The 41,324-nt window shown below is 70.3% G+C and carries 32 protein-coding genes and 1 pseudogene; 14 read left to right on the forward strand and 19 right to left on the reverse strand.

The features are described from left to right. Nucleotides 1-110 precede the first annotated feature (110 nt). A pseudogene (locus JHN63_RS12160) lies at nt 111-1,098 on the reverse strand (aldo/keto reductase). A 186-nt stretch (nt 1,099-1,284) separates the two neighbouring features. On the opposite strand from JHN63_RS12160, the gene JHN63_RS12165 reads away from it, so the two are divergent. Both JHN63_RS12165 and JHN63_RS12170 read left to right on the forward strand, forming a co-directional pair. Further along, complete coding sequence (locus JHN63_RS12165; RefSeq protein ID WP_200679595.1) at nt 1,285-2,340, forward strand: LLM class F420-dependent oxidoreductase; 1,056 nt, start codon at nt 1,285-1,287, stop codon at nt 2,338-2,340. A 236-nt stretch (nt 2,341-2,576) separates the two neighbouring features. Beyond that, on the forward strand, nt 2,577-3,365 hold the full coding sequence (locus tag JHN63_RS12170; RefSeq protein WP_200679596.1) for a ferritin-like domain-containing protein: 789 nt from the start codon (nt 2,577-2,579) through the stop codon (nt 3,363-3,365). Between the two features lie 14 nt (nt 3,366-3,379). Here JHN63_RS12170 and corA read toward each other — a convergent pair whose 3' ends face one another. Further along, entirely contained in the window at nt 3,380-4,378 is a 999-nt protein-coding gene (gene corA / locus JHN63_RS12175; RefSeq protein WP_200679599.1) for a magnesium/cobalt transporter CorA, read from the reverse strand. A gap of 62 nt (nt 4,379-4,440) precedes the next feature. On the opposite strand from corA, the gene JHN63_RS12180 reads away from it, so the two are divergent. The 4 genes from JHN63_RS12180 (at nt 4,441) to mshC (ending at nt 7,899) form a co-directional block, all read left to right on the forward strand. Continuing rightward, nucleotides 4,441-5,127, forward strand: a complete 687-nt coding sequence (locus JHN63_RS12180) for a histidine phosphatase family protein (RefSeq protein WP_200679601.1) — start codon at nt 4,441-4,443, stop codon at nt 5,125-5,127. Nucleotides 5,128-5,202: 75 nt separating this feature from the next. After that, nucleotides 5,203-5,793 (forward strand): DUF3090 domain-containing protein, encoded by a 591-nt coding sequence (locus JHN63_RS12185; RefSeq protein ID WP_200679602.1) that lies wholly within the window; start codon nt 5,203-5,205, stop codon nt 5,791-5,793. Beyond that, nucleotides 5,757-6,575 carry an SCO1664 family protein gene (locus tag JHN63_RS12190; RefSeq protein ID WP_200679603.1) on the forward strand — a complete coding sequence of 273 codons (819 nt, stop codon included), beginning with the start codon at nt 5,757-5,759 and terminating at the stop codon, nt 6,573-6,575. The genes JHN63_RS12185 and JHN63_RS12190 overlap by 37 nt, the downstream gene beginning before the upstream one ends. Before the next feature lie 94 nt (nt 6,576-6,669). Next, entirely contained in the window at nt 6,670-7,899 is a 1,230-nt protein-coding gene (mshC, locus tag JHN63_RS12195; protein WP_200679604.1) for a cysteine--1-D-myo-inosityl 2-amino-2-deoxy-alpha-D-glucopyranoside ligase, read from the forward strand. Between the two features lie 64 nt (nt 7,900-7,963). Here the strand turns inward: mshC and JHN63_RS12200 are convergent, their stop codons facing one another. From JHN63_RS12200 to JHN63_RS12235, 8 genes are all read right to left on the reverse strand, one after another. Next, nucleotides 7,964-8,974 carry a PAC2 family protein gene (locus JHN63_RS12200; protein ID WP_200679605.1) on the reverse strand — a complete coding sequence of 337 codons (1,011 nt, stop codon included), beginning with the start codon at nt 8,972-8,974 and terminating at the stop codon, nt 7,964-7,966. Nucleotides 8,975-9,171: 197 nt separating this feature from the next. Continuing rightward, complete coding sequence (locus tag JHN63_RS12205) at nt 9,172-9,843, reverse strand: FadR/GntR family transcriptional regulator (protein ID WP_033283704.1); 672 nt, start codon at nt 9,841-9,843, stop codon at nt 9,172-9,174. A gap of 85 nt (nt 9,844-9,928) precedes the next feature. Continuing rightward, nucleotides 9,929-11,233 carry an amidohydrolase gene (locus JHN63_RS12210; protein ID WP_200679606.1) on the reverse strand — a complete coding sequence of 435 codons (1,305 nt, stop codon included), beginning with the start codon at nt 11,231-11,233 and terminating at the stop codon, nt 9,929-9,931. Continuing rightward, on the reverse strand, nt 11,230-11,988 hold the full coding sequence (locus JHN63_RS12215) for a nucleoside phosphorylase (RefSeq protein ID WP_200679607.1): 759 nt from the start codon (nt 11,986-11,988) through the stop codon (nt 11,230-11,232). Before JHN63_RS12215 ends, JHN63_RS12210 begins: the two co-directional genes overlap by 4 nt. Then, nucleotides 11,985-12,857: an ABC transporter permease gene (locus JHN63_RS12220; protein ID WP_200679608.1), complete on the reverse strand. Its 873-nt coding sequence runs from the start codon at nt 12,855-12,857 to the stop codon at nt 11,985-11,987. Before JHN63_RS12220 ends, JHN63_RS12215 begins: the two co-directional genes overlap by 4 nt. Further along, nucleotides 12,857-13,918, reverse strand: a complete 1,062-nt coding sequence (locus JHN63_RS12225; RefSeq protein ID WP_200679610.1) for an ABC transporter permease — start codon at nt 13,916-13,918, stop codon at nt 12,857-12,859. Before JHN63_RS12225 ends, JHN63_RS12220 begins: the two co-directional genes overlap by 1 nt. A gap of 1 nt (nt 13,919) precedes the next feature. Continuing rightward, nucleotides 13,920-15,443 carry an ABC transporter ATP-binding protein gene (locus JHN63_RS12230; protein WP_200679612.1) on the reverse strand — a complete coding sequence of 508 codons (1,524 nt, stop codon included), beginning with the start codon at nt 15,441-15,443 and terminating at the stop codon, nt 13,920-13,922. Continuing rightward, complete coding sequence (locus JHN63_RS12235; RefSeq protein WP_200679614.1) at nt 15,424-16,476, reverse strand: BMP family ABC transporter substrate-binding protein; 1,053 nt, start codon at nt 16,474-16,476, stop codon at nt 15,424-15,426. The genes JHN63_RS12230 and JHN63_RS12235 overlap by 20 nt, the downstream gene beginning before the upstream one ends. Nucleotides 16,477-16,784: 308 nt before the next feature. Between JHN63_RS12235 and mtnA the strand changes: the two genes are divergently transcribed. Then, a complete protein-coding gene (gene mtnA, locus JHN63_RS12240; protein WP_200679615.1) occupies nt 16,785-17,816 on the forward strand; it encodes an S-methyl-5-thioribose-1-phosphate isomerase in 1,032 nt (343 codons plus the stop codon). Nucleotides 17,817-17,859: 43 nt separating this feature from the next. On the opposite strand, the gene mtnB is transcribed toward mtnA, so the two are convergent. Genes mtnB through JHN63_RS12255 form a run of 3 tightly spaced genes read right to left on the reverse strand, consistent with a single transcriptional unit; the run spans nt 17,860 to nt 19,786 of the window. Beyond that, entirely contained in the window at nt 17,860-18,468 is a 609-nt protein-coding gene (gene mtnB / locus JHN63_RS12245; protein ID WP_200679616.1) for a methylthioribulose 1-phosphate dehydratase, read from the reverse strand. Then, on the reverse strand, nt 18,465-19,190 hold the full coding sequence (mtnC, locus tag JHN63_RS12250) for an acireductone synthase (protein WP_200679618.1): 726 nt from the start codon (nt 19,188-19,190) through the stop codon (nt 18,465-18,467). Before mtnC ends, mtnB begins: the two co-directional genes overlap by 4 nt. Beyond that, nucleotides 19,187-19,786 (reverse strand): acireductone dioxygenase, encoded by a 600-nt coding sequence (locus JHN63_RS12255; RefSeq protein ID WP_200679620.1) that lies wholly within the window; start codon nt 19,784-19,786, stop codon nt 19,187-19,189. Before JHN63_RS12255 ends, mtnC begins: the two co-directional genes overlap by 4 nt. Nucleotides 19,787-20,225: 439 nt before the next feature. Here JHN63_RS12255 and JHN63_RS12260 point away from each other — a divergent pair, with 439 nt between their 5' ends. Genes JHN63_RS12260 through mtnK form a run of 4 tightly spaced genes read left to right on the forward strand, consistent with a single transcriptional unit; the run spans nt 20,226 to nt 25,094 of the window. After that, nucleotides 20,226-21,323, forward strand: a complete 1,098-nt coding sequence (locus tag JHN63_RS12260) for a substrate-binding domain-containing protein (protein ID WP_200679622.1) — start codon at nt 20,226-20,228, stop codon at nt 21,321-21,323. Continuing rightward, entirely contained in the window at nt 21,310-22,839 is a 1,530-nt protein-coding gene (locus tag JHN63_RS12265; RefSeq protein WP_200679624.1) for a sugar ABC transporter ATP-binding protein, read from the forward strand. The genes JHN63_RS12260 and JHN63_RS12265 overlap by 14 nt, the downstream gene beginning before the upstream one ends. 25 nt (nt 22,840-22,864) lie before the next feature. Further along, nucleotides 22,865-23,911, forward strand: coding sequence for an ABC transporter permease (locus tag JHN63_RS12270; RefSeq protein WP_200679626.1), 1,047 nt, complete (start codon nt 22,865-22,867; stop codon nt 23,909-23,911). Between the two features lie 22 nt (nt 23,912-23,933). Next, nucleotides 23,934-25,094: an S-methyl-5-thioribose kinase gene (gene mtnK / locus JHN63_RS12275; RefSeq protein ID WP_200679628.1), complete on the forward strand. Its 1,161-nt coding sequence runs from the start codon at nt 23,934-23,936 to the stop codon at nt 25,092-25,094. Between the two features lie 69 nt (nt 25,095-25,163). Here the strand turns inward: mtnK and JHN63_RS12280 are convergent, their stop codons facing one another. From JHN63_RS12280 to JHN63_RS12300, 5 genes are all read right to left on the reverse strand, one after another. Then, nucleotides 25,164-28,121: a hypothetical protein gene (locus JHN63_RS12280; protein WP_200679630.1), complete on the reverse strand. Its 2,958-nt coding sequence runs from the start codon at nt 28,119-28,121 to the stop codon at nt 25,164-25,166. A gap of 311 nt (nt 28,122-28,432) precedes the next feature. Next, the gene (locus tag JHN63_RS12285; RefSeq protein ID WP_200679632.1) at nt 28,433-30,049 is read right to left on the reverse strand and encodes a glycerol-3-phosphate dehydrogenase/oxidase; all 1,617 of its coding nucleotides are present in this window, start codon (nt 30,047-30,049) and stop codon (nt 28,433-28,435) included. A gap of 9 nt (nt 30,050-30,058) precedes the next feature. After that, nucleotides 30,059-31,597, reverse strand: a complete 1,539-nt coding sequence (gene glpK, locus JHN63_RS12290) for a glycerol kinase GlpK (protein ID WP_200679634.1) — start codon at nt 31,595-31,597, stop codon at nt 30,059-30,061. Nucleotides 31,598-31,690: 93 nt separating this feature from the next. Next, the gene (locus tag JHN63_RS12295; protein WP_200679636.1) at nt 31,691-32,470 is read right to left on the reverse strand and encodes an MIP/aquaporin family protein; all 780 of its coding nucleotides are present in this window, start codon (nt 32,468-32,470) and stop codon (nt 31,691-31,693) included. A 379-nt stretch (nt 32,471-32,849) separates the two neighbouring features. Continuing rightward, nucleotides 32,850-33,614 (reverse strand): IclR family transcriptional regulator, encoded by a 765-nt coding sequence (locus tag JHN63_RS12300; RefSeq protein WP_200679638.1) that lies wholly within the window; start codon nt 33,612-33,614, stop codon nt 32,850-32,852. 330 nt (nt 33,615-33,944) lie between these two features. Here JHN63_RS12300 and metH point away from each other — a divergent pair, with 330 nt between their 5' ends. The 3 genes from metH to JHN63_RS12315 all read left to right on the forward strand — a co-directional run bounded on the left by metH (nt 33,945) and on the right by JHN63_RS12315 (nt 40,299). Next, complete coding sequence (metH, locus tag JHN63_RS12305) at nt 33,945-37,460, forward strand: methionine synthase (protein WP_200679640.1); 3,516 nt, start codon at nt 33,945-33,947, stop codon at nt 37,458-37,460. Nucleotides 37,461-37,558: 98 nt separating this feature from the next. Continuing rightward, nucleotides 37,559-38,254, forward strand: coding sequence for an HAD family phosphatase (locus JHN63_RS12310; protein WP_200679642.1), 696 nt, complete (start codon nt 37,559-37,561; stop codon nt 38,252-38,254). Nucleotides 38,255-38,694: 440 nt separating this feature from the next. Continuing rightward, nucleotides 38,695-40,299: an ABC transporter substrate-binding protein gene (locus tag JHN63_RS12315; protein WP_200679643.1), complete on the forward strand. Its 1,605-nt coding sequence runs from the start codon at nt 38,695-38,697 to the stop codon at nt 40,297-40,299. A 231-nt stretch (nt 40,300-40,530) separates the two neighbouring features. Here the strand turns inward: JHN63_RS12315 and JHN63_RS12320 are convergent, their stop codons facing one another. Next, on the reverse strand, nt 40,531-41,202 hold the full coding sequence (locus tag JHN63_RS12320; RefSeq protein ID WP_019059117.1) for a response regulator transcription factor: 672 nt from the start codon (nt 41,200-41,202) through the stop codon (nt 40,531-40,533). Nucleotides 41,203-41,324 lie beyond the last annotated feature (122 nt).

Consider the following 41,324-nt stretch of genomic DNA (forward strand, 5'->3'; position numbering starts at 1 on the left):
GTCCGCGCCCCCGGCCCCCTCGCCCGTGTCCTCGGCGGCGTCCGCCACCGCGCCCCGCGTCGCCTCCGTGTCCTCGGACGGTGAGGTCTCCGTGGTCTCCGGGTCCGTGCTCACAGCGTGCTCCAGTCGTGATCGGGATAGCGGTGCAGAGGCGCCGACACATCGTCGAGCGCTCGGCAGATCTCGTCAGGAAGACTAAGCGCCTCCACTGACAACGCGGCCGTGAGCTGCTGCGCGTTGCGCGCGCCGACGATCGGGGCGGCCACCCCGGGCCGGTCGCGGACCCAGGCGAGGGCGACCTGGAGGGGCGTCACGGCGAGTCCGTCCGCGGCGATGGTCACCGCGTCCACGATCCGCGTCGCCGTGTCGTCGAGGTACGGCGCGACGAACGGCGCCATGTGCTCCGATGCGCCGCGCGAGTCCGCCGGGGTCGCGTGCCGGTACTTGCCGGTGAGGACCCCGCGCCCGAGCGGCGAGGAGGGCAGCAGCCCGATGCCCAGGTCGAGCGCGGCCGGCAGCACCTCGCGCTCCACACCGCGCTGCAACAGCGAGTACTCGAGCTGTGTGCTGGCCAGCCGCGTCCGCGTGCCCGGCGCGCGCCGCGAGCTGCCAGGTCGCGGCCTTGGCGAGCTGCCAGCCGCAGTAGTTGGAGACGCCCGCGTAGCGCGCCCGCCCGCTGCTGACCGCGAGGTCCAGGGCCTGGAGGGTCTCCTCCAGCGGGGTGAACGGGTCGAAGGCGTGGATGTGCCACACGTCCACGTAGTCCGTGCCGAGGCGGGCCAGCGAGGCGTCCAGCGCGGCGAGCAGATGGCCGCGCGAGCCGTCGAAACGGCGGTCGGGGTCGGGTACGCTCCCCGCCTTCGTCGAGATGACCAGGTCCCGGCGCGGCACGAGCCCTTCTATGAGCTGTCCGAGCAGGTACTCGGCCTCCCCGTCGCCGTACACGTCCGCCGTGTCGACCAGGGTGCCGCCGGCCTCCCAGAACGCCTTCAAGAGGTCCGCGGCGTCATGCTCGTCGGTGTCGCGCCCCCACGTGAGGGTGCCGAGTCCGATCCGGGACACACGAAGGCCGGTACGGCCGAGATGCCTCTGCTCCATGAACGCCGAGATTACTGGCCTGAACCTGCCCTGTGGTTGCCTGTGGATAACCGATTTCCACGATGATCCACAGTCCCTCGCACGGCACGCTCCGTGACCACTCACCGGCACCCGTCCTGTCCGCCCGGACCACCTCGCGCTAGGGTCGGCACAACAGCGACGTTACTGATGGGTAAGGGGTCTGCCATGCAGCTCGGGATCAACCTCGGCTACTGGGGTGCCGGAATGGACGGCGACAATCTGGCCGTGGCCCAGGAGGCCGACCGCCTCGGCTACTCGGTGTGCTGGGCCGCCGAGGCCTACGGCTCCGACGCGGCCACGGTGCTCACCTGGGTCGCCGCGCAGACCGAGCGCATCGACGTCGGCTCGGCCATCTTCCAGATCCCGGCCCGCCAGCCCGCCATGACCGCGATGACCGCCGCGACCCTCGACTCCCTCTCCGGGGGCCGCTTCCGCCTCGGCATCGGCGTCTCGGGCCCGCAGGTCTCCGAGGGCTGGTACGGCGTCAAGTTCGACAAGCCGCTGGCACGCACGCGTGAGTACGTCGAGATCGTCCGCAAGGCGATGACGCGCGAGCGGCTCTCCTACGACGGCGAGCACTGGACGCTGCCGCTGCCCGGCGGCCCCGGCAAGCCCCTCAAGCTGACCGTGCACCCACAGCGCGAGCACATCCCGCTCTACATCGCGGCGATCGGCCCGAAGAACCTGGAGCAGACCGGCGAGATCGCCGACGGCGCACTGCTGATCTTCCCGTCCGCCGAGCACCTTGAGGACACCGCCGTACGGCATCTGCGGGCCGGGCGCGAGAAGGCGGGCAAGACCCTCGAAGGCTTCGACATCGTCCCGACGGTCCCGCTCGCCCTCGGTGAGGACAAGGACGTCGAGAAGCTCGCCGACACCTTCCGCCCGTACACCGCGCTCTACGTCGGCGGCATGGGCAGCCGGCAGCAGAACTTCTACAACAAGCAGGCCCGGCGCATGGGCTTCGAGGAGGCGGCGACGGAGATCCAGGACAAGTACCTGGCCGGCGACAAGGACGGCGCCGCGGCCGCCATCCCGCACGACCTGATCGACAAGACGACGCTCCTGGGCTCCGTGGACCGCATCGCGGACCGGATGAAGGAGTACGCGGCGGCCGGTGTCACCACCCTGACGCTCGCCCCGGCGGGCTGGACCCTGGACGAGCGGCTCGCCGCCCTCCGCGCCGGAACCGAAGCACTGGAGCGCGCGGGTCTCGCGTAGCGAGGCTCTGTCGTACGGAAGTTTTCTACGGCCGTGGTGGGGGCTCGGGGGGTCTTCCCCGCCACGGCCGTCACGGGGAACAACGCGCGGCGGGCCGTGCGGTTACGCCCCCGTAGGGACATCCGTGGTCCTCCTTTTGGCGGAGTTGTCCGACATTGCTGTTGCAGCACCTCTGGCGCCGCATTTGACTCGTTCTTTGCGGAATGCGGTGAAATCCTGCATGGAGGTGCCTTCAGATGCTTTCGGCCAAGAGCCTGTTCCAGGAGATCCTCGACAACGACGAGTCGTTCCGGCTGTTCTGTTCCATCGCGGCCAGTGGCGAGTCACAGGGCGGCTGGGAGAACGGGCGCATCGCCGTCCTCGTCCCGCCGACCGAACGCGACCTCGCCCCCAAGATCAGCCGGCACGGCGCCGACGAGGACAAACACGGGCGCATCTTCAACGCCCTCCTGAAGAAGCGCGGCCTCCAACCCGTCCCGGTGCCCTCGGACACCGACTACACGATGCTCCTGGAGCGGCACGGCATCGGTCTCGCGCACGAGAAGCTCAAGGGCGAGACACCGCTCACCGTCCAGGACGTCGTCACCTACCTCGCGCACAGCCGGGTCACCGAACAGCGCGCCTCCGAGCAGATGGACCTGCTGCGCAGGCACTTCGCCGACCACCCCGACCTCGGCCGCGCGGTGCGGATGATCTCGAACGACGAGGACAACCATCTCGCCTACTGCCACGAGGAGTTGCTGCGCTTCGCGGCCGCGGGACACGGCCGCGCCATCCAACGGACGCTGCGCGAGTGCGCGTTGGCGGAGATCCGCGTCTACCGGGACGTCAGCCTCGCGGTGATGGCCCACATGGGACGCGTCCTCGGCTGGCCGCGCGCCAAGTCGGCGGTGCTCACCGCGGGCATCCACGCCGTGTACGCCTACGAACGGCTCGGCGGCTGGCGGCGGATGGTGTCCCTGCGGATGCCGGAACGCCGCGACGCGCTCGGCGGACCGGCCACCGCGGCCCCCGAGTTCGCCTGAGCCCCAACGCCGCGCTACAGCCAGCCGCGTCGCCTGAACGTCCGGTACAGCAGCACCTCCAGGGCGGCCATCAGCAGGATCACCGCCGGGTACCCCCACAACCAGTGCAGCTCCGGCATGTGGTCGAAGTTCATGCCGTAGATCCCCGCGATCATCGTGGGGACCGCGGCCATGGCGGCCCACCCGGAGATCTTCCGCATGTCGTCGTTCTGCCGGACGCTGGTCTGCGCGAGATGCGCCGCCAGGACGTCCGAGACCAGCCGGTCCAGGCCCTCCACGGACTCGTTGACCTTCATCAGGTGGTCGTTCACGTCCCGGAAGAACGGCCGCGCCTTGTCGTGCACGAACCGCACCCGGTCCCCGGCGAACCCGACCCCCGCGAGCCGGGTCAGCGGCTGCGCGAGCGGTCCCGTGGCCCGGCGGAACTCCAGGATCTGCCGCTTGAAGGCGTAGATCCGCGACGCCGTGGTCCGCGAACCGCCGCCGGTCGGCGAGAACACCGCCGCCTCCAGCTCCTCCAGGTCGGTCTGCAACTCGCCCGCCACGTCCACGTAGTGGTCGACCACGGCGTCCGCGATCGAGTACAGCACCGCTGTGGGCCCGTGCCGCAGCATCTCCGGCTCCTCCTCGAGACGGTGCCGTACGGCCGCCAGAGGGGCCTCCTCGCCGTGCCGGACGGTCACCACGAAGGAGTCGCCCACGAAGACCATGACCTCACCGGAGGTGACGACGTCGCTGTCCGCCTCGTAGCCCACCGGCTTGAGCACCATGAACAGCGAGTCGTCGTAGACCTCCAGCTTGGGCCGCTGATGCGCGGTCAGGGCGTCCTCGACGGCCAGCGGATGCAGCGCGAACTCCTGGGTGACCTTGTCGAACTCGCTCTCCGTGGGCTCGTAGAGACCGATCCAGACGAACGCGTCACCCACCCGACGACAGTGGTCCAGGCCGTCGGAGAAGTCGCCGGGTCCCTCCGTCCGGCGCCCGTCGCGGTAGATGGCGTAGTCGACGATCACGGTGCGTATTCTCCCGCCGTCCGGCCGAAACCGCACCCTGGCGTACGCCTACCCTTGGCCCCATGCCCACGTTGATCCTTGTCCGGCACGGACGTTCGACCGCCAACACCGGGGGAGTGCTCGCCGGCTGGACGCCCGGTGTCGCCCTCGACGAGCGCGGCAACGCCCAGGCCGCCGCGCTCCCCGGACGGCTCGCCGCGCTGCCGATCGCCGAGGTCGTCGCCAGCCCGCTGCAACGCTGCCAGGAGACCCTCCAGCCCCTCCTGGACGCCCGACCCGACCTGCGGCTGCACACCGAGGAGCGGATCGGGGAGTGCCACTACGGCGACTGGTCCGGCCGCAAGCTCGCCGAGCTGTCGGGCGATCCCCTGATGGAGGTCGTCCAGGCGCACCCCTCGGCCGCCGCGTTCCCCGGCGGCGAGTCGATGCGGTCGATGCAGACCCGCGCGGCCGAGGCCGTACGCGAGTGGAACGCGCGCGTGGAGCGCGATCACGGCGCCGACGCCGTCTACCTCATGTGCTCGCACGGCGACATCATCAAGTCCCTTGTCGCGGACGCACTCGGACTTCATCTGGACCTCTTCCAGCGGATCTCCGTAGAACCGTGTTCCATCACCGCGATCCGTTACACCCGTCTCAGGCCCTTTCTCGTACGGCTCGGGGACACCGGCGATCTCGCCTCCCTGGCGCCGCGCGAGGAGCCCCCGGGGGACGAGGCCACGGTCGGGGGCGGCGCGGGCGCACCGTGATCGTCGGCCGCAGTAGGGTGAAGCGGTCGCAGTAGCGCCGCACTTGTCAGCAGTCGATCCCAATGGAGACAGGACGTGTCCCGTCAGGTGTTCCTCTACGACCCGCCGGACCGCTTCGTAGCCGGTACGGTCGGTCTGCCCGGGCGCCGTACGTTCTTCCTCCAGGCCGCCGCCGGCCCTCGGGTGACCAGCGTGGCCCTGGAGAAGACACAGGTCGCCGCGCTCGCCGAGCGCATGGACGAGCTTCTGGACGAGGTCGTACGGCGCAGTGGCGGCAGCGCGGCCGTCCCGGCCGTCACCCCCACCGAGATCTCCGACACCCGCCCGCTGGAGACCCCCGTCGAGGAGGAGTTCCGCGTCGGCACCATGGCGCTCGCCTGGGACGGCGAGGAGCAGCGCATGATCGTCGAGGCGCAGGCCCTCGTCGAGCTCGACGCCGACACCGACGAGGACCTCGCCGAGGCCGAGGAGCGACTCCTCCAGGACGAGGAGAACGGACCCCCGATGCTGCGGGTCCGCCTCACCGGCGCCCAGGCCCGCGCCTTCGCCAGGCGGGCCCTGGACGTCGTCAACGCCGGCCGGCCGCCCTGCCCGCTGTGCAGCCTCCCGCTCGACCCGGAAGGACACGTATGTCCGCGCCAGAACGGATACCGCCGCGGAGCGTGACCACGGCCGAGCTGCTCGCCAAGGGTGAGCTGAAGGTGCGCGGACAGATCCGCGAGGCGTCGAACGCGGTGCTGCTGTGCTCCGTGACGTACGAGGGCCGCGAGGCGTCCTGCGTGTACAAGCCCGTCGCCGGTGAGCGGCCTCTGTGGGACTTCCCGGACGGCACCCTCGCCCAGCGCGAGGTCGCCGCCTACGAGGTCTCCGAGGCGACCGGTTGGGGCCTTGTGCCGACCACCGTGCTGCGCGACGGGCCGTACGGCGAGGGCATGTGCCAGCTGTGGATCGAGGCGGCGCCCGAGTCGGAGCTGCTCGCCCTGGTCGACGCGGAGGAGCCCGAAGCGGGCTGGAAGGCCATCGGGTTCGCCGAGGTCGGCGAGGGGGAAACCGCCCTCCTGGTGCACGCCGACGACGAGCGGCTGCGCCGGCTCGCCGTCCTCGACGCCGTGATCAACAACGCCGACCGCAAGGGCGGCCACCTGCTGCCCGCCGACGAGGGCCGCCTTTACGGCATCGACCACGGAGTCACCTTCAACGCCGAGAACAAGCTGCGCACCCTCCTGTGGGGCTGGGCGGGCGAGCGGCTCACTCCGGAGGCTGTCGACGTCCTCCAGGGGCTCAGGGAGGCGCTCAGGGACGGTGGCGGGCTCGCCGCGAAGCTCGCCGAGCTGATCACCGCCGTAGAACTCGACGCCACACGCGCGCGTGTCGACGCGATGCTCGCGGCAGGGAAGCATCCCGCGCCGAGCGGGGAGTGGCCGGCGATTCCGTGGCCGCCCGTGTAGCAGCACGGCGGGCGGAGTCGCGCAAGAGGGCCTTACCGGTCATCAGGGCCGCTCCGGTTCGTATGCGAAACATCCGTCCGGTTACGCTCATGACATGTATGCCTGGCCCGCTTCTGAGGTCCCCGCCCTGCCCGGCAAGGGCCGCGACCTCCGGATCCACGACACCGCGACCGGCGGTCTGGTCACCCCTGACACCGGTCCCGTCGCCCGTATCTACGTCTGTGGCATCACGCCGTACGACGCCACCCACATGGGACACGCGGCGACCTACAACGCGTTCGACCTTGTGCAGCGCGTGTGGCTCGACACCAAGCGGCAGGTTCACTACGTCCAGAACGTGACCGACGTCGACGACCCGCTGCTGGAGCGCGCCGAGCGCGACGGCATCGACTGGGTGGCCCTCGCCGAGAAGGAGACCGCGCTCTTCCGCGAGGACATGACCGCCCTGCGCATGCTGCCCCCGAAGCAGTACATCGGCGCGGTCGAGGCGATACCCGGCATCGTGCCGCTCGTCGAGCGCCTCAGGGACGCCGGTGCCGCCTACGACCTCGAGGGCGACATCTACTTCTCCGTCGGGTCCGACCCGAACTTCGGCAGGGTCTCGAACCTCGACGCCGCCGCGATGCGGCTGCTGTCCGCCGAGCGCGGCGGCGACCCGGACCGCCCGGGCAAGAAGAACCCGCTCGACCCGATGCTGTGGATGGCCGCCCGCGAGGGCGAACCGAGCTGGGACGGCGGCTCGCTCGGCCGCGGCCGGCCCGGCTGGCACATCGAGTGCGTGGCCATCGCCCTGGACCACCTCGGCATGGGCTTCGACGTGCAGGGCGGCGGCTCCGACCTCGCCTTCCCGCACCACGAGATGGGCGCCTCGCACGCCCAGGTGCTGACCGGCGAGTTCCCCATGGCCAAGGCGTACGTCCACGCCGGCATGGTCGGCCTCGACGGCGAGAAGATGTCGAAGTCCCGGGGCAACCTCGTCTTCGTCTCCGCGCTGCGCCGCGAGGGCGTCGACCCGGCCGCCATCCGGCTGGCCCTGCTCGCCCACCACTACCGCTCCGACTGGGAGTGGACCGACGGAGTGCTGGCGGACGCGGTCGCCCGGCTGGGCCGGTGGCGTGCCGCGGTCTCCCGGCCCGACGGCCCGTCCGCGCTCAAGCTCGTCGAGGAGATGCGCGAAGCCCTCGCGAACGACCTGGACGCCCCGGCCGCGCTCGCCGCGGTCGACCGCTGGGCCGCCGTCCAGCGGGACCGGGGCGGCAGCGACGAAGGCGCCCCCGGCGTCGTCTCCCGTGCCGTGGACGCCCTGTTGGGCGTGGCCCTGTAGCGGTCGCCGTACACAAAGAAGGCGGTGCGCGTCACGCGCACCGCCTTCGTTCACAGCTCCCGGCTCACTCCTCGGAGGAGTCCTCGTCGTCGCCCTCGGGCCCGGCCTCGGGCTCCGTGTCCGGCTTCGTGGGCCGCGTCGGCTTCGGACGGCCGGCACTGGGGTTGTCCCGCAGATACGACGCGCTGTCGCTGCCGTCCGCCGTGGCGTGCCCACCCGGCGGCGGACTGCCACCACCGTCCCGCCTGCGCAGATAGCGCTCAAACTCGCGGGCGATCGCCTCGCCCGACGCCTCCGGCAGCTCCGCGGTGTCGCGGGCCTCCTCCAGCGTCTGCACGTACTCGGCCACCTCGCTGTCCTCGGCGGCCAGTTGATCCACCCCGACCTGCCAGGCGCGCGCGTCCTCGGGCAGCTCGCCCAGCGGGATGCGTACGTCGATCAGGTCCTCCAGGCGGTTCAACAGCGCCAGGGTGGCCTTCGGGTTGGGCGGCTGCGACACGTAGTGCGGCACCGCCGCCCACAGCGACACGGCCGGTACGCCCGCGTGCGTGCACGCCTCCTGGAGGATGCCGACGATCCCGGTGGGACCCTCGTACTTGGTCTCCTCCAGGTCCATCCGCTGCGCCAGATCCGCGTCGGACGTCGTCCCGCTGATCGGCACCGGACGGGTGTGCGGGGTGTCACCGAGCAGCGCGCCCAGGATCACCACCAGCTCCACGCCCAGCTCGTGCGCGAAGCCCAGCAGCTCGTTGCAGAACGACCGCCAGCGCATCGACGGTTCGATACCTCGGACGAGCACGAGATCACGCGGCTTCTCGCCGCCGACCCGGACCACCGACAGGCGGGTTGTCGGCCAAGTGATCTTTCGCACACCGGAATCCATCCACACCGTGGGCCGGTTGACCTGGAAGTCGTAGTAGTCCTCGGCGTCCAGGGCCGCGAACACCTCGCCCTTCCACTCCCTGTCCAGGTGCGCGACCGCGGTGGAGGCGGCGTCGCCGGCGTCGTTCCAGCCCTCGAACGCGGCCACCATCACTGGGTCGATCAGCTCGGGAACCCCCTCCAGCTCGATCACCCAGCGCCTCCTTCCGATCTGCCCTCGCGTACGCCCCAACCTTACGGCGTCCGACGGGGGCGCCCGCAGCCCCCTTGCACGGGGGAGTGACCCCATGCCTGCCCCGTCCGGGACGGTCGAACACACAAGATCGCCACCCTGTGCAGACGCGGACCGGCCGGTCACTCCTCCGATGGATCAACCGGCCGCCCACTCGTTCACAGAGTCGAACGCAGCCACTGCTCCACGCTCGCGATGTGCACCGTCGCCCACGACCGCGCCGCCTCCGCGTCCCGGTCGCGCAGCGCGCCCAGGATCGCCCGGTGCTCGTGCAGCGTCCGGCTCACCGCGTCCTCCTGCGTCAGACCGCGCCAGATCCGGGCCCGTGTCGTGGGACCGGACAGACCGTCCAGAAGCGAGCACAGCACCGAGTTGCCGGAACTCTGCACGATGCCCCGGTGGAACTCCAGGTCGCAGGCGACCAGTTCCTCCACCGAGGGCGCCCCGCCCAGCGCGTCCAACTGGGCGCTGAGCGCGTCCAGTTGCTGCTCGCTGATCCGTAGCGCCGCCATCCCCGTGGCCGCCGGCTCCAGAATCCGCCGTACGGCCAGGAATTCCAGGACCGTGTCGTCCCGGTGGAAGTCGACGACGAAACTCAGCGCCTCCAGCAGGAGTTGGGGATCCAGACTCGTGACGTACGTGCCGTCGCCCTGGCGCACGTCCAGGATGCGGATCAGCGAGAGGGCCCGCACGGCCTCCCGCAGGGAGTTGCGGGACAGGCCCAGTTCGGCGGCGAGTTCGCTCTCCTTGGGCAGCCGGTCCCCGGGACGCAGCGCGCCGGAGACGATCATTCCCTTGATTTTCTCGATCGCCTCATCGGTGACTGCCATGACCGGCCTCCCTGTTGCTCAGACATCCGATGTATCAGGCACATTATGCGGGTTCAGTAGGTTGAACGGGAGGGAAATCCACAGCTCAGGCAAGTGATTCGAGCTCCGCGAGCACGGCTTCCTCGTCCAGCGTGCCCAGTGTCCGGTTCCGCATCAGCACCCGGCCGTCCACGACGGTGTCCCGTACGTCCGCCGAGTGCGCCGCGTACGCGAGCGTCGACCACGGGTCGTGCAGCGGCCGCAGATGCGGTGCCCCCAGGTCGAGCACGATCAGATCGGCCCGCTTGCCGGCCTCGAGCGACCCCAGGTGATCACCCAGGCCCAGCGCCCGCGCGCCCTCGATCGTCGCCATCCGTACGGCCTGTTCGGCACCGACCGCCGTCGGGTCGCCACCCGCCTTGTGCACGAGCGCGGCCTGTCGTACGGCGCCCAGCACGTCCAGCGTGTTGGAGCTGACGGCCCCGTCCGTGCCGAGGCCGACGGTGACACCCGCGCTGAGCAGCCGGGGGACCGGCGCGATCCCGCAGCCCAACTTCAGGTTCGACACCGGACAGTGGGCCACCGACGTGCCCGTGCGGGCCAGCGCCGCGATCTCCGGGCCGGTCAGGTCCACGGCGTGCGCGACCAGCAGATCGGGGCCGAGCAGCCCCAGCGAGTCGAGCAACTCCACAGGCCGTTTGCCGTACTTGACCTCGACGGTCGCGACCTCGGTCGGGTTCTCCGCCGCGTGGATGTGCAGCAGCGCGCCGAACTCCCGTGCCAGAGCGGCGATGTCGACGAGCTGGTCGGGGGCGAGGGTGTACGTCGAGTGCGCGAACAGGATCGGGCGCAGGCCCGGCCGCGCCTCACCCCGGGCCGCCAAGTCCCGCCGCGCCCAGTCGAGTCGGTCCTCGTACGCGATGCCGTCCGGCGGCTGAGGTACGTCCATGAAGGTCGGCCCGGTGTGCAGCCGCCAGCCCGCCTCACGGGCCGCCTGCTCGGCCGCCTCGTGGAACCAGTACATGTCGAGCGCCGAGGTCACCCCGGCCCGCACGCTCTCCGCGATCGCCAGCCGCACCGCCGCCGCCACGTTCTTCGGCGCCAGCAGCTCGGCCTCCCACTTCAACACCCGCTCCAGAAAGCCCTGGAGAGTGACGTCGTCGGCGCGACCACGCAGCAGTGTCATCGCGAGATGCGTGTGCGTGTTGATGAGTCCGGGCAGGACGAGACAGCCCGCGGCGTCAAGGGACTCCGTTGCCGTGAACCGAGTTGTCAGCTCCTCGGCCGGTCCTACGGCGACGATCTCGCCCTCGTGGACGGCAACCGCCCCGTCCCGTACGACGGTTCCGGCCCCGTCGACGGTGAGGACGTCCCCGCCGTGCACCAACAGATCGATGCCGGCGGTGCTCACGCGGTCAACTCCTCGGCCTCGGCGAGCAGTCGGAGCGCCTCCAGGGACACGATCGAGCCCCGCTCGACACCGGCCGCGACGACTTCCCGGTGCGGGTCGTACCCCCCGGTGGTCTCGGCGTCGACGAGTTCATCGGCATTGGCACCGTCGATGACCAGCACCCCGCCCGCGACAAGACCTCGCAGCGAGGCCGTCACCAGCAGCGCCGACAGCTCCATCTCGATCGCCGCGAGCCCGGCGCCGTCGTAGGAGAAGAGGGGGATGAGGCCGGGCTGGAAGGCCGCCCGGGTCCAGACGATCCCCCGGTGGTGCGGGGCGCCGGTCTCGCGGGCCGCGCGCTGGAGGGCGAGCACGGCCTCGGGCGCGGCGACCGCCGGGTACTCGGGCGGGAGCAGTTGCCGGGTGACGCCGTCGTCGCGTACGGCCGCCTCCGCGATGACGAGGTCGCCGTCGCCGATGCCGGGCTTCATCGCGCCCGCCGTGCCGAAGCGCAGGAAGGTGCGGACCCCCGCGTCCGCCAGTTCCTGGAACAGCAGGATCGCGCCCGGACCGCCCACCCCGTGCGAGGCGACGACGACCGGCAGGCCCTTCCAACTCCCGCTGAACACACGGTATTCGCGGTGGTACGACACCTCCTCGGCACCGTCCAGCAGCGCGGCGACGGCGGCGGCACGCGCCGGATCGCCGACGACGACCGCGCGCTCCGGGAGTCCGGTGCGCGGTATGCGGGTGATGGGCAGCAGGTCCTGCGTCATGTGGTGGCTCCGGAAGGGGAGTTGACGGTACGGCGACGGCGGCGGGCCGTCGAGAGGAAGAGGGCGACGAGCGTCACGACGTACGGCGCGGCATCGGTGGCCTGTTGGGGCAGGCCGACGCCCTGGAGGCGGAAGCCGGCGGCCTCGGCGAGACCGAAGAGCAGCGCGGCGAGCAGCACGCCGACGGGTGCCGCGCGGCCGAGCATCACCGCGACGACCGCGATCCAGCCTCGGCCGGCCGTCATGTTCTCGGAGAACAACGTGACGTTCCCGAGGGCGAGTTGGGCCCCCGCGAGCCCGCACAGAACACCGGAGACCAGCACCGCCGCGTACTTGTACTTCGCCGGGCTCACCCCGAGCGTCGCCGCCGCGTCCGGTGCCTCGCCGACCCCGCGCAGCCGCAGTCCCCACACATGCCGGGACAGCATCACCGCGGCCACCGCGACCGCGACGAACGCCAGATACGCGAGCGGGGTGAAGCCACCGATCAACGGCAGCCCGGCGAGTGACGGATCGTCGAAAGTGCCCTGCACACCGAAGACCGTACGCAGGAGGAAGCTGGTCAGGCCAACTGCCAGGAGATTCATGGCGATTCCGAGAACGACCGCGTCCCCGCGCAGAGTTACCGCACCCACGGCCAGGATCAACGAGTACGCGGCCGCCGCGAGGGCGGCGGCGAGCACGCCGAGCCAGGCGCTGCCCGTGAACCAACTCGTGGCCACCGACGTGAAGCAGCCCATCAACATCATGCCTTCGAGGCCGATGTTGAAGACGCCCGCACGCTCGCAGATGGCACCGCCCAGTGCGGCCAGCAGGATCGGGGTCAGGGCGCGCAGCGCCGACATCAGCAGATCGGAGTCGAAGAACATCACGCGGCCCCGCTTTCCTGAGTACGCCTGGTGAACCACTTGGTCGGGAAGCGGAGTCGGGCCGCGAGGAACACGATCACGATGGCCTGGAGCACCTGGGTCAGTTCGCGCGGCACCTCGGTCGTCCGCTCCATCGCCAGGCCGCCGACCGCGAGGACGGCGAAGAAGAACGAGGCGACGACCGTGCCGAGTGGGGCCGCGGCTGCCAACAGGGCCGCCGTAAGTCCCGTCCAGGTGTAGCCGGGTGCGGTGAGCGAGCCGTCCACGAAGCGGTACGGGAAGCTCAACACCCCTATGGCGCCCACGAGTCCGGCCAGCGCGCCGGAGACGGACATCAGCTTGAGGGTCAGGCCCCGGCGTTCGACGCCCGCGTAGGCGGCGAAACGGGAGTTGAGGCCCGTCATGCGGATCTCGTAGCCGAAGGCCGTGCGCTTGTCGGTGAACCAGTACGCGGCTGCCGCGAGCACCACCAGGATCAGCCCGACGGTGACCGTCGAGTCGCCGAACGCGGGCAGTGCGACACCGTCCGGCATCGCGCGGGTCTGGGGGAGGCTGGAGCCGGGTTCCTTCAGCGGGTAGCGCGCGAGGTAGGAGGCCAGCGAGACCGCCGGGTAGCTCAGCAGCAGGCTGCTGACCAGGAGCGGGACGCCGAGGCTGTTCTCGCACAGGGCGGCGAGGGCGGCGTACGCGGCACCCACCGCCATGCCCGCGAGCAGCGCCAGGACGACGGTCAGGGGCGCCGGCAGCGGGGAGTAGAGGCCGGTCACGGCCGCCGTGATGCCGCCGAGGACCATCTGTCCGTCGCCGCCGAGGTTGATCAGCCCGGCGCGCAGCGGGATCGCCAGCGCGAGTGCCATGCCGAGCACGCTGGTGCCGGTGCTCAGCGTGGAGCCGATGCCGTCCGCGCCGAGCGAGCCGGTGAGGACAGCGCTGTACGCCGTGAGCGGGTCCGCGCCGGTGCCGACGAGGAAGAGCGCGCCGATGACCAGGCCCGCGAGCACGGAGAAGGTGATGGGGGAACGCAACACCCCAGATATACGCGGTATATGAGTGTTCGTCATGTCAGTCGACGGCCTCCGTCGGCGCTACGGCCCCGCCCGCCATGGCGAGCCCGAGTGCCCGTTCGTCGGCCTCGTCCTTCGTGTACGTCGCCGTGACCCGGCCCTCGTACATCACCAGGACCCGGTCCGCGAGGCCCCGGATCTCGCTCAGTTCGGCGGAGACGAGGAGGACGGCGTGACCGGCGTCGCGATAGGCGACGATCTGGTCGTGGATGTTCTGGATGGCGCCGATGTCGACCCCGCGCGTGGGCTGCTCGACGAGCAACAGCGGTGCCTCGTGGGCTAGTTCGCGGCCGATCAGCAGCTTCTGCAAGTTACCGCCGGACAGCGCGGAGGCGGGCACCTCGGGGGTGGCCGCCTTGATGCCGAAGCGCTCGATGAGCCGCCCGGCGTGGGCGCGCACGGACGCGGGCGGCAGAAGTCCCTTGGTGGACAAGGACGTTCGGTGGTGGCCCATCGCGAGGTTGTCCGCGACGGTGGCCGCCGGTGCCGTACCGACCGCGTGCCGGTCCTCGGGGACGTAGGCGAGGCCCTGTGCCCGGCGCTCGGTGGCCGAGGCGTGGGTGATGTCCCGCCCCTTGAGACGCACCTGTCCGGAAGCGACGGGCCGTAGCCCGGCCAGGGCCTCGATCAGCTCGCTCTGGCCGTTGCCCGCGACGCCCGCGATCCCGACGATCTCCCCGGTGTGGACGGTGAGTCCCACATCGTGGACGGCGTCGGTGGTGAGGTCTCTCACGTCCAGGACGACGTCACCGGGGGTGCCCGGCGCATGCACGCGGTCCAGCTCCACCGCGCGGCCGGTCATGGCGGCGGCGATCTCGTCGGCGGAGGTGTCCGAGGTGACCAGGCGGGCGACCACCCGGCCGTCCCGCAGCACGGTCACGTTGTCGCTGCCTTCGAGGACCTCGCGCAGCTTGTGGGTGACAAGGATCACCGTGCGGCCCTGCGCGGCCAGCGACTTGAGGACCGCGAACAGGGCGTCGGCCTCGGCCGGGGTGAGCACGGCGGTCGGCTCGTCGAGGATCAGCGTGCGGGCGCCGCGATGCAGCAGCTTCAGGATCTCCACTCGCTGGCGCAGGCCGACCGGCAACTCCCCGACCCGGGCGTCCGGGTCGACGGCGAGGCCGTGCTCCTCGGCCAGTTCGCGCACCCGGCGGCGGGCGGCGGCCCGGTCCACCAGGCCGAAGCGGCGCGGTTCGGCGGCGTAGACGACGTTCTCGGCGACCGTCAGCGAGTCGAACAGCTTGAAGCTCTGGTGGACCATGCCGAGCCCGGCGGCCATCGCCGCGCTCGGGTCGCCGAACGTGACCTCGCGCCCGTCGATCCGGATCGAGCCCGCGTCGGCGCGCTCCATGCCGTAGAGGATCGACATGAGGGTGGACTTGCCGGCGCCGTTCTCGCCCATGAGGGCGTGGATCTCGCCGCGCCGGACGGTCAGGTCGACGGAGTCGTTGGCGAGCGTGCCGGGGAACCGCTTGGTGATTCCCCGAAGCTCGACCGCGGGGTCAACTGGCGGCGGGGTCATCGACCTTGAGCTCTCCGGAGACGATCTGGTCGCGCAGCGCCTTCACCTTCGCGAGGACGTCCTTGTGCTGGGCGATCACGCACTTCGACGAGTCGACGCCCGCCTCAAGACCGGTGAGGCTGATGCCGCCCTCCTTCAGGCCGTACGACACCGAGGTGCCCGTCTTGCCCGCGAGGACCTGCTCGACGCCCTTCTCGACGGCGACGTCCGTCTTCTTGATCACGTTGTCGACGACCGTGCCGGGGGAGGAGACGCACTGGTTGACGTCGACGCCGTACGCGAACGCGCCCTTGGCCTTCGCGGCCTCGAACACGCCGTAGTTGCCGGCCGCCGCGGCCGCCATGATCTGGTCGGTGCCCTTCGAGAGAAGGGAGTTGGCCTGCTCCTTGGCGCGCGCCGAGTCGTCGAACGGGGACTGGCCGCCGACGAAGCGCGTCGACGCGGACGTCTTGGCGGCGACCTTCTTGGCACCGGCCGCGAACGGGTCGCTGTAGCGCCGGAACTGGGGCGTGTCGAGCACGTCCACCGCGCCGACCTTGCCGCTCTTGCTGAGCAACCCGGCCTCGGCGCCCGCGAGATAGACACCCTCGTGCTCACGGAAGACCGCGCAGGTGACGTTGCTGAACGTCTTCGTCGTGCACGCGTCGATCATCAGGAACTGCTGCTTCGGGTGCGCCTTCGCCTGCTGCGCCACGATGTCGGCGAACTCGAAGCCGACCAGCACGATCACGTTCGGGCTCGCGCCCACGGCGGCCTGCACGTTCTGCTGCTGGGACGCGGTGTCCGTCGACTCGTAGACCTTCTCGGTCCCGTTGTGCGTCTTCGCGGCGGCCTTCACCCCGGTGACGGCGAGCTTCAGGAACTCGTTCTGGCCGACGGCGTCGGGCGTGACCAGCGTGAACGACTTCCCGCTGCTGCCGCTCGCGCTGTCCGAGGCGTCGGTCTTCGCGGCGGCGTTGCAGGCGGTGGCGGCGGTCACCATGAGCGTGGTGGCGGCGACGAGCTGAAGGGTGCGACGTGATCTGCGGAGCATGGGGACCTTCCGGGGGTACGGCAAGGCACGCTCCGGCGGGAGCGCGTGCGACCAGATGGTGAGACGGGGAGACGAGGGGTGGACGCGAGAGGGACAGGTCAGCGTCGACAGCAGTCGCTCGCGCAGCGGCCGTGATCGAGGAAACGGCGCATGGTGAGCAGCACACGTCCTCCTTCGTCTCGGCCTTCGGGCTGCGGGAGCTGGACTTTAACATTCGTTTTGAGACACCTGCTCGACTGTCTCGAACTGTGGTTCTCCAAGGTCATGTACGGTGTCCGACACCATCGGAACAGCAGGAGTGTCCCGTTATGTCCCAGAAATTGCGCGCGGTCGACTGGACCGGAACCGGTCTCGCGCTCATCGACCAGACCCTGCTCCCGCATCGCAACGAGACGGTGGATGTCCACGATGTGGACACTCTGGTCGACGCGATCCAGCGGCTCGTGGTGCGCGGGGCGCCCGCGATCGGGGCGGCCGGCGCGTACGGCGTCGCGCTCGCCGTCATCGAGGGCGAGCGGGAGGGCTGGAGCGAGGCCGAGGTCCGCGCGGCCGTCGCCCGCGTCCGCGAGGCACGGCCCACCGCGGTCAACCTCATGGTGTGCGTGGACCGGGTCATGACCCGCTTCGACGAGGGCCTCGACGCCGTTCTCGAAGAGGCCGCCGCCGTGCAGCGCGAGGACGTCGCCGCCAACCGCGCGATGGGCGCGTTCGGCGCGGACTGGCTGCTCGAAAAGGTGGGCGTGGAGCGGCCGTTGAGGCTTCTGACGCACTGCAACACGGGCGCGCTGGCGACCGCCGGGTGGGGCACCGCGCTCGGCGTCATCCGTGAACTGCACGCGCGGGGGCTGGTGGAGGTCGTCTACGCCGACGAGACGCGCCCCCTCCTTCAGGGATCGCGCCTGACCGCCTGGGAGTTGGTCCAGGAGGGCATCCCGCACTACGTCCAGGCCGACGGCGCCGCCGCCGGCACGATCCTGCGCGGCGAGGTCGACGCGGCCATCGTCGGCGCCGACCGCATCGCGGCCAACGGCGACACCGCGAACAAGGTCGGCACGGTGGGCGTCGCGCTGGCCTGCGCCGACGCCGGTATCCCGTTCCTGGTGGCGGCGCCGACCACCACCGTGGACCTCTCGACCGAGACCGGCGACGACATCCACATCGAACTCCGGGGCGAGGCCGAGGTGTTGGAGTGGTCGGGAGTGCGGACGGCTCCCGCCGAGTCGCGCGGCCACAACCCCGCCTTCGATGTGACGCCGGGTCGGCTGGTGACCGGACTGGTCACGGAGCGGGGCGTGTTGGAGGTGTCGGCCGGTGAACTCCCCGGCGACCGGCTGAAGTAGCGGAAAGGGACCCCTGAGAACAGGGGTCCCTCCGACGCTCGGATCAGCGCTGCGTGAGCTCCAACTCCAGCAGCCACTCCACCACTTCGGTGTGATGCCGCGCCTGCCGCGCATCCGCGCCCCACACGTACAACCCGTGCCCGGCCACCACCACCGCCGGCATCCGGGGATCCCGGGCCGCCTCCAGGCGGTCGCCCAGCACCTTCATGTCCTGGCTGTTGGCGATGACGGGCAGGGTCACCTCGACATCGTGCGCGGGCTGACCCACACCCTTGAGCATCTCCACGTCCTTGAAGACGATCCCGCCCGGCTCACGCCGCCCCATCGCGACGGACGCCACGGTGTGTACGTGGACCACCGCACCGGCACCGGTCAACGCGGCGACGCGGGCGTGCAGTTCGGCCTCGGCGGACGGCTTCCCGCCCCGGACGGCCGCGCCGTTCCCGTCCACCAACACCACGTCCGCGGGCGTCAGTTCACCCTTGTCGTGCCCACTCGCCGTCACCGCCAGCCGCAACGGGTCCCGGCCCACCACCACGGACAGGTTGCCGGAGGTTCCCCGCATCCAGCCGAACGAGGCAAACCGGGCGGACTCGGCGGCGAGTTGAGCCCCCGCCTCCTTCAGGTCGAGGTCACTGATCTCGGTGGTCACGTGGTGCTCCTTGAACTGGTGATGCCGATCTCGTCGAACGCCCCCGCCTGCGCGTGGTCGCCGACGCCTTGCTCGAAGTACGGCTCTCCCGGCCGCCGTACGCCCACCGCGTGCCAGCCCGCGGCCACGGCCGCGTCCAGCTCGCCGGGCCGGTCGGAGAGGAAGAGCAGCCGGGACGGCTCGATGCCGGTCGCTTCCGCGATACGGCGGTACGACTCCGGCTCCTGCTTGGGGCCGGCGTTCTCCGTGTCGTAGAGACCGGAGACCAGTGGCAGGAGGTCGCCCTCCGGGCTGGAGGTGAACCAGGCGCGCTGCGCGGCCACCGAGCCGGACGAGTAGACGTACAGGCGCAGGCCCGCCGTGTGCCAGGTGCGCAGGGCCGGTACGACGTCGTCGTAGAAGTGCGAGACGAGGTCGCCGCGGGCGAAGCCCTCGGACCAGACGATGCCCTGGAGGGTCTTCAGGGGTGTGGCCTTGCGGTCCTCGTCCAGCCAGGAGTTGAGGGTCTTCTCGATCTGTGCGGCGTCGGCGTCCGGGGTGTCCGTCAGCTCGCGGACCTGCGCGATCGCCCGGGCCACGGCCGGGTCGTCGGCCCGCTCGGTGAGCAGGGCGGCGAAGCGCGAGCGGGAGTACGGGTAGAGGACGTCGACGACGAAACCCGTGGCGCTCGTGGTGCCCTCGATGTCGAGCACCACGGCGTCCACAGTGTACCGCAAGGTCACGCGGCGGCCTTGTCCTGCTGGTAACCGGCGTCGATCGTGTCGTAGTCGGGGAAGCGCGAGGCGATGGTCGAGCCGGTGAAGTTGCCGACCCAGCCGTCCTCCTCGTGGAAGAAACGGATCGCGGTGAAGGCGGGCTCGGTGCCCATGTCGAACCAGTGGGTGGTGCCGCGCGGCACGCCCAGCAGGTCGCCCTTCTCGCAGTAGACGGCGTGCACTTCGCCGCTGACGTGCAGGTAGAAGATGCCGGAGCCGGAGACGAAGAAGCGGACCTCGTCATCGTCGTCGTGCGTGTGCTCCTGGAGGAACTTCGCGCGGGCACCGGCCGCCTTCGCCGGGTACTCCGGGTCGTCGCCGGGGTGCAGACCGAGGACGTCGACGGTGGTGAAGCCCTCCTCGGCGTTCAGCTTGTCGATCTCCGGGCCGTACGCGGCGAAGACGGTGTCGCTGTCGGCGTCGGCCGGGACGTCCTCGCGGATCGGCCACTGCTCGTAGCGGACGCCGAGGGGGGCGAGCGCGGCGGCGATCTCGACGGGGTCGGCGGTGCGGCGCACGAGGTTCTCGGGACCGGACTCGGGCCAGGTGGTGAGCAGGGTCATGGGAGCAACTCCGGAAAGTGGGAGGGATGTCCGGATGCCGAGACGAACACCGGACCGGTGGGGGAGGCAAAGGGGGTGCAGCGAGGCCCGTCGTCCCGGGTCGGGGCCGGTTATGTGATGGTAACCGCCGTCGATGACCAGGTCTGATGTGACGTAGTCGTTGTCTCACCAGCTGAGAAACCGCTTCCATCCCTTTGACCAATGGCTGAAAACATTCCCATGATCTCCCTATGAAGACGCTGCTGCTCGTGCGGCGGCTGTACGTGGACTTGCTCCGGTCGACCACAGCCAGCTGTCGCTGACCACATCCGGAGCCCCGCGAGCCCTTGGTGCCGCGGTCCACCACCCGTTCCGCGGTGGCTGATTCCCTTTCCCACGCTCCGGGTCCCGCACGCCCGTTCTTCACCCCTTCTGCACCACCTTGCACCTGGAGCCCCTCATGTCCCGCACCCGTGTCCCCCTCGCCGCGCTCTCGCTGGCGTCCGCCTCGGCCCTCCTCCTCGCGGGCTGCTCCCAGTCCAGCGACGCGTCGAAGAGCACCGCCGACACCGCCGCCTCGGCCTCGGCCGCCACGGGCAAGAAGCCGGCCCCCTTCAGCAAGGGCACGGTGAAGGTCGCCCTGGTGCGGCAGAGCGGCGCGGGCGACTACTTCGAGCAGTGGGGCAACGGCGCGAAGGCGCAGGCCAAGGCGCTCGGCATCGACCTGACCGTGTACGACGCGCAGGCCGACAACGCCAAGCAGGCCACCGACCTGTCCTCGGCGATCAACTCCGGCGCGCAGGCGATCATCGTCGACCACGGCTTCCCGTCCACGATCCAGCCCGAGATCGACCAGGCGGTGAAGAAGGGCATCAAGGTCGTCGTCTACGACGTCGACCAGACCAACAAGTCCGTGATCAGCACCGAGCAGGACGACGCCAGCATGGCCAAGGCCGTCCTCGACGTGATGGCCCAGACCGTCGGCAAGAACGCCAAGGTCGGCTACGTCAACGTGGCCGGCTACGCGGCGCTCGACAAGCGCAACTCCGTCTGGAAGACCGCCGTCGACGCCAACGGCTGGAAGCAGGAGTTCAAGGTCGGCAAGGTCACCGACTCCACGGCCACCGACAACGTTCCCCTGGTCTCCGCCGCGCTCACCCAGCACTCCGACGTGGCGGGGATCTTCGCGCCGTACGACGAGCTGGCCAAGGGCACGCTGCTCGCCGTGCAGAACAAGAAGCTCCAGAGCAAGGTGAAGGTCTTCGGCGCGGACGTCTCCAACGCCGACATCCAGAACATGACCGCGGCCAACAGCCCGTGGGTCGCCACCGCCGGTACCGACCCGTCGGCGGTCGGCGCCGCCGTCGTCCGTACGGCCGCCCTCGAACTGGCCGGTCAGCTGAACAAGACCACCGTCGACTTCCCGGCCGTCGCGATCACACAGGACTTCCTGCGCAAGAACAAGATCGAGAACATGGACCAGTTGCGCGCGGCCCTGCCGGCCCTGAACCTCTCCAAGGTGAGCACGGCGGACTGGATCCCCAATGTCGCCCACTGACACGGCGGTCGACGCGGCGGTCTCGCTCCGCGACGTCAGCATGGCGTTCGGGGGCAAGACGGTGCTCGCCTCCGTCTCGCTCGACATCGCACCGGGCAGCGTGGTCGCGCTGCTCGGTGCGAACGGCGCGGGCAAGTCCACGCTGATCAAGATCCTGTCGGGTGTGCACACGGAACACGGCGGGGAGGTGCGGGTCGCAGGGGAGCCCGCAGCTCTCCCATCCCCGTCCGCCGCCCGGCGGTTGGGCATCCAGACGGTCCACCAGCGGATCGGCGAGGGCATCGTGCCCGGCCTCTCCGTCGCCGAGAACCTGGTCTTCGAGGAGTTGGCCCAGCGTCGTGGCAACCCGTTCCTGAACGGCCGTCGCGTACTGGCCCGCGCGCGTGAGATCCAGGCCGCGCTCGGACTCGACTGGAGCGACGCGGTGTTGCGCCGGGACGTCACCGAACTCGGCATCTCCGACCGCCAGTTGCTCATCCTGGCCCGCGCCCTCGCCACCCGCCCCCGGCTGCTCATCCTCGACGAACCGACCTCCGCGCTCTCCGCCGCCGAGGCGGAGCGGCTCTTCGCCCTCGTCGAGAAGATGCGCGACGACGGCATCGCGGTCCTCTACGTCTCCCACCGCCTCGGCGAGATCGACGCGCTCGCCGACCGGCTGGTCGTCCTGCGAGACGGCGGTCTCACCGACGACCAGGTCAAGCCCTTCGACTGGGACAGCGCCCTGCGTGCGATGCTCGCCCAGGCCCACGAGGCGACGTCGGCCCGCCCGCAGCGCTCGGGCGAGCACGGCGACACGGTCCTCGCCCTGCACGACGTCCGGCTGTTCGAGGGCCGCACACCCCTCGACCTGGATGTGCGGGCGGGTGAAGTCACCGGTGTCGTCGGCCTGTTGGGCGCCGGCAAGACGGAACTCGCCCGTGGCCTCTTCGGCGCCGAGCCCTTCGCCACAGGCACGGTCACCCTCGACGGCAGGCCCTACGCGCCCCGCCGCCCCGCCGACGCGATCCGCGCCGGCGTCCACCTCGTCCCCGAGGACCGGCACGCCGACGCGCTCGTTCCCGGCTGGTCGGTGGCGCAGAACATCTCGCTGCCGTTCCTCAAGTCCCTCTCCCGGGCCGGACTCGTGAACACGACGCAGGAGGACGCCCTCGGCCGCGAGACCATCGACGCCCTCGGCGTCGTCGCCCGCGACGAGCACAGCACGGTCGAGGAACTCTCCGGCGGCAACCAGCAGAAGGTCGTCGTCGGCCGCTGGCTCGCACACACCCCTCGCGTCCTCATCCTGGACGAGCCGTTCCGAGGAGTGGACATCGGCGCCCGCCGCGACATCGGCCGCAGGGCGCGTGCGCTGGCCGCCGAGGGTGCCGCTGTCCTCGTCCTCTCCGCCGACGTGGACGAGGTGCTGGAGATCGCCGACCGGGTCGTCGTGCTGGCGGCCGGGGAGATCCACCTCGACGCGTACGGCGAAGACGCGGAACGCGACCGCGTGATCCAGACCATCTCGGCGTCCGTGTGACCCCGGCCCACTCAGGAAGTACGCCATGACCACCACCCAGAGCCCCGAGACCGCACCGAAGGCGGCGGCCCGGCCCGGCGTCTCCGGCGCCCTGGTCGTCCAGAACGCCGTCATCAAGTACGGGTTCATCTTCGTCACCGTCGCGCTCTTCCTGTACTTCGCGCTGAGCGAGGGCTCCTTCCGGGAGTCGGCGACCCTGCTGGACACCCTCCGGTATGTCTCCGTCGCCGCGATCCTCGGGCTCGGTGTCACCGTCACCATGGCGGTCGGCGGGATGGACATGTCCGTCGGCGCGGTCGCCGGGCTCGGGGTCACCGTCGCCGCGAAGACGATGGTGACGTACAACCAGGTCGGCACGGTCGCGATCCTCGCCGTGATCGCGGCGGGCGCGCTGGCCGGACTGCTGAACGCGCTGCTGATCGTCGTGATGAAGATCCCGGACATGCTGGCCACCCTCGGCACCATGTTCGTCATCCAGGGCACCAAACTCATCCTGGTTGACGGCCAGTCCATCTCCGCCGGCATGACCCAGTCCGACGGCACCACCGCCCCCGGCAAGTTCACCGACGGCTTCCTGCGCATCGACCGCGGCACGATGCTCGGCATCCCCATCTCCGTGCTGATCTTCGGCGCGTTGACCGTCGTCGCCTGGGTGTTCCTGGCCCGCACCCGCTGGGGCCGCGTGCTGTACGCCATCGGCGCCAACCCCGAGGCCTCCCGTCTGGCCGGCATCCGTGTCGGCGCGTACCGGGCCCTCGCCTACGTCCTCTCCGGTGTCCTCGCCTCCATCGGCGGCCTGATCCTGGCGTCCCGCATCGGCCAGGGTGACGTGAGCGCGGGCACTTCGCAGCTCCTGGAGGCGGTCGCGGTAGCCCTGGTCGGCACCTCGGTCCTCGGCCGGGGCCGCCCGAACGTCTGGGGCACCGCCCTGGGTGCCGTCCTCATCGGCATCATCACCACCGGCCTGACCATCAAGGGCCTGCCCTACTACACGCAGGACGTCGTCGAGGGCGCGGTCCTCATCCTCGCCCTGGTCTTCAGCTTCACCCTGTCCAAGCGCCGCACCGCATAAGGAAGTTCGAGGAGTTCGTACGATGGGCTACCGCATCCTGGAGACCGACGACATCCCGGCGTACCTGCACGAGCGCGGCCACTGGGCGGACGTCACCGACATCCACGTCCGTGAGGTGTCGGACGGCAACATGAACCGGGTCTTCCTCGCGTCGAACGCCGACGGCAGCCATCGCCTCGCCCTCAAGCAGGCACTGCCCTGGGTACGGGTCGCCGGTCCCTCCTGGCCGATGAGCCCCGAGCGCGCCGACGCCGAGGCGCGGGCCTACGAGCAGGTGGCCCGCGTGGCTCCCGACAAGATCCCGGCGATCCACGGCTACGACGCCGACAACTACACCCTCGTCATGGAGGACATGTCCGACCTGGAGGTCCTGCGCACGGTCCTCAACGAGGGCGCGTCCTACGGTCCGGACACCTCGGCGAGGATCGGTGAGTTCGTCGCCCAACTCGCCTTCGCGACCAGTGACTTCGGGATGCCGTCCGCCGACCGCAAGGCGCTGATCGCGACCTCGGTGAGCCCGGAGCTGTGCAAGATCACCGAGGACGTGGTGCTGTCCGAGCCGTACATCGAGCACGAACACAACCACTGGCTCCCGGAGTTGGCCGACCTCGCGGCCGAGTTCCGCGCGGACGCCCGGCTGCGCACGGAGGTCGCCGATCTCCGGTACACCTTCATGACCAGCGCGCAGGCCCTCCTCCACGGCGACCTGCACACCGGCAGTGTCATGGTCGGCGAGCGTGAAGGCGCCCCGGTGGTACGGGTCTTCGACCCCGAGTTCTCCTTCGTCGGCCCGATCGGCTACGACCTCGGCCTGTACTGGGCCAACGTGCTGGTGTCGGAGGAACGGGCTCGCGAACTGGGCACGTTGTCCGACCACGGCGACCAACTCCGGCTGTCCTGGGTGGCGTTCGAGACCGAGTTCCGCCGGCTCTGGTCCACCCGGGTCGACACCTTCTTCGACGACGCCTACCTCGACCGCTTCCTGTCCCGCGTCTGGACCGACTCCGTCGGCTACGCCGGCACGGAGATCGTCCGCCGCATCATCGGCTTCGCCCACCTCACCGACCTGACGACACTGCCGGATCCGGCGCCGGCATCCCGGCGGGCGCTGCTGCTGGGGCGCGAACTGATCGTGCGGCGGGAGGAGTTGACGTCACCGGAGGCTGTGCGGGCGCTGTCCTGAGTCCGCTCCGGTGGGGGATTGTTCCTGGTGGTTCGGTCGCCTCGGCGGCCGGTGGCTGTGACGGTCGCCCTAGACCGACCGGTCCTGTGTCGTGTGCGGACCCGACGCGGGGTCCGACGACTGGACGGTGACGCCCGGTGCCGTAGCGCACCCCGCGAGATGTGACTGAAGCCGCTGGTGGCGGAACTCGAAACCCGCCCCCGACTGCCGCAGCACCCCGCGCCGGTGGGCGTCCTCCAGGAACGTCAGCAGGCGCCACGGCATCCGGCCCGTCGCCGCGAGCCAGGCCCGGGCGACGGTGAAGCGCCCCCAGGCGCTCAGCGCGAGCGCCGCCGTGCCCAGCGGCAGCCACAGTTGGGTGCCGATGTGGACCACGCCGCCCCAGTCGCCCGGCAGCGCCACCACCGGGACGCAGACGGCGGCGACCAGCAGCGCGACCATGCCGCCCCGGGTGAAGGACGCCGCGCGGTCCGTGCGCAGGGACGAACCGGGTCCGGCCGCTCGCATGACGTCCGACGGCACGCTCAGCGCGCGGTAGACACCGCAGACACAGCCGCCCACGATCCCGACCAGCACCCCACCCGCCACCAGCGGTGGCAGACAGCGCCGGAACACGGCCTTCGCCGGGCTCCGGGTGAGCCAGCCCCGGGCCGCTTCCGGCAGCACGGACCGGAGGTTCGCCGCGTAGACCGTCGTAGGCGATGGTCCTTGTGTGCCCTTCGTGAGGTCCAGGCGTGCGACCACCGCGCCGTCCCGGGACTCGAAGACCGTGTGCCGTGAGGTGAAGGGGACGCAGCGGCGGTCTTCGAGGAGGGGGATCGCGCAGTCCGGGGGCCGGGTTCCCTCGGGGTAGGCGATCGGCCGGGCCCCGTCGCCGGGGATCAGCAGGGTGCCCCGCAGTGCGTGCCGGGTGGTCGCCGTGCGCAGGTCGGAGCGCTCCGTGAAGTGCCAGCCGCCGATCGTCCCGCCCGCCAGACGGGCCGTGGAACCGGACTTGAGGAGGGTCACTCCGGCCGTGGCGACACCCGCGACCGTGCAGGCGGTGACCCCGATCAGCAGCGCTGCGGCGGTGCCCCGGACCGCGCCCGCCGCGAACCGCCGGGCGATACGGCCGGACCGGGCCGCGGTGTCCTGCCCGGCCCGGCGGGCGGCGCTCGCCAGCAGGGCCGCGCCCGCTCCCGCGCAGGTGACGCCCACCACCATGGTCCAGGGGTTGCCGGACCGGCCGGCCGCCACCTCGCCCGCCGCGCCCAGCCCGCCCAGCAGCAGGACGGCCCCGCAGATCCGGGCCAGCGCGCGGCCCGCGCCGCCGGTCCAGGGCAGACCCAGCGGTACCGGGTGCCGGGACAGCCCGGCGATGCCGAAGAACAGGGTGAAAAGGAGGGAGAAGAGGCATCCGCCCAGCAGGTCGGGTACCCAACCGTCGGTCACCGCGCCGAAGCGGAAGCCGAACCTCAGGTCGTCGGCGTAGGCGAAACCCGCCCACAGCAGCGCGCTCACCGCGGCGGTGATCAGCGTCTGCCGGGCGAGGGTCCGGCGGCCCGGCGTCCCGTCCCCCGGCGGCAGCAGGAACGACTCCCCGAAGGCGAAGCCCAGGGTCTGCCCGACGAGGGTGGCGAGCACCGACGCGAGATCCTCCACGCCCGCCAGCTCGTTCGCCGCGCGCGCCGCCGAGACCGGGAGCAGCACCACGGACAGCAGGGTCAGCGCGAGCAGTCCCGGCGCCAGGACGGCGACGGCCCGCGGCAGCATCGCCTCCAGCTCCCACCACGCCAGCCGCCCGGTGCCGCGCCGCTCCAACACCCTTGCCAGCAGGGTGAGTCGGCGTACCGCGGCGGAGGTCGCCGGGGGTTCGAGGTCCGCGAACGCGGCGGGGACGAAGGCCCCGAGCAGATGTTCCTCCACCGCCGCCACGGTGGCGAAGCGGTTCCGGTCGAGCAGCTCGGACGGATCGCGGGAGGTGTCGCCGTAGACCGCGCGGGCCAGCGCCACCATCAGGGGAGTGGTCAGGGCCTGCGCCGCCGGGGCGTCCGGCCGGGCCGCGAGCTGCCGCAGCACGGGCGTCCACACGGTGCCGGACCGCCCGTGCAGGGGGCGCGCCGTCCGCTCCAGATGGGCCCCGGACTGGGCGAGGCCCAGCGGTTGCAGTTCGACGACCTCGGCGGCGGTCAGCACGTCGCCCTCGGTCACGGCCGTCGCCCACGCGTCGGCGCGGCTGGTGAGCAACAGCGGGAGGTCGTCGTCGAGTTCGGCGTTGATCCGGCGTACCGCCTCCCCGTAGGCGGGCCGGGACAGTTCGTCGAAGCCGTCGAGGACCGGCAGCACGAGGCCCGCGTCGAGGAGGGCGCGGGCGAGGGTGTGGCGGCCGTCGGTCGGCGCGGCCAGCGGACGGTGGTCGGCTGCCAGCCGGTCGGCGAGCCAGTCGCGCAGCCCGGTCCGCCGCGGGTCCCAGCCCGCCAGCGGGAAGATCACCGGCACGGGACCGCCGGACCGCCGCGCGGCCAGCCGGCCGAGCACGAACCGCAGCGCCAGCACGCTCGTGCCCGACCCCGGCCCGCCCAGCACCACCAGCCGCCGCCCGGGCAGCGCGGCGAACGACCTGGTGACCTCCTCGATCCGCTGCCCCCGGGGCGCGGGCAGCGGACGGCCCAGCCTGATGTTCTCCGGATGATCGGCCAGCCACCGCTCCGCCGGAGCCCACGCCACGTCCAGCGGAGCGGGATCCCGCAGCCGCCGTAGCCGCGCCTCGGCGGACCACTGCTCCCGTACGGCCTCGGCGAGCGCGTCGGCGGCCCGCCGGCGGTCCTCGTCGGCCGAACCGGGGGCCGGCTCGGCGTCGCCGCGCAGCACGTCGGCCACCAGCGCCGCGACCGACACGAACGCGCCGATCGCGGAGATCAGCACCCCCGCCGTCGCGGCGTCCCGCCACCACAGCCGCAGCACCGTCGCCAGTGCCGCCAGCGCGCCACCGCACACGGCGAACCCCAGGCGCCGCCGGACCCGCGCACTGTGCCATCGACCTCGCATACGACCTCTGCTCCCCGGGCCGGGCCCCATGGCCCGACCGCTGTGTCGGAAGCCAACCGTTCTAACGGCCGGGCGGGCCGTGCACCGCCGGTCGCCAACCCGTGTGAGGGAGCGCGCGGAATCGTCCGAGGGGCGTGCGGAAGCGTGAATCCCGTTCGGGGCATGGGCAGTTGGCACGCGCGAGCGGCATGCACAGGACACGACGAAGGGGCGGCTCCCGGTCGGGAACCGCCCCTGTCACGCCGTAGCGACTACTGCTTGACCGTCTGCTTCACGGACGTCTGCTTCACGGACGTCTGCTTCTTGGCCGTCTACTTCTTGTCCAGCAGGTCCTGGACCTTCGCGCGGACCTCGTCCGTGGCCAGGCCGCGGATCGTGAGGGTGGTGCGGCGGCGCAGGACATCGTCCTGGGTCTCGGCCCACTCGTGGTCGCGGGCGTAGACGACCTGGGCCCAGATCTCGGGGGCGTCGGGGTGGACGCGCTGGCCCAACTCGGGGTTCTCGTTGGCGAGTCGGGCGATGTCGAAGGCCAACGAGCCGTAGTGCGTGGCCAGATGCTTCGCCGTGTCGGCCGCCATGCGCGGGCCCGGCGCCGGGTTGTCGACCAGGAGACGGTGGGCGACCGCGCGCGGGTTCGCGACACCCGGGAGCGGGAGCTTCTTCGGGAGGGAGGAGATCGGCTCGAAGTCCTCGCCGAGCGGGCGGCCGGGGAGGGCCTCCAGCTTCTGCATGACCGTACGGCCGATGTGCCGGAAGGTGGTCCACTTGCCGCCCGCGACGGACAGCATGCCGCCCTTGCCCTCGGTCACCACCGTCTCGCGCTTGGCCTTCGCGGTGCTGCCGGGGCCACCCGGGAGCACGCGCAGACCCGCGAAGGAGTACGTGATCAGGTCACGGGAGAGCTGCTGGTCGCGGACCGAGAACGCGGCCTCGTCCAGGATCTGGGATATGTCCTTCTCGGTGACCGAGACGTCCGCCGGGTCGCCCTCGTACTCCTCGTCGGTCGTACCGAGCAGCAGCATGTCCTCCCAGGGGAGGGCGAAGGTGATGCGGTACTTGTCGATGGGGGTGGCGAGCGCGGCCTTCCACGGGGACGTGCGCTTCAGGACCAGGTGCGCGCCCTTCGACAGGCGGATGGAGGGGGCCGCGTTCGGGTCCTCCATCCTGCGCAGGTGGTCGACCCACGGGCCGGTCGCGTTGAGCACCAGGCGGGCGCTCACGCCGAACTCGTCGCCGGAGGTCGTGTCGCGCAGCTCCGCGCCGGTCACCCGGCCCTGGGTGAAGCGCAGGCCGGTGACCTCGGCGTGGTTGAGGACGACCGCGCCCGCCTCGACGGCCGCGCGGACCGTCATCAGCGCCATGCGGGCGTCGTTCATCTGGTCGTCGCCGTACACGGCCACGGCCTTGAGGTTCTGGGTGCGCAGCTCGGGCACGTCCTGCGCCGCCTTGGCGGGGGACAGGAGGTGGCCGACGCCGTCGCCGAACGCGGAGAGCGCGGAGTAGGCGAAGACGCCCGCCCCGAGCTTCGCGGCGCCGTGCGGACCGCCCTTGTACACGGGGAGGTAGAACGTGAGCGGGTTCGCCAGGTGGGGAGCCACCTGACGGGACACCGCACGGCGCTCGAAGTGGTTCTCCGCCACCAGCTTCACCGCGCCGGTCTGCAAGTAGCGCAGACCGCCGTGGAGCAGCTTGGAGGAGGCGGAGGAGGTGGCACCGGCGAAGTCGCCGGCGTCGACCAGGGCCACCCGCAGCCCGGACTGCGCGGCATGCCAGGCGGTGGAGATGCCCAGGATGCCGCCGCCGATGACGAGGAGGTCGTACGTCGCCTTGGAGAGCTGCTCCCGGGTCTCGGCCCGGCTCGGGTTCGAGCCGGAGGCCGGGTGCGTACCGAGGGCAGGCACGGACTGCAGGGTGGACTGACTGGTCATGTGGGGTTCTTACTCCTCGTCCTCGAGCCAGCCCATGGTCCGCTCGACGGCCTTGAGCCAGCTCTTGTACTCACGGTCGCGCTTCTCCGCGGCCATGTTGGGGGTCCACTCGGCGGCCCGGCGCCAGTTGGCACGCAGGTCGTCGGTGCTGGTCCAGAAGCCGACGGCCAGACCGGCGGCGTAGGCGGCGCCGAGGCAGGTGGTCTCGGCGACCATCGGGCGCACCACGGGGGCGTCCACGAAGTCGGAGAGGGTCTGCATCAGCAGGTTGTTGGAGGTCATACCGCCGTCGACCTTGATCGCCGCGAGCTCGACGCCGGAGTCCTTCGTCATGGCGTCGGTGATCTCGCGGGTCTGCCAGGCCGTGGCCTCCAGGACGGCGCGCGCGAGGTGCGCCTTGGTGACGTACCGGGTCAGACCGGCGATCACACCGCGGGCGTCGGAGCGCCAGTACGGGGCGAACAGACCGGAGAAGGCCGGCACGAAGTAGGCGCCGCCGTTGTCCTCGACCGAGAGCGCGAGGGTCTCGATCTCGGCGGCGGTGGAGATGAGGCCCATCTGGTCGCGCATCCACTGCACCAGCGAACCGGTGACGGCGATCGACCCTTCGAGGGCGTAGACCGCCTTCTGGTCGCCGATGCGGTAACCGACCGTGGTGAGCAGGCCGTTGTACGAGTTGACCGGCTTCTCACCGGTGTTCATCAGCAGGAAGGTGCCGGTGCCGTACGTCGACTTGGCCTCGCCCTCGGCGAAACAGGTCTGGCCGAACAGGGCCGCCTGCTGGTCGCCGAGCGCCGAGGCGACCGGGATGCCGCCGAGCACGTCGCCGAGGCGGCCGCCGGTGACCTCGCCGTAGACCTCGGCGGAGGAGCGGATCTCGGGGAGCATGTTCAGCGGGACGCCGATGGACTCGGCGATGGACTCGTCCCACTCCATGGTGTGCAGGTTCATCAGCATGGTGCGGGAGGCGTTGGTGACGTCGGTGACGTGCTTGCCGCCGTCGACACCGCCCGTCAGGTTCCAGATGACCCAGCTGTCCATGGTGCCGAAGAGGATGTCGCCGGCCTCGGCGCGCTCGCGCAGCCCCTCGACGTTGTCGAGCAGCCAGCGAGCCTTGGGTCCGGCGAAGTAGCTCGCCAGCGGCAGGCCTGTCTGGCGGCGGAAGCGGTCCTGGCCGACGTTGCGGCCCAGCTCCTTGCAGAGCGCGTCGGTGCGGGTGTCCTGCCAGACGATGGCGTTGTGGACGGGCTCACCGGTGTTCTTGTCCCACAGCAGCGTGGTCTCACGCTGGTTGGTGATGCCGATGGCCTTGATGTCGTCGCGGGTGATGCCGGCCTTCTCGATGGCGGAGGCGACGACTTCCTGGACGTTGGTCCAGATCTCGGTGGCGTTGTGCTCGACCCAGCCCGGCTTCGGGAAGATCTGCTCGTGCTCCTTCTGGTCGACGGAGACGATACGGCCGTCCCGGTCGAAGACGATGCAACGGCTGGAGGTCGTGCCCTGGTCGATGGCCGCGATGAACGGTCCGGCGGTGTGCGCGTCGGTCACTGTGTGCTCCTGAGGGGTTCCGTGGTCATGAGGACTGGTTCTACTACTGCTGCTTCAGTGCCCGGACTGTGGTCCTGGACCAAGACTCTGGTCCTAAGCAAAAGCGACGTTGTAGATACCCGCAGCGATCGCGCCGCCGATCAGCGGACCGACGACCGGGATCCAGGCGTAGCTCCAGTCGGAACCGCCCTTGTTGGGCAGCGGCAGGAGCGCGTGCACGATGCGCGGGCCCAGGTCACGGGCCGGGTTGATGGCGTAACCGGTCGGGCCGCCGAGCGACAGACCGATGGCGACGACCACGAACGAGGTGATCAGGGCGCCCAGGACGCCGAGACCGTTGCCCTTGTCGTTCAGACCCTGCGTCAGGATGGCGAGGATCAGGACGACGGTGCCGATGATCTCCGTGGCGAGGTTCTGCACCACGTTGCGGATCTCAGGACCGGTGGAGAAGATGCCCAGGACCGGGCCCGCGCCCTTCTCCTCGGCCTCCACGGCCTTGGCCGTCGGCTCGCCGACGATCTCCTTGTCCGTGAGGTGGGCCTGGAACTGGCCGTAGTAGGCCACCCAGACCAGCGTCGCGCCGATCATGGCGCCGAGCAGCTGGCCGCCCCAGTAGATCGGGACGTTGTCCCAGCCACCGTCCTTGATCGCGAGTGCGAGCGTCACGGCCGGGTTGAGGTGGGCACCGGAGAGCGGTGCCGAGATGTACACGGCCGTCATGACGGCGAAACCCCACCCGAAGGCGATGGCGAGCCAGCCGGCGTTACGGGCCTTGGAGGCCTTCAGCGTGACGGCGGCGCAGACGCCACCGCCCAGCAGGATGAGTACGGCGGTACCTATGGTCTCGCCGATGAAGATGTCGGAGCTGGACACCCGCGACTCCTTTGTCCTTCGTCCAGGGAAGCCGAACCCCGGGTCCCGCCGGGGATTCGTGCGCCCTCGGGGGTGAGAGCGATGCCGGCCTTTGGCGTTGCCACACTCTAGCGCGTATTGCCGGTAGGTGTTCGACAATGCCGACCGATGGACGGGAGTCTTGCTCCGGGGTTACAGGCGCGTCAAGAGTGTGGTTATCGAAAACACGATCGTTATTGATTGCTGTGGGCTATCGATCTCGTGGTCGATGCGGACGGCTATCAGGTGGACACCGTGTGTGGTGATTTGGCGTTTTGGCCGACTTTGTCATTCAGGGTACGACTGATACCGGAACGTCCGCATGACGTCCCGGTGAGATCCCGCTGTGAATCCGCTGGGCTCAGAACCGCCCGGCGCCCAGATCCCGCGACACCGCGCGGGCGCAGTCCCGTACCGCGGCGATCAGCTCGGGCCGTACTTCGCCCTCCCGGCACAGCCGCTCCACGGCCCCGGTGATGCCGACGGCGCCGACCGGCATGCGCCGCCGGTCGTGGATGGGCGCGGCGATCGACGCGACGCCCTCCCAGGTCTCCTCGACGTCGGCCGCGTACCCACGCGCGCGTGTGACGTCGAGGACGTGCTCGAAGTCGGCGAGCTCGTACACCGTGCGGTCGGTGAAGGGCTTGCGCTCGGCCTCCAGGGCCTCGCTGTGCGCGACCGGGTCGTAGGCCGACAGCACCTTGCCCAGGGCCGTCGAGTGCAGCGGCTGCATGGCCCCGATCTCCAGGACCTGCCGGCTGTCGTCGGGCCGGAAGACGTGGTGCACGATCAGGACGCCCCGCAGATGCAGGACGCCCAGGTGCACGCTCTCGCCGCTGGAGCGGGCCAGGTCGTCCGTCCACACCAGGGCGCGGGCCCGCAGCTCGTGCACGTCGAGATAGGTGGTGCCCAGGCGCAGCAGTTCGGCGCCGAGCTGATAGCGCCCGGAGACGTCGTCCTGCTCGACGAAGCCCTCGTGCTGGAGGGTGCGCAGGATGCCGTGGGCCGTGCCCTTGGCGAGATCGAGCGACGAGGCGATGTCCGAGAGGCCGAGCCGTCGCTCGCCGCCCGCGAGCAGGCGCAGCATCGCGGCCGCCCGTTCGAGCGACTGGATGTTCCGTGCCATCGCCGTGCTGCCTCCGTCCGTTCGACCGCCGACGCGCGGCGTCGCTGCCGCCGTTCGGCAATGTCGAACACTACCGTTCCATGCCGACCTCTCGCTAATGGTCGGTCGATTCCTGTTACGGCTCCTGTGACGAAGCCTGTCGTGTCACTCGTCGCGAGAACCTAGACGGGGTTGATCCGCGCGTCACCCCGGTCCGCCTCATGGACGCTTCGAGCGCGTTCCCGCCCGACCCCGTTACCCTGGCGACGTGCACGCTCCCCGGGGAGTTCCGTGAGAGGTTCCCAGGGAAGCCGCAAAGCCGACAGCCGTCGCATTCCAGGGAGCCCCTTCATGGCCTCGTCGCCACTGACCCCTTCTGCCGACAGCCGGACCCGTGTGTCCGCGCTCCGAGAGGCCCTCGCCACCCGTGTGGTGGTCGCCGACGGAGCGATGGGCACCATGCTCCAGGCACAGGACCCCACCTTCGAGGACTTCGAGAACCTCGAGGGCTGCAACGAGATCCTGAACATCACCCGCCCGGACATCGTCCGCTCGGTCCACGAGGAGTACTTCGGCGCGGGCGTCGACTGCGTCGAGACCAACACGTTCGGCGCGAACCACTCCGCGATGGCCGAGTACGACATCCCCGAGCGCGTCCACGAACTCTCCGCGGCCGGCGCCCGCATCGCCCGCGAGACCGCCGACGACTTCACCGCCCGCGACGGCCGCCAGCGCTGGGTCCTCGGCTCCATCGGCCCCGGCACCAAGCTGCCCACCCTCGGCCACATCGCCTACGGCACCCTGCGCGACGGCTTCCAGGCGAACGCCGAGGGCCTCCTCGCCGGCGGCGCCGACGCCCTCATCGTCGAGACCACCCAGGACCTGCTCCAGACCAAGTCGTCGATCCTGGGCGCCCGCCGCGCCATGGAGGCGACCGGCGTCGACGTACCCCTCCTGGTCTCGATGGCCTTCGAGACCACCGGCACCATGCTGCTCGGCTCGGAGATCGGCGCCGCGCTCACCGCGCTGGAGCCCCTCGGCATCGACATGATCGGCCTGAACTGCTCGACCGGCCCCGCCGAGATGAGCGAGCACCTGCGCTATCTCGCCCGCCACTCCCGCACCCCGCTGCTCTGTATGCCGAACGCGGGCCTGCCCATCCTCACCAAGGACGGCGCCCACTTCCCGCTCGACCCCGAGGGCCTGGCCGAGGCCCAGGAGCACTTCGTCCAGGACTACGGCCTGAACCTGGTCGGCGGCTGCTGCGGCACCACCCCCGAGCACCTGCGTCAACTCGTCGAGCGGGTCCGCGAGTTGGCGCCCGTCGAGCGCCACCCGCAGCCCGAGCCGGGCGCCGCGTCCCTCTACCAGACGGTCCCGTTCCGCCAGGACACCGCCTACATGGCGATCGGCGAGCGGACCAACGCCAACGGTTCGAAGAAGTTCCGCGAGGCCATGCTGGACGCCCGCTGGGACGACTGTGTGGAGATGGCCCGCGACCAGATCCGCGAGGGCGCCCACATGCTGGACCTCTGCGTGGACTACGTCGGCCGCGACGGCGTCGCCGACATGGAGGAACTCGCCGGCCGCTTCGCCACCGCCTCCACGCTCCCGATCGTCCTGGACTCCACCGAAGTCCCGGTCATCCGGGCCGGGTTGGAGAAGCTCGGCGGCCGCGCTGTCATCAACTCCGTCAACTACGAGGACGGCGACGGCCCCGAGTCCCGCTTCGCGAAGGTCACCAGGCTGGCGCAGGAGCACGGCGCCGCGCTCATCGCGCTGACCATCGACGAGGAGGGCCAGGCCCGCACCCCGGAGCACAAGGTCGCCATCGCCGAGCGGCTGATCGAGGACCTCACGACGAACTGGGGCATCCACGAGTCGGACATCCTCATCGACACCCTGACCTTCACCATCTGCACCGGCCAGGAGGAGTCCCGCGGCGACGGCATCGCCACCATCGAGGCGATCCGCCGCCTCAAGGCCCGCCACCCGGACGTCCAGACCACGCTCGGCCTGTCCAACATCTCCTTCGGCCTCAACCCGGCCGCCCGCGTCCTGCTCAACTCCGTCTTCCTCGACGAGTGCGTCAAGGCGGGCCTCGACTCCGCGATCGTCCACGCCTCGAAGATCCTCCCGATCGCCCGCTTCACCGAGGAAGAGGTGAAGACGGCCCTCGACCTCGTCTACGACCGCCGCGCCGAGGGCTACGACCCCCTCCAGAAGCTGATGGCCCTCTTCGAGGGCGCCACCACCAAGTCCCGTACGGCGGGCCGCGCCGAGGAACTGGCCGCCCTCCCGCTGGACGAGCGGCTCAAGCGCCGGATCATCGACGGCGAGAAGAACGGCCTGGAGAACGACCTCGCCGAGGCGCTGGAGACCCGCCCCGCCCTGGACATCGTCAACGCGACCCTCCTGGACGGCATGAAGGTCGTCGGCGAGCTGTTCGGCTCCGGGCAGATGCAGCTGCCGTTCGTGCTCCAGTCCGCCGAGGTCATGAAGACCGCGGTCGCCTATCTCGAACCGCACATGGAGAAGTCGGACGCCGAGGGCAAGGGCACCATCGTGCTCGCCACCGTGCGCGGCGACGTCCACGACATCGGCAAGAACCTCGTCGACATCATCCTGTCGAACAACGGCTACAACGTCGTCAACCTCGGCATCAAGCAGCCGGTCTCCGCGATCCTGGAAGCCGCCGAGGAGCACCGCGCCGACGTCATCGGCATGTCGGGTCTCCTGGTCAAGTCCACGGTGATCATGAAGGAGAACCTCCAGGAGCTCAACCAGCGCAAGATGGCCGCCGACTACCCGGTCATCCTGGGCGGCGCAGCCCTGACCCGCGCCTACGTCGAGCAGGACCTGCACGAGATCTACGAGGGCGAGGTCCGCTACGCCCGCGACGCGTTCGAGGGCCTGCGCCTGATGGACGCCCTGATCGGCGTCAAGCGCGGTGTGCCCGGCGCGAAGCTGCCCGAGCTCAAGCAGCGCCGGGTGCGGGCGTCCGTCGCCGTGGCGGAGGAGGAGCGCCCCGAGGAGGGGCACGTCCGCTCGGACGTCGCCGTCGACAACCCCGTCCCCACCCCGCCGTTCCGCGGCACCCGGGTCATCAAGGGCATCCAGCTCAAGGAGTACGCGTCCTGGCTCGACGAGGGCGCCCTCTTCAAGGGCCAGTGGGGCCTCAAGCAGGCCCGCACGGGCGACGGACCGACGTACGAGGAACTGGTCGAGACCGAGGGCCGCCCCCGGCTGCGCGGCCTCCTGGACAAGCTCCAGACCGACAACCTGCTCGAAGCGGCCGTCGTCTACGGCTACTTCCCCTGCGTGTCCAAGGACGACGACCTGATCGTCCTGGACGACGAGGGCAACGAACGCACCCGCTTCACCTTCCCGCGCCAGCGCCGCGGCCGCCGCCTCTGCCTGGCCGACTTCTTCCGGCCCGAGGAGTCCGGCGAGAAGGACGTCGTCGGCTTCCAGATCGTCACCGTCGGCAACCGCATCGGCGAGGAGACCGCGAAGCTCTTCGAGTCGAACTCCTACCGCGACTACCTCGAACTGCACGGCCTGTCCGTCCAGTTGGCCGAGGCACTCGCCGAGTACTGGCACGCGCGCGTGCGCTCCGAACTCGGCTTCGCCGGCGAGGACCCCACGGACGTCGAGGACATGTTCGCCCTCAAGTACCGGGGCGCCCGCTTCTCTCTCGGCTACGGCGCCTGCCCCGACCTGGAGGACCGCGCGAAGATCGCCGCCCTACTGGAGCCGGAGCGTATCGGCGTCCATCTGTCGGAGGAGTTCCAGCTGCACCCGGAGCAGTCGACGGACGCGATCGTGATCCACCACCCCGAGGCGAAATACTTCAACGCACGTTGATCGGATAAGTCGTACACTGGTCGGTCCATCGCAGGCCGGTCGCCCTTGTGTGTTTCAGGGGTGGCCGGCCTGATCGTCCCTCAAGGAGGTGCGCCAGGATGACCAGCACGGTCCCCGCGCTCGGAACCCGTACGGCCGAAGGCTCAGCACTCCAGGCCGTTCTCCTCGACATGGACGGAACCCTGGTGGACACCGAGGGCTTCTGGTGGGAGGTCGAGGTCGAGGTCTTCGCCGCCCTCGGACACACCCTCGACGACTCCTGGCGCCATGTCGTGGTCGGCGGCCCCATGACCCGCAGCGCCGGTTTCCTGATCGAGGCCACCGGCGCCGACATCACCCTCGCCGAACTGTCCGTCCTGCTCAACTCGGGCTTCGAGGACCGCATCGGGCGGAGCCTGCCGCTGATGCCCGGCGCCGCCAGACTCCTGGCCGAACTGGCGGAGTACGAGATCCCCACGGCCCTGGTCTCCGCCTCGCACCGGCGCATCATCGACCGGGTCCTGACCGCGCTCGGCCCCCAGCACTTCGCGCTGACGGTGGCCGGCGACGAGGTCGCGCGCACCAAGCCGTTCCCCGACCCGTATCTGCTCGCCGCCGCCGGACTGGGCGTCGACCCGGCTCGCTGTGCGGTCGTGGAGGACACCGCGACCGGTGTCGCGGCGGCGGAGGCGGCGGGCTGCCTGGTGGTGGCCGTACCGTCCGTGGCGCCCATCGCCCCGGCCGACCGGCGCACCGTCGTGACCTCCCTGGAAGTCGTCGACCTGGCATTTCTGCGCGGGCTGATGGCCGACTGACGGCCATCTGATGGCTACCGATGACGGAAATGCGCCAGCCGTTCACCGAGCGTACAAAGTCCAATGGGAAAGGAATTCGGTCATGGTCGACCGGTCGAATTCCGTTGCACTCCAACCGAGTTGATGTGTGTGAGCTTCCCCACGTGCAGCAGGGTCGACATCGCCGTCGGCCTGTGCTGTTCACCCCATTTCTGAGGCCGATCACGCACCCTTGTGTCCCGATTGGTGAAACCCTGCACTAATCCTTCCCTCGGCGGGTTTTCGGTCTGTCCACAGCCGGTTCCGCTGCGTGATGGGAACTCAACTACGGTGGCCGTGAACCCCCGTGCGGGTCCGGACTAATCTCAACGCGAGAACATCGCCCTTATCCCCGTTGATCGACATCACCACCCCATGTATGTCGACTACACGGACTCGAACAGCTCTGGAGAAACTCCCGCATGAACCGCAAGACTTTGGTGCTGCCGGCCGTCGTCGGCCTGCTCGCGCCGGTGCTCGCCGCGTGTGGCGGCTCCGGCAGCGGGAGTTCCAGCGACGATGCGATAGTCGTCGGCACCACGGACCGGTTCGAGGCGACGAAGGACGCTCCGGCGCCGCTCGACCCCGCCTACGCCTACGACGTCGGCACCTGGAACATCCTGCGCCAGACCGTGCAGACCCTGATGATCCAGCCCAAGGGCGAGGGCGACCCGGTGCCCGAGGCCGCCAAGAAGTGCGGCTTCACCGACACCGGCAACGAGCGCTACGCCTGCACCCTGCGCGAGGGCCTGAAGTTCGCCAACGGCGACAAGATCACCGCGGAAGACGTGAAGTACTCCATCGACCGCGCGATGCGCATCAAGGCCGACAGTGGCGTCTTCGCCCTGCTGTCCACGGTCGACACCGTCGAGACGCAGGGCGACCGCGAGGTCATCTTCCACCTGAAGACGGCCGACGCCACGTTCCCGTACAAGCTGTCCACTCCCGTCGCCGGCATCGTGAACCCGGACGACTACCAGAAGGACAAGCTGCGCGACGGCTTCGACGTCGACGGCTCCGGCCCGTACACGCTGTCGGTCTCCAAGAAGGACGACGCGATCACCACGGCCACGTTCACCAAGAACCCCAATTACAAGGGGGCCTTGAAGGTGAACAACAACAAGGTGGAGATGCGTTCCTTCGATGACGCCACCGCCATGGGCGACGCGATCACCAAGGGCGACATCGACGTGATGACGCGCACCATGTCGCCGGAGCAGATCCAGAAGCTCAGCGACGACACGGACGGCGACGTCGACCTCGTCGAGATGCCCGGCCTCGAGATCCGCTACCTCGGCTTCAACACCGACGCCCCGACCGTGAAGTCGAAGGCCGTACGCGAGGCGATGGCCCAGATCATCGACCGCGGCGAACTCGTCTCCAAGGTCTACGGCACCGAGGCCGAGCCGCTCTACTCCATGGTCCCGGCGACGATCATCGGTCACTCGAACTCGTTCTTCAACAAGTACGGCGACCCGAGCGTCACCAAGGCCAAGGCCATGATGACGGCCGCCAACATCACCACCCCGGTGAAGCTGACCCTGAACTACACGACCGACCACTACGGCTCGGCCACCAAGGAAGAGTTCGAGCAGCTCCAGAAGCAGCTCAACGACAGCGGCCTGTTCGACGTCAGCATCAAGGGCACTCCCTGGTCGACGTTCCGCCCGGCCGAGCAGAAGGGCAAGTACGACGTCTACGGGATGGGCTGGTTCCCCGACTTCCCCGACGCCGACAACTACCTCGCGCCGTTCCTCGACAAGGACAACACCCTCGGCCTGCCGTACGCCAACACGAAGATCAGGAACACCCTGATCCCGGAGTCCCGCCGCGAGGCCGACCGGCTCACCGCCTCCAAGAGCCTCACGTCCATCCAGGACATCGTCGCCTCCGACGTCCCGCTGATCCCGCTGTGGCAGGGCAAGCAGTACGTCGCCGCCCGCGACGACGTCACGGGCACCGCGTACGCGCTCAACTCCTCCTCGACCCTCCAGCTCTGGGAGCTGGGCCGAGGCGTGGGCAACTAGTCGGCCCGACCGCACGGGTGAACAAGCTCGACCAGTGGCCAGTCCCGCCGATCACGGCGAGGCTGGCCACCGGCCTGTCGCCCCGACCGTCTTGCGGTTCGGGGAGGTCGGCCTTCCGGTTCCTGGAGGTCTTCACAGGCTGATCCGGCCCGCACACATGAAGAGGGCGCCCCTGTCAGGAAGGGGCGCCCTCTTCGTTCGTACGGTGTCTATCTACTGCGTGTACTGCGTCTACTGCGCGCCGGGGCGCACCAACCCGCTCTCGTACGCGTACACGGCGGCCTGCACCCGGTCGCGCAGGCCCAACTTGGTGAGGACGTGCCCCACATGCGTCTTGACGGTGGTCTCGCTCACGAACAGGTCGGCGGCGATCTCCGCGTTCGACAGCCCCCGCGCCACCAGCTTCAGCACCTCGACCTCGCGCTCGGTCAACGTGTGCAGGGCATCCGGGACGGGCTCGTCACCCGACGGCAGATGACTGGCGTACTTGTCGAGCAGCCGCCGCGTGATGCTGGGCGCGAGCATCGCCTCACCGGAGGCCACCACCCGGATGGCCTGCACGAGTTCGTTCGCCGGCGCGTCCTTGAGCAGGAAGCCACTGGCACCGGCGCGCAACGCCTCCACGACGTACTCGTCGAGGTCGAAGGTGGTCAGCACCAGCACCTTGGCCGGGCCGTCCCGCCCGGGACCGGTGATCTGCCGGGTCGCCTCCACCCCGTCCATCCGTGGCATACGGATGTCCATCAGCACCACATCGGGCTGCAGAGCCCGCACCTGGTCGAGCGCCTGCAGACCGTCACCGGCCTCCCCGACGACCGCGAGATCCTGCTCCGCCTCCAGAATCATCCGGAACCCGGTTCGCAGCAGCGGCTGGTCATCAACCAGTAGGACGCGGATGGCCACGTGAATCTCCTTCGCTAGCCCGGCCCCATTCTGCCCTGCGCCCCGGCTTACGACTCGACCGGCCTTGGGAGTGGGGGTATGGGCCTTGGTGGGGGTGGGGCGGGAAGAGGAAGGGACTGGAG

It is taken from the genome of Streptomyces sp. MBT65 (assembly GCF_016612545.1).
Taxonomy (GTDB): Bacteria; Actinomycetota; Actinomycetes; order Streptomycetales; family Streptomycetaceae; genus Streptomyces.

Coding starts and splice junctions, on each gene's coding strand:
- JHN63_RS12165 (WP_200679595.1), top strand. CDS start 1,285: ATGCAGCTCGGGATCAACCTCGGCTACTGGGGTGCCGGAATGGACGGC.
- JHN63_RS12225 (WP_200679610.1), bottom strand. CDS start 13,918: ATGACGAACACTCATATACCGCGTATATCTGGGGTGTTGCGTTCCCCC.
- JHN63_RS12190 (WP_200679603.1), top strand. CDS start 5,757: ATGTCCGCGCCAGAACGGATACCGCCGCGGAGCGTGACCACGGCCGAG.
- JHN63_RS12315 (WP_200679643.1), top strand. CDS start 38,695: ATGAACCGCAAGACTTTGGTGCTGCCGGCCGTCGTCGGCCTGCTCGCG.
- JHN63_RS12180 (WP_200679601.1), top strand. CDS start 4,441: ATGCCCACGTTGATCCTTGTCCGGCACGGACGTTCGACCGCCAACACC.
- JHN63_RS12230 (WP_200679612.1), bottom strand. CDS start 15,443: ATGACCCCGCCGCCAGTTGACCCCGCGGTCGAGCTTCGGGGAATCACC.
- JHN63_RS12220 (WP_200679608.1), bottom strand. CDS start 12,857: ATGTTCTTCGACTCCGATCTGCTGATGTCGGCGCTGCGCGCCCTGACC.
- JHN63_RS12265 (WP_200679624.1), top strand. CDS start 21,310: ATGTCGCCCACTGACACGGCGGTCGACGCGGCGGTCTCGCTCCGCGAC.
- JHN63_RS12310 (WP_200679642.1), top strand. CDS start 37,559: ATGACCAGCACGGTCCCCGCGCTCGGAACCCGTACGGCCGAAGGCTCA.
- JHN63_RS12235 (WP_200679614.1), bottom strand. CDS start 16,476: ATGCTCCGCAGATCACGTCGCACCCTTCAGCTCGTCGCCGCCACCACG.
- mtnA (WP_200679615.1), top strand. CDS start 16,785: ATGTCCCAGAAATTGCGCGCGGTCGACTGGACCGGAACCGGTCTCGCG.
- JHN63_RS12205 (WP_033283704.1), bottom strand. CDS start 9,843: ATGGCAGTCACCGATGAGGCGATCGAGAAAATCAAGGGAATGATCGTC.
- JHN63_RS12300 (WP_200679638.1), bottom strand. CDS start 33,614: ATGGCACGGAACATCCAGTCGCTCGAACGGGCGGCCGCGATGCTGCGC.
- mshC (WP_200679604.1), top strand. CDS start 6,670: ATGTATGCCTGGCCCGCTTCTGAGGTCCCCGCCCTGCCCGGCAAGGGC.
- JHN63_RS12285 (WP_200679632.1), bottom strand. CDS start 30,049: ATGACCAGTCAGTCCACCCTGCAGTCCGTGCCTGCCCTCGGTACGCAC.
- JHN63_RS12255 (WP_200679620.1), bottom strand. CDS start 19,786: ATGACCCTGCTCACCACCTGGCCCGAGTCCGGTCCCGAGAACCTCGTG.
- JHN63_RS12270 (WP_200679626.1), top strand. CDS start 22,865: ATGACCACCACCCAGAGCCCCGAGACCGCACCGAAGGCGGCGGCCCGG.
- JHN63_RS12170 (WP_200679596.1), top strand. CDS start 2,577: ATGCTTTCGGCCAAGAGCCTGTTCCAGGAGATCCTCGACAACGACGAG.
- JHN63_RS12215 (WP_200679607.1), bottom strand. CDS start 11,988: ATGACGCAGGACCTGCTGCCCATCACCCGCATACCGCGCACCGGACTC.
- JHN63_RS12260 (WP_200679622.1), top strand. CDS start 20,226: ATGTCCCGCACCCGTGTCCCCCTCGCCGCGCTCTCGCTGGCGTCCGCC.
- JHN63_RS12280 (WP_200679630.1), bottom strand. CDS start 28,121: ATGCGAGGTCGATGGCACAGTGCGCGGGTCCGGCGGCGCCTGGGGTTC.
- mtnK (WP_200679628.1), top strand. CDS start 23,934: ATGGGCTACCGCATCCTGGAGACCGACGACATCCCGGCGTACCTGCAC.
- metH (WP_200679640.1), top strand. CDS start 33,945: ATGGCCTCGTCGCCACTGACCCCTTCTGCCGACAGCCGGACCCGTGTG.